Genomic DNA, 57,671 nt, shown 5'->3' on the forward strand with positions numbered 1-57,671 from the left:
CTGCCCATAATTCCTATTCTTAAGCTGTTTCCATTGCTCAGATGGAGCAAACGTGAAGCACTGCCCTGGTTCACAGCTATCTCAAAGAACCCGTGACTTCCGATTAGCGAAATAAGACCCCATTTTGAAACTTCCCCATACGTTTTCAGGAAAGACATTTGTCTGCCGGATATTGAGAGAATCGTGCCCGGCTCTATTTCATCAAGGACCTTGTCACCGGGTATATTGGTGATTATATTCCCGAAATCATCCACATAAATAACAGTTGCTTCGATGAATTGTTTCTCTATAATGTAACCTGAAAAGTCCATATCAACATAGTCATCAGTCTTGCGGGCAATTTCAAGAACTTCCCTGCCATTTGACAAATATGCAGCTGCCGGTGCAAAAACATCCCTTCCATGGAACGTTGATGAGATATTTTCAGAAAGCTTTCCCTCTATAATTTCATAGACCTCAATATCCCCCAGCAGACGTGCCGGAGGTATCAAAAGACCATTATCAGGTCCTACAAACCAATGATCAGCTGCTTTGACAATTATTGCATTGCGGCCGGTGCCTACTCCCGGATCAATAACACCCACATGAATTGTTCCGGCAGGATAATGCTTGACCACAGAATAGATAGCAAAAGCACCTGCTCTTATATCAATTGGAGGAACTGAATGAGTTATATCAACAATTGTAGCACCCGGATTTATGCTGAGTATCACGCCCTTCATGGATGCAGGATAAAGGGAACCAAAATCAGTAGTGAGAGTAATTACTGACATGTATATGAATTCTGTCAGTTTTGCTATAAATACATACTTAAATTATGCTGTAAGCATCCATATCACTGGACATTATTGAACAGATTTGTACTGTCCTTGCGGAAAAATGATTTCAAAGCGAGCACCTTCACCAGAAGCGCCGATTTCTCTTATTCCAATGCCTGTAATTGAAAGGATCTCTTTTGAAAGAAAAAGTCCATATCCAGAAGAGGAACTACCTTTTTTAAACAACCTTTTCTTGTCCTCAATACCGATTCCATCATCCTGGAAAACAACCAGCAACTGATCATCCTGTTCATCAGTAGTAATGTAAAGGTGTTCAGCCCGGCTGTGTTTCACCACATTGTTTCCGAGATTGTAGAAAACTTTCCTAACCATTGGATCGGTGAAAATCATATAGCTCCCCGCTTCTATATGAATATCAACCAGAGAATTATCCAATGATACCATAGCATCCTTCAGAGCAGCCCGAAGATTTACCCATTCAGGTGCATGAATTCCTATTTCCTGATAATCCTTGGTGAACATAATATGCTTATCTATAGACCTGATATTGCCCTTCATTCTCTGTATCAGTTCAAGTTGTTCAGGATCTTTTACTTTCTCTGCCAACAGCAGTAAGTATCCTTCCAGAACCATTACCTGATTAACTATATCATGACGGGTTATCGAACTTAAAAGATTTAGTTTATTGTTTGCCTGCCTGAGGGCTTCTGCCTTTTGTTCTTTCTCGGTGATATCTTCAGCTACACCATCCACAAACTTGATATTACCATCAGAATCATATTGTGCGGAAAGGGTAAGAGAACAGAGAATAGTAGAACCATCCCTTACCTTAAATTTGATTTTATGATCTTTAATTTTTCCAAGTTGCTTCAATTTATCCATCAACTCTGCACGATCTTCCGGATGAAGATATATGCCTTCTACAGGATAATTCAATAGTTCATCTTCATTCTCAAATCCCAGCATCTTGCACAGAGCCGGGTTTGCCTGAATAATTCTTCCACCTTCCCAGGGTTCGGTTCTGATTATACCAATGTTCACATTCTCAACAAGAGTACGGTACTTATTTTCACTTTCCTGCAGGGCATCCATGGCAATGCTAAGTTCATTGATTTGTTCCTTAAGCTGAGGATAATAACTCTTGCGATGGGAGGTCTCAGTTAATCCAATGATTTTCTGCCTGAGATCATTCATTTCAACATCCTCTTCAGAGTGAATCATGGAAAATTCTCGCTATATCTTCTATTTTAGCCGGATTGGGATTCGTAGCCAGACACGGGTCTTTTAATGCATTTTTACTGAGAAGTTCAATATCACTGTCTTTTACGCCCATGCATGCCAATCCGGGTTTTATTTCCAGATGTTCAGTAATGTCCAAAAGCGCATTTACAATCCCTTCGGGGCCTTTGTCACCTACAGACTTAGTTCCCAACATAGCTGCTTCAAGTTCCTTATACTTTTCAGATGCAAAAGAATAATTGAACTCGACAACCGGACCCAGGAGCTGAGCATTACATTCCCCATGCGGAGAATCCTTATATCCACCCAGACTATGAGCCATTGCATGAACAAGACCCAGGCTGGCGTTTGAAAATGCAAGTCCTGCATACATGCTGCCAAGCATTACCTTATCCCTGTAAACAAGATTATCAGGTTCATCATAAACTTTGGGCAAATACTCCGATATTAGTTTTGTTGCTTCCAGTGCATACATGTCAGTCATCACAGAGGAGGCATTTGAAACATATGATTCAAAAGCGTGACAAAGAGCATCCATACCAGTAGCAGCAGTCAGTTGAGAATCCATTGAAAGCGTGGTTTCGGGATCTATAAGAGCCAGATCTGCTATCATGGTTTTACTGATTATGGCAAATTTACGCTTCTCTTTTTCATCGTTGATTATAGCAAATTGGGATACATCAGCAGAAGAACCTGCAGTGGTTGGAATACATATCAAAGGTGGGGCGGGCATAGCAACTTCATCCACACCTTCAAGTTCCAGAACACTACATTGATTTGAAGCTACAGCACCTATTGCTTTGGCACAGTCCATAGGACTACCGCCTCCGACGGCCACAATGAGATCGCATCCTTCATTCTCATAAAGTTCAGCGCCCCGCATCACTTCAGAAGATCTGGGGTTGGAAGAGACTTTGTTATAGACTACAATGTCTATTCCTTCTGAATTGATACTATCTTCAACTTCCCCGGCCCAGCCCGCTTTGATGACACCCGGATCTGTTACCAGCAGGATATTTCTGCCGGAGAGACTGTTGACATACTGGCCAATTAGATTTCTGGAGCCATCACCCAGAATAATTTCCGGCGCGGAGAATTTGCGGGTTGGAAGAATTCCATGAGACATATTAATCGTATTTTTACTACATTTCCCACTCATACTACATACCACCCCTGAAAACAGGTTCGTATTTTGATATACACTAAATATTTCTATGAATCTTATACAATTACGCTATGTAAAGGTCAGATTTTCCCACATAAAATATCAAGTTGTTTTTTTATAAAAGTCTTTGGCTCATTATATATCATAACTAAAAACAGAAAGAATCGGCATAAAAAGCTGAAAATACATACCCTGATTTTCAATGATGTATAAAAAAATGCAAGATTAACTGTTACTGACATACAGGAATAGTGAAAGTAAAAGTGCTTCCTTTACCAGGTTCACTTTCAGCCCATATATCGCCGCCATGGAGATTAACAAGCTCTTTAGATAGTGCAAGTCCAAGGCCGGTACCCTCATATTTGCGGGATTCAGAGGAATCCAGTTGCACAAACGGATTAAATAGTCTTTTCATTCCTTCACTGTCAATACCAATTCCATTATCAATTACAGAGATATGTACAAATTTATCATCGATAGTCGAATCAATTAAAACAGAGCCACCTTTTTCTGTGAATTTGATGGCATTGGTAACAAGATTATAAAATATCTGCTTTAGTTTGACTTTGTCAGCATACACATAGGTTTCTTCAGATTCAAGAGGCATCTGGAAATCAATACTCTTGTTGTCTGCAAGTTGTTTCAGGATTGAATGGATTTCTTCATATACTTCACCAAGGAGAATTTTTTGTTTATTGATTGTCATTTCCCCTGACTCTATTCTGGAAATATCAAGGATCTCATTAATAATACTAAGGAGATGTTTTCCACTGTTGGATATATTAGTAAGGTAACGAAGCTGTTTTTCACTGAGTTCACCGCCTGCACCACCCAGTAACATATCTGAAAATCCGATAACAGAATTTAAAGGTGTACGCAATTCATGACTCATATTTGCCAGAAATTCATTCTTGGTACGGTTAGCATTTTCTGCAATAATTTTTGCCCTTAACATCTCATCTTCAGCTTTTTTCCTTTCAGTTATATCCATGCATATTGCAAGGAACTTGTTACCGGGAATCTGCACCGCATGGAGTTCCAGATAAAAAAGATCCTGGGTCTTGTTAATGAAAGGGAACTCACCTGATAGTTTCCCCTCAGTTTGCAGTTTGTGAAAAGTTACCTCGTAATTATCCACACGAGACGGAAGAATAAAATCAGAAATACGCTTTTTCAGTATATCTTCACTTGAGTAACCTGCAACCCTGCAGGCCTCAGGATTTACATCAAGGAATTTACCATCGAAATCAATTACAAAAATAGGATAAGGCGATATGGTTACATATGTCCTGTACTTTTCCTCACTTTCCTTCAGGGCGCGCATTGCCCGCTTAAGTTCTTTAATCTGCTCCTTTAACTGAGGATAATAATTCTTCCTATGAGAAGTTTCACTCAACCCGATAATCTTGTTTCGAAGATCAGCCTGCCTTCTATCTTCATCAGAAGGATTCACAGATTAAAACCCCATAGATACAACATACTATGTTGTCGGGCACAAAAAACCCATTTAGCCATATTTGCTACGTGTCCCACAATAATATAGAGGATACATAATTATAAAAATATTTGCATTTTTTTGTGATGAAAAACTATTGTTGATAGTGATTTTAAAAATATTAAGGAAAAAAAGAAAATGATTTTGTGTAGATTTCAAAAAGAAAAGAGAAAGTAAATAATGCCCACAGGCATTATTTGCAAAGGTCGTAGTTTGAATTGACAATCTTAAGAGCGCAGAAGTCACCGCACATTGTACATGCGTCTTCATCTGCTGAAGCTCTCTCTGTTCTGATCTTTCTTGCAAGTTCCGGATCGAGTGCGAGCTTGAACTGTTCCTCCCAGTCAAGTCTTGCGCGTGCTCTGCCCATTGCAAGGTCAACTTCACGAGCTGTTTCCGGATATTTGATCATGTCACCAACGTGAGCTGCGATCTTTGATGTCTTGACACCCTCAACTACATCTTCAAGGTTTGGAAGTGCAAGGTGTTCTGCTGGTGTTACGTAACAGAGGAAGTCACAGCCTGCTGCTGCGGAAGCTGATGCACCGATTGCTGTTACGATGTGGTCACGGCCTGCACCAATGTCTGATACCAGTGGACCAAGCATATAGAATGGCTTTCCATTGCTCATTGCTTTCATGAGCTTGACGTTTGTCTCTACCTGGTCAAGTGGTACGTGACCTGGTCCTTCTACGATTACCTGAAGGTCGTATTTGTCATGTGCTTTCTGTGCGCATTCGGAGTTGATGATAAGTTCCTGGACCTGTGCCCTGTCAGTTGCGTCTGCTACTGCACCTGCACGCATTCCGTTACCGGTTGAAAGGGTAACTTCGTGTTCCTTGAGGATCTCACAAAGGTAATCGAAGTCTTCATAAAGTGGGTTTTCCTTCTCGTTGTGCAGCATCCATGTACTCATGAATGCACCGCCACGGGAACAGAGACCACCGTATCTGCCGTGTGCCTTCAATCTGTCAAGGACAATGTTGTTGACACCAGTGTGGATAGCCATGAAGTTTGTACCGAGTTTTGCCTGTTCTTCGGTTGCACTCCAGAGGTCGTCCTCTGTCATGTGAACAATGGAACCATCTCTTCTTGCTGCTGAGATGAATGCCTGGTAGAGTGGTACTGATCCTACTGGAAGGGATATTGCGTCACAAACAGCTTTCCTGATACCAAGGAAGTCTCCACCGGTACCGAGTTCCATAAGTGTGTCAGCACCTGCTGCCTCTGCTGCCTTTGCTTTCTTGACTTCCATGTCAAGGTCAACGATGTCTGATGATGCACCAATAGATGCGTTTACCTTGGTTGTAAGACCTTCGCCCATACCACAGATTTTGATATCCCTGTATGGTGTCATTGGGATTACGATTCTTCCTGCTGCGATACCACGTCTGATGAATTCAGGATCCTTGCCTTCAACCTCGGCAACGATCTTCATCTCTTCTGTGATCTTACCATTTTTTGCATCTGTAACTATTGTCATTGTTTATACCTCAAGATTTAGATGTAACCTACAATAACTAAATCGTATATAATGTTTGTCAAAAAATAAACTTTAGATAAAGTCAAGTTAACTTTATAGATGCCGATTTTTTATTAAGCGGGGAATAAATAAAAGCTAAAAAAGATATTCAAAATCACACCCATAAGCAATTATGATTCGACTTGGAATAGAGCTTTGACAATAATGCAAAACCCACTATTCAACTAAAATTGTTTTGTTTACAGGGAAAATGAAATGTCATTGAAACTTTGAATTCAGGACAAGTTACCATGAAAGATCAGTCATCGTCCTTTTCGGCAATTTCAGTGATTTTACGGAGCATACGCATGTTTTCCCTGTGAAGGGTAACCATGAGATCGCTGAGCATTCCAAAAATGAACATCTGGAAACCTGCTACTACCAGCAACGTAGTAAGTATAGTCATAGGAATGCGTGTAACACCCTGGAACCACTGGACAACAACAAAACTGCCAACAAGAATACCTGCGAGGATAAACGCACCGCCGATTATTCCAAAATAGAACATCGGATTATGAAGTTTTGCCATTTTATAGATGGTAGATCCAATTCTCCAGCCATCTTTTAGCGGATTCAATTTTGTAGCACCTTCTGAATGTCTTGCCAGGTAAGTTGTCGGGACTTCTTCTATGCGCAGATCTTTTTTCACACTTTCTATTGTGATCTCAGATTCTACCTCAAATCCCATTTTTGTAAGCTCAAAGGACTTGATGGCTTTCTTATTAAAAGCCCTGTAACCTGTAAGAATATCCTCAAGCCATACACCATAAGCCATGCCAAACATCTTGTTTATTACCTTGTTCCCGAAAAGGTTGAGCCTGGTAAAAGCACCTTCTTCGTAATCCACAAGCCTGTTTCCCATAACATGATCGGCTTTGCCTTCAAGAACCGGACCAAGAACAGCATGAACATCCTTTGCAAGGTTTGTGCCATCACCATCTGCCATGACGACGTAGTCCTCTTCTATTAACTCAAAGGACTGTTTAATTGCCTGACCTTTTCCTTTACCGGTCTGGACAACTACCCTGGCACCTTCAGTTTCAGCTATTTCACGAGTCTTATCCTTACTGTTACCATCAATTACAAGAATATTGTCAAAGCCTTCAGAGCGAAAATCCCTGATGACCTGACCAATGGTAGCCTCTTCATTCAGAGTGGGCAACAAAATACAAACATTTTCGTTTGACATCTCTATATAAATAGAAATGAAAGGTCTTAAAGCAGACCCATGCTGTCAAGCTGCTGTCTTACGACCTCAACACCCTGCTCACAATTTTCAGGTGATTTGCCGCCGGTGACCACAAGCTTTCCGGAACTGAAAATAAGTACAACGACCTTAGGATCGTCAATGCGGTAAACAAGACCAGGGAACTGCTCTGGCTCGTATTCAATGTTCTCAAGACCAAGACCGATTGCAATTGCATTAAGGTTCAGGACTGCCTGAAGGTCTGCTGACGCAACAATATTCTGAACTGTAATTTCAGGATTCTCGATTGTCTTGATGCCAATGTCATTAAGTTTCTGGGCCATATTGCCTATGACAGTGTGAACATCATCCACATTCTTTGCACCGGTACATACAACTTTACCGGAAGTGAAGACCAAAAATGCGGCTTTTGGGTCAGAAACACGGTAGACAAGACCGGGGAATTTCTGTTTGTTATATTCCGCGCCCTCAAATTCAGCTTCTATTTTTGTAAGATCGAACTCCTCAGCAAGCTTGGTAGATGCGACCACATTTTCAATTTTGATGTTGTAATCTGACATAGTATAATCCTCATATTTAAAGCGGGCTAATATTCAACAATTCAGTATATAAGCTTATACCCTCTTGTTTATATAGGTTTTTAAGGAACTGATAAAATAGTAAAAGTTTTAATACTTTTTGAGTAAAATTTAATACAAATTCCCCATCTCATTCATCTTCAAGCTTTTTGAGACCATCAATAACAGCATCATATTTGCTGCATACCCTTTCTATAAGGTCACCATTCATGCCTTTGTGTGTAGGTATCAAAATATCAGCACCCTCTGAAATGTCAACGCCGTCACTGGATTGTCCGTAGTCAGGAGCGATTACAATCCCGGTTGATGAAACACCAAGACGCAGATCACTGACAATGCGCGCAACCATTTCTGTTGCAGGCTGGACTTTCTTGCTAATCACAAGAGCTTTTGAAACATAGCGTTCCTTGAGCTCACCTATGGATTCTATACTTGATTTTGCGGTGTCGGTATCTGACACGTTTTCAAGCAGATTTATAGAATCTATGAGGTCATCAAATGTCGTGGAGCTAGCCTCAATAATCTCCCCATCATAGTATTTACTTACTTTCTCAGTATAACCTTTGGAGATTACCAGCTTGTAAACATCATCAAGCTCATCAAGTTCCTCTTCGGTAGGGTCATAAGCATTGATAACTTTATATTCCCTTATACCGCAAAGCTGCATAAGTGACTCATACATCGGAGTAACACCAATAAACCGCCTTCCAAGCCATTTATTAAGACCACTCTGTCCGCTCTGTACACGGGAAAGTTCAATGATCTTCTTTTTGACAAGTTCAGGATCATTGGATTCAAGACCAAAATAATCAGCAAACAGAGAAGTAGTTTGGAGAATCTTTGTCCTGCCGTGCGGAAGCGCTTCAACAAATCCCCTTTCCTTTAGTTCTCTGATATGATCATAAGCGGAATTACCCCGCATATCAACAAGATCAGACTGGACAAGCGGCTGATGATAGGCTATCATGGAAAGTGTGCGAAGCATCGGTGCACTCAGTTCTTTTGGAGCCAGAGGTCTTACATCATCGGTATATTTGGGCTTGACCTGCATGACATAACGTTCGCCAAGGTCCAGAACCTCAAGGCCTGATTCCCTTTCAGCATATTCCTTTACAAGCTCCAGGGCAACAGGAATGGCTTTTGTTTTATTTTTGCCTATCAGCCTGCCAAGAGTTGTAGCATCAAGTGCTCCCCCGGCAGCAAAAAGAGCTGCTTCGATTACTTCCTTATCACTCATAACTGTGAATACACCTCACACAGCCTCTGTTGCAGTTACAATATCACATGCTTCATCACATGGATACACATACAATTCACCGAAAAGTTCTTTCTGGGCAAGCCATACTTTCTTTTCGGTAGCAAGGAACAGCAATGAAACGTAAGTCATTATATTCTCCGACCTGTCGTCTGTCATAAGATCTGAAAGGACCACAAAATCACAATCTTCAAACGATTTTTCAAGCATTTCACCCATGTCCTTTACACGTCCCAGAATATCCTCTTCGTGTGCAATTCCAAGGACATCATCTGTGGTTACTGCGGCCTTTTCTTCAAGCCTGCGGTGAACACTGCGGTCTTTCCTGCGTGTTTCTACCTTCTCAGCCTTACGAAGTTCAACAATAAGTTCCTGAAGCGTTACAGGACGGGTAGCCCTGCGCCTGATTGGTAATTTTGGAACCGGATATTCATCAACCTCATAGAAATCCAGCTCATCTGCAAACATGTCAAAGCAGTCTTCTTCCTCTTCTTCCTGGACAATTCCAGTTGATTTCATACGTAAAAGGATTGCTGCATAAAGGAGTGTACGTCCGGAGATGCGCAGATCAAGCATCTGCATAACCTCTACTCGCTCAAGGAACATATCAGTAACATTGACAATATCGATATCCCATGGATTAATTGCACCATCTTTTGCAAGATTCATGAGGATCTCAACAGGTTCACTGAGGACATCTTCCGGGAATTCCAGAAGGGCTTCATCAACACCAAGACCTCTTAAAGTCTCTACGAATTCAGGGTCAATGGTACAAGGTAACGAAACATCAGCTATCTGGGCAATGTCGACTGCCTGAACCATTTCCACATCTTCTGCTATTTCGTTCAACGTAATTTCACTCCCGTTATACTTGTAATGTTATTTTCCTGCATTGCAACACCGATTGTGCGCTCTGCGGCTTCAATCATTGGCTTTCTCAGGGACACAACGATAAACTGAGCATTTTTAACTGCCTTTTTCACGCGCTGTGCAACCCTTCCGGCATTTGCTCCGTCAAGAAACATGTCAATTTCATCGAATGCATAGAAAGGTGCCGGCCTGTACTGCTGAATAGCAAAAACAAATGAAAGCGCAGTCAGACTCTTCTCTCCTCCTGACATCGCTTCAAGACGCTGCAGTGTCTTTTCCTTTGGCTGTGCCTTAAGTGTAAGACCACCGGCAAATGGGTCTTCATAATTATCAAGAACAAGCTCGCCTATTCCATCAGAAAGCTCATGGAATATTTCCTTGAATGGCTCATTAATACCATTGTAGGTTTCCATGAAAGTATCTTTTTTGAGCTGTTCATACTGTTTTATACGCTCAAGAATCTGCTCTCTTTCAGATGAGAGAGTGTCACGCCTGCTAACAAGCTCATCAAGTCTTGATTCAACTTCATCATATTCATCAATTGCACGCATATTCACAGGTTCAAGGCGCTCCATTGCCCTTTCAATAGATGCTATCCTTGTGCGTACGGTCTCATAATTAGGAACTTCTTCTGTTTCCTCGATACCACGCCTCTGAATTTCCTCAGTAAGATCGTTTACCTGCTCATCAAGGGCTTCCTTTGTTGCGTTAAGAGCCATCATCTGTCTGTTGCCTTCATCGAACCTTGCCTTGAATTTATCAAATTCTTTCTTCAATGCAAGATGTTCATCATGCAAGCGGGTACGTTCCTGCTGTAATTCCTTAAGCTCATCTGCAAGTTCCATTTCACGCTGCTGCTTCTCTTTGAGTAACTCTTCAAGTTCGGCTATCTTATTCTTTAGTTCGGAAACACGCTGCTTGTGAGTGCTCTTCTTCTCATCCATGGATTTGATGAGTTCCCTGTTCTCTTCGATCTTATTAGATGCATAATCACGATCAAGGTTAAGAGCATTAAGAGTGGATTCAATATCCCTTACGCGACCGTCCAGACGCCTGATTTCCTCATCAAGCTGCTCAGCCTGCCTGTTAAGTTCAGGAACCTCGGAACCTTCCAGTTTATCTTCCAGAACCTCAATGTCCTTTTCAAGTGAAACGACAAGTTCTTCCTGCTCCTGCTTCTTTGTGAGTGTGGAATCCATTTCTTCCCTGAGCTGTTTGCGGGCATCCTCGATTTCTGCAAGTTCCTGACTCTTTGCCTCAATAAGCTGTTCAAGACGCTCGCCCCTGCCTGAGATCTCTTCAAGCTGCATCTGCTTCTTGGAGATTTCCTTATCATGTTCATGTATCTCACGGTTGATCTGTGCCACATGACCTTCAACCTGATCCAGTTTTTTGATTGCATTACTGCGCTTGGAATCAAGTTCGGTTATCTTTTCAGCTATCTTTACAAGCTTATCTTTTTCAGATGCTGCAAAAGAAAGACCGGATTTCTGCTGCTGGGAACCTCCAACCATCGCACCACTCTTTTCAATAACTTCACCTTCAAGAGTGACCATCCTGAGTCCCCCCATCAGGCGGCGCGCGTTGGTAAGAGTATCAACAATCAGAGTATCCCTGAAAACGTACCAGAATGCTGCCTCGAATTTATTATCAAAATCAATCAGGTCAATTGCATAGCCAATCACACCTTCCCTGTCAGAAAGATCCTTGTAAGGCCTGCGGCCTTCCATCTTGTTCAAAGGAAGGAAAGTTGCCCTGCCGCCACGCCTTTGTTTCAGGAAAGAGATAGCTCTTGATGCGTCCTCATCATTTTCAACCACAACTGCCTGCATACGACCGCCGGCTGCAATTCCCAGAGCATTGGAATACTTCTGGTCAACACTACCAAGTTCTGCAATAGTACCATAGATTCCCGGCAGACCGTGGTGTTTCTTCTCATTCATCACCATGTCTACGGCTTTGGAATACCTGCTGTGGTCCTCTGCAGCTCTGACACGAACCTCGATTCTTGCATAATCATTCTCATGCTTTCGAAGCTCGTCCTCAAATTCCTTAACAATAACCTTTAACTGGGAACGTGTGAACTCAAGATCATCCATGTCCTTTGTCAGGGCATCGATCTTCTCATTGAGTTTATCAATATCATATTCTACGGATTTTGTGTCACTGCCTGAAGATTCCGCTTTAGACTTCGCATCTGCGATTTCACTTTCAATATCCCTTGCCTCAACAGACTTTCTTCTCTGGGAATCAAGCAGGCGATCTTCCTGACGCATGAGCTCGTTTTTCTCATTTTTCACTTCTTCAAGCCGGGATTTGAGTTTGCTTAACTCATCACGGGTCTGCGCAAACTTAGCATCCACATCAGCAATCTTGCTTTGCAGGAGCATGCGCTCTGTTTTGCGCTCGGACATCTCAAGAATACTTTCCTTACGCATTGTCTCTTCTGATATTTTTGAATCCAGTTCTTCAAGCTTACCTTTTATATCATCGATATCCACAAAGGCTTTTCTTCTTCTGGATTCAACATCTTCCATCTCTTTTTCAGAAATCTCAATGGTGTCCATACACCTTGAAACTTCACCGCGGATTCCTTCAATATCCTTCTTGATCTGGATCTGTTCATCCTCACCCATTCTCTGGATGTTCAGGGTCATTTCCTCAAGTTCCTGCTCAAGTTTATCCACAGCAACTCTCTTTGCCTCTAAATCAACTTCCAGTTTGGCAAGAACTTCCTCTTTTGCAAGAATATCATCTGCGACACTTGTGAGTTCTACTTTGGCATCTTTCAGTTTTGCCAGCAGGACAAAACCCTCAAATTTCATTTTCTCTTCTTTGAGAGACTGGTATTTAAGAGCCTGATCACGTTCAGTCTTTAGCTTTTCAAGCTGCTGACCAACCTCTTCAATAATAATATCGACTCTTTCAACTCTTTCACGAACAATCTCAAGTTCGCTGAGTGCCCTGTCCCTCTTACTGTCAAATTCAGCAACTCCGGCAATCTCATCAATTATCTTACGTCTTTCACCGGGAGTCATATTGATGATACGGGTAACGTCTCCCTGCATCACAACATTGTATCCTTCAGGAGTTACACGGGCTTTGGCAAGGTAATTATGAACATCTCCGAGGCTTACTGCCTTGCCGTTAAAATAGAAATAACTGTAATATCCGGAATCAGTTTCCCTGATCTTTCTTGTGATGGAAATCTCATCTGCATCAAATGGCATCTCACGGTCAGTATTGTCAAACCGAATGGTAACCTGGGCAAAATCTGGTTTTTTGGAACCTTCGCCGTTGTATATAAGGTCAGTTAGTTTTTCAGCTCTCAGGGTTCTGGAACTTGAAAGACCCAGCACAAAGAGAATACCGTCTATTATGTTAGATTTCCCACTACCATTTGGACCGGATATGGTAGTGAAACCATCAAAAAAAGGTATTTTTACCTTTTTTCCGAAGGATTTGAAGTTTATAAACTCAAGTTCCTTGATGTGCACGTAAATCCTCTGTTTTTATGAAAAGATTATTTTTTTCGCGTGGTAGTCATTATTACCGCATCTTCATCCTCACGTGCCTCTATGGACTCGTAATCAGAATCTTTATTGTTCTTATCATTGCATGAATCCGGTTTATCCTCTTCAGCAACGATATAATTGCAGGAATCTCTTTCCTGCCGTGACGTCCTGTTGAGTCTCATCTGGCGCTCATCATCCGTTTCTGCAATAATATATTCTGACCTTGGTTCAGGTTCAGGAATCTCAGGGCGCTTCACAGAAGGAACTTCCCTCACATTAAAACTCATATTTGATGATTGTGAAGCAGGAGCTTGTCTGGAAACCTGTTCAGGCTCTGCAGATCTGATGGAAACTTTTGGATTTGACTTGCTTGCATAAGATGCGGGGTCTTTAGGAACTGAGGGATTTGATGGAGGAACCATCGATGAAGGTGATACACTTTTAGGCTGCGAAGCATTGTTTGAAGCTGAAACAGGTTTTGGTTCCGGTCTGTAAACCCTGGGACTTGAGTATTCAACAGGCGCAGCTTCTGAAACTGGCTTTTCAACTTTAGGTGCTGGTGCTGGTTCAGGTGTTAGATTTAGTGTGGCTTTTGGCTCAGCTTTCCTTTCTTTTGAAACAGGGAGCTCTTTCAATGCTCTAATCATTGATTTCTGGTCAAGAAGTTCATCCATTATCCCGTTAAGATTACTGTTTATGGACTGGACCTTACGTTCAAGCTGAGCAATGCGATTGTTAAAATCAAGGTCGTTCTTAAGATCACTTCTGATCTCACGGAGTATAGACTCCCGGAGATTGGTTTTAATATCGTCTAATTCTGCTTCTTTTTCCTTGAGCTGCCGCTCAAGGCGTTCAATGACAAAGTCCCTGTTTTCAGTGTTCATGAAAAGCCTCGCAAATCCATTCAGTCCCTCATCGCTGTTACGCGAAAATACCACGTTAATATATGAATAAAAGTATAATATACCTTATGGTTGTCTCTTGTATTTTATTCAAGCAATAAATAATTATTTAATTTGATCTGCATTTCTCCCATTCAACGGGCACTTTAACCACCGCTTACCGGGCAAATATAGCAGAATTATTTGTAATGGGGTCTTTTTCAACTGCAAATACATGGTCTGCAGAATCAATCAGCGATTCATCATGGGAGACAATGAGTATCTGGGCAACTCCAATATCCCTCATCATATCAACAAGCTTAATCAACTGATGCACATGCCCACGGTCAAGGAAAACCGTCGGTTCATCCATTATCAGTGGAGGAAGTCCCTCTCCTGCCTGCGTTGAATTTCCAAGAGACAGTAAACGATAGATAGCACAACGAAGCACCAGATTAAAGAGTGCTCTCTCGCCACCACTGAGAAGTTTAGGTTCAAGCGCGGTTCCGTCCTTCTCAAAAACAGTCAGGTTGTAATCAGCATCCAGCGTAACGTGAGAATACGCATTATTGGAATACATGAACGTGAAAATCTCATTAATAAGAGTATCAAGGGTCTGTATATTACTTGAACGCAGCTGAGCCCGGATACGCATATACATACTCTCAAGGTTTTCCGCATCTGAGTACACAGCCCGCAGGAAATCACCCTTATTCTTAAACACAGTGAGACTCTTTTTCATATCAGAAAGTCTCTTACGTTCATTTTCAGCCATACCGGCTTTCTTCATAACCTCATCTTTTTCAAGCTTCAGCTTGCCTATCATGGAATTGATATTCTCAAATGCAGTATTGTATTTCTTACTCAGGATTTCCAGTTCATTCTTATTGAATTCACCAATACCCTTATCGATCTCCTCAAGTGATTCTTTCTTTTCGCCAATCTGGGCTTCAAATAAAGAGATCATTTCCTGAATGCCTTTTATCCTGTCATTCATCTGCACAATCTCAGAGTTTATCTTCTCTGATTCAGCAAGTGCTTTCTGCATTTCCCTGAGTAAAGCAAGTTTTTCAAGCACAGAAGAATGCTCTTTCTGCACAGAATCCTCATCCTGTTTTATCTGCTGAATTAAGGCCTGGGTTCCTTCAAGGGCTTTCTCAAGAGACTGCTGACCTGACATCAGTTCCTTAATCCTGGTCTCATCTTCCTTTATACGAAGAACGTATTCCTCAACTCGTTTCCCGTCACGCTCAATTGCTTCCTTCTCAGCATTAATATCCCGCAGAACAGCATCAATATCAGACTTACAGCTTCTTGCAGACTTTATTTTCTCAACCCGTGCTTCTGTTTCAGTCTGCCTGACCTGCAACTCCGAAAGTTCAGATTCCAGCTTTGCCAGCACCTCATCATCCTCAACTGTGGACTGCTCCACACAGGAACCTTTCAGCTCCTGGCCACAAGTTGGACATTTTCCGGCTTCCAGAAGCTTTTTTGATTTTTCGAGACGGGATTTCAATTCTGAAATCTTTACCTTCAGTTCAGATTCCTGACCATGGAACCTTTTCTGCTGGTCATTTACAAGATCAAGAACATCATCAATATTTTCAAGTTTCTCAAGGCTGAATCCCAGGGAAGAAACTGTAGACACTATTTCCTTACGCGTGTTCTCAAGTTCAGCGATATTAAGTTTATGATTTTTAGTTTCAGAGTGAACAGATTCTATTCTGGACTGTACGTCCTTCATCCCATCTTCAAGAGCCTTTAACTGTTTATCAGCATCTTTTATCGATTGACCCATGTTGAGAATATCTTTTTCGGCAACCGCTTTCTTACTCTTAACTTCAGCCAGCCTGTCACGAACAGAACGCTCTTCCTCATCCATTTTAGCTACAAGGGAATCCGTCTCCTTAGAATCAACAGAAAGTTTTGATTCTATTTCAGAAATCCGTGCTTTTTTAATCTCCAGAGCATCTTTTTGGGAACGAATATCCTTTGATAGATCATCAATAGAAACAAAAGAAAGGGATTTACGATCTGTAAGTTCCTTTATCTGCTGCTTAACAGATTCTTTTTTGGATGAAAGCTCACTCAATTCGGACAACTTTTTTGCAACTTCGTCAATAAGACTGCGTGCCTGGTCTCTTTTCTCATTCAGGGATGTGATTTCCTCATCAATCTGCAAAGACCTGGTTCTAAGGGTTGCCAGCCTTCCGCTTGGATCTGAATCTTCAATAAGCTGGATCTCCGCATTCAGTTCCTTAATACGCCTTTCATTGTCCCTCTGGTGCCTTCCTACACCAACCCTTGCACTTGAAGCTCTCTCCCTGTACTCTTCCAGCTTTCCAAGTTGCAGCAGGTCATCAATCATTTTCTGGCGGTCTTTCGGTTTGGAGTTGATCAGCACATCAATCTCACCCTGCCGAATGTAAACACAGTTCCTGTACGCCTCTTCGTCCATATTCAGAAGTGAGGTAACAGCTTCATAGGTCCGGGTTGCCTGATCAAATATTATTTCTCCGTCTCTTTTAAAGACAGATTTTGTATTGGAAGCACGCCCCTTTTCAGGATCGTTTCTGAAAGACTGCTCAATAGAATAGTTATGACCATTCTGTTCGAATTCAAGCAGTATTGATGCCTTTGAAGCACCTTTTGTGATGATATCGGAGAGAACGAATTCCTTATCCAGTGTTTTGCTCCCGAAAAGTCCCGTGAAACATGCCTCAAGAAGACTGGATTTTCCGCTTCCATTAACACCCGAAACTACAGTTACCCCATCCTTGAAAGAAAGGTCAAGCTCCTTGTAGCTCCTGATGTTTTCAACTTTCAGGCGTTTTAGCATCACAGGTAATCACCCAGATTATACTGTCGTGGTTTTGGAGTGTCATCATCTTTCTTTTTCTCAGAAGAAGACTGCTTTTCAGGCTCTGATAATTCTGTTTTATCTTTTGACAAAATGGAATCCTCTTTTTCCGGCTGCAACATATTTCCATAATTATTTACAGGTTCATTTCCAGTCCGTTCCACATTCTCTTCCGGTAATGAATCAGAATTTGAACCTGAAACTTCAGATTCTGGTTTCCTTTCCGCATGCTGAGAAATATTATTGGAAACTTTTTCTTTTGCGGAATCGGAAACTAAAGATTCATCAATGGATTGTGGTTCCTGTTCACCTGTGTTTTCAGAAACCATCTCATCAACTGGAACTGAAACCGGAACAGGATTTGTAAAATCGATTTTTTCCAGAAGCTCTCCAAGTTTTTGTTCCGCCTCATCTCCCATTCGGGTCTTGGCTATCTGGGAATCCCTTATCATATCATCAAGAAGCAGACCCCCTGAAGTGAGATTCATTTTCCTGATTTCTTCCTTGATAACATCATCGGGGTCTGAGAACACAACTTTTAATGTTGGGTCGTTCAGAGTGTCAACTCCTGCCCTCAGATCCTTTATACCTGGAACAAGAGCACCTCTTGACAAGAGGAACTTCTCTATTTCGCTGAAATCAAGCCGGGCCTTCACATCACCTGAAAGTTCAACGAACACGACCTTGTCATGAATATCGTGTTCCATAATAGCATTAAAAACATCTTCAATGGCATTTGGCCCTTCATTCACATTTACAGGAATGAACAGGAACTCACGGGTCGGAATAATCCTTTTACTTATCTCAATGCCACTGTCCTTTATTGTGACGATATTATATGATCTGGGTTCGCGTTCGGATGTGCTGTTCCTTTCAGTGCTTCCCGGATATGTAACCCAGGTGTCATCGACCTTAGTTATCTCATACTTGTGATTGTCACCAAGAAGTACCGCATGAATATCAAAAGGAATCTTATCAATTACTTCATTTATGTCCCACTCACCAAATGAGAATGGCTTTACAAGCTGGTGCATAACAAGCAGATTATAACGTGCATCAGTATCCTTACCATCAAATATAGAATAATCAAATAGAGGTATTTTTGTCTTGGCTACACTGTCGATACCGTATATGGCCACATTTCTCAGCCTGTATGCCTCATTGCTGAGTCTTGTCACAAGTCCCAGACTACTGTAAAGGTCCAGCCATTGGGTATTCTGTTTACTCTCGTGGTTTCCGACTATCGCAAGCAATGGAATTCCGGCATCTTTAAGCCTCGAAAAAAGTCCCATTGCATCAAGAATATCATCCAGTGTGGGATTGCGTGAGTCAAAAAGGTCACCTGCATGTATTACAGCATCCACACCCATATCTACGGCATCATCCACCACAGCAGAAAAAGCATTAAGAAAATCCTTCCGGCGTACATCACTGTGATATTGCCGGTATCCAAGATGTGTATCCCCTGTGTGGATTATTCTTATTTCATCCATCAGGGATTATGATATGTCGAATAGAATATTAATTGTTTGGGATGAGTAATCGGCAATACCAATACATTAATATTATATTATTCATATAATGTGTAACATCTGCTCAAGTGCAGTATGGGGCTTTTATGGATAGTAAAGGACAGATAACCATCGATTACCTGATAGGAATTACCATATTCCTTTTCGCTGTCCTCTTTATATTCAATTACACTTCCGGAATATTTACTCCATTTCACTCAAATTCTGACGAAATTACATTGATAGCTGACAGGACATCCACTGCCCTTGTTGAAAAGATTCTCAGCGAAGGCGATGAAACAGTCCCGAACCTTGTTAACAAAGCAAAGGTTGACACCTTTTTTGGAGAACTTGATACCAATTACGAATCTACTGTCGATTATCTGGGTCTGACAGGTTCATACCTGAGATATGATTTAAACGTCACGATGGAAAACCAGACATCAGTAATGAATACAGCAGGTAAAGTAATTCCTTCTGGTGTCAATGTAGGCCAAACCAGAAGGATAGTCCTCATAAAAAATGATGCCACCGGTGGAACCGAGCTGGCTATAATATCTTTCAGAGTGTGGTAAAACGATCAGAATAAAACATATTCTCATACCTGATGCAAAAGCCCAGATGCATACACTGGAAGCAGTTATGGCAGCACTCATTATGGTAGGAGTAATCGTATTTGCCGTGGAGGCAACTTCACTCACACCACTTACATCATCAACAGCAAACGCACATATTGAAGCCCAGATGCAGACAATGGGACAGGATATGCTGAATGCCCTTTCCTATGCTCCTTACGGACATGACTCGGCTTTGAAAAGTGATGTCATGAACTGGGACGGAACAGAATTTGTATGGAACGGAACAGCATACGAGTCCCGGGCATCGACTAACATAACCCTGACAAACAGTAATCTTGCTGATATGTTTGCTTTCATAACAATTCCACGTGGAATTGCACACAATATCCACTTCACATGGATAAATGAAGAAGGAGTATCTATTGCAAGACCTTACATATACAATGGCGACCCGTCGGACAATGCTGTAATTGTCTCAAAAAAGGTTGTACTTTCAGATTACGAAGTCGGAAATGTATCTTCATTTGCAGCTAACACAGGTATCCCTGACATTGATAACAGCACTGCATTTTACAATATAGTCAATGTGAAAATGACACTATGGAGAATGTGATAGCATTGAGATGCAATAGAAAAATAACATCGGATGACAATGCACAACTGCTCCTGGTTGCAGGATTCGCTGTAGGTGTAGGCATAGTCGTGCTGACTATCATGCTGAACAATGTTATATATGCCAGCAACATTGCGTCAGAAGCAAGTATTGATACATCACGATATGATATTGCAAATGCAGCCCAGATGACAACCGAAACTTACGAAGACGCATACAAGTATGCGACTATAAACGGAAGTTTCAATAATGCCGATTTTGAAAATTATCTTGAATCCTACGCTGCTCTGGCTTCAAAGAACTTCGCCATGTCAGGATTCACATTCAAATTTGAAAATAATTCATTAAATGATGCTTACTTTACCCAGAACGGACTGCCTGACGGAAGAGATGACTGGACCATTATAAAGAACATCAACACAACTGATAACCTAGTAGTGGAAATTCCTGATTTATCACTTCTGGGAAACAGTTCTGATATCCTTGTAATATCAGTAACTAACAGTTCAGGACTTTTGTGGTCACTTGAGATGTACAATTCAAGCGGGACCATAAATATTACAGTGTCAGACCATTCTTCAGTAATTGGCACTTACACAGCCTCAAGTCATATTAATGTCACCGGGGACAAAATAGACTTTGTAACACCTGCAAGTTTTAATTTCAACAGCCTGACAGATGGAGGAGATTATTCCATCAATATCCGCAATGGAAGCAGTGCAGTCGGCTATTGTCGCTTTGCAGGAAACCAGACATCAGGTGATCCTTATGTGTTTGCAAGGTACTGGATTGCCAACCCTACAATCGAAATGACTTCCAGTGAAATGAGAATAATCCGCAGAATGCCAGTATCGCTGCCAGGGAGGAATATCTCATGATACGGGACTTCATTGAAGATGAGAATGCGGTATCCATTTCAGTTGGATTCATACTGACATTTACAATCACTGTCCTGATGATAGTAATGGTGCTTAGTTCATTCTATTCCCTGATGAATGACGCTGAACAGACGGTCATGCATGACGAATTTGAAATACACGGGAATGATATCGCAGTCCGGATAGCAACCATTGACACCATGGTGGGATCCATGACCGATTCAGGAGCATCCGTTGAAGAAATACAATACGAATTTAACATGCCTTCAAGAATTGCAGGCAAACCGTATTCTGTAGAACTGGACAATTCTTCCGGAGACATTGTATTCATTTCTGATAAAAGAGAGCGAACACAGGTGAAAGTACCGTATTTCGCTGAAAATACTGTAGTATCCGCATCCACAGTGGAAAGCATAAAAGGCAATTTTGTGATTGCCTACGACCCTGAAACAAATATCATAATTATCTACTGAAAACATTACAGTCTACTTAAAAATGGGAATTGCAGATGAGAGATAAGAAAAGCCTGAACCGGAATGAAGATGCTGTTTCTGAAGTTGTTGATTTCAGCATCACACTCGGAGTTATGCTCCTTGCAATTGCAGTGATAGCACTTGCAGGATACCCCATGGTCCAGCACATGAAAGAAAACGGACATATGGAGAATATAAAGCAGAGCTTTTCAGTACTCACACCCAACGTAAACAAAATAGTATTCGGAAAAGCGCCATCACAGTCAGTTGAACTGAAATTATATGGTGGTACGATTTACGTAACCGGCAGCAGTTACATGAATATCAGCATGGAACAGTGGAATGAATCTACCTCATCTCTTGAAAAAGTATCATACGAAAGACAATTGCGTATGATAGAAAACCAGTATATAGATACTTCAGTTGCTTACGAAAATACCGGTGCATGGGTAAAATACCCCCAGGGACGAGCACTAATGATATCAAAACCTGTTTTTGCATATGACAATAATTCCCTTATCATACCAATGGTAACCATCACAGGTTCAAAAGGAACCTCCGGTTCAGGACTTATCCGCGTGATATCTGATGGTGGTCAGCTTGCAGTTGAAACTTACAATAATGTGTCTAAAGTAGAGATAACGATGTCCAGTGAATACTACGAAGGCTGGAACACATATTTCCAGGAATCTCTGGAAATGGCAAATACATCCGTGAATACCACAGCCCGAACAATTTACGCAGAAAAAAGCTACAACCCGAACATAGATGTGTTCATAATGGTGTCACCAATGAGTGTGACAGTAGAATAATAAAAACGATACAGGGAGATAAAAATGAAAGATTTCATCAGATCGGATATCGCGGTATCATCAGTAGTTGGAATGATAATGATACTGGCACTTACCATCACATCCGTGAGTGTGATCTTCCTGTATGGAGTTCCTACTATCGATGAAATGGAGGATATGGCAAACGCCCAGAAAGCCGAGCAGGCATTCACAGTACTTGACTCCAGAACAAGTAAGGTAGCCCTTGGTGAGTCCCCAAGCCAGACTACATCCCTTTCCATGATGAGTGGAAAACTCGAAGTAAACGGGAACAACGAATCTTACAATGAAAGCCAGATAGTTGTAATCTCGGTGGATATTGATGCTGCATGGTATAACAGTTTCAAACAAAACAGATACAGATGGCAGGGGTGGAAAGACTACACTGCAAATCCCGGAATGAACGAATTCAATGCTTCCATGGGAAACATCGTTTACAGAGATAATGACAGAATTATCGGTTATGAAGGAGGAGGAGTTTGGTCAATGTATCCTTCCGGAAAATCCGTTATGATCTCACCTCCGGAATTCCACTATAACGGTGAGACACTCACACTTCCGATTATGAAAGTTGAAGGAAACGCATTGCACACCGGAAATCAGGATGTTGATATAACTGTCAGTTCCAATAACATGCCTGTTGTACTTTATCCGGACCCGGGGTCGGACTCCAGAAGAACAAATCCACTTACATCTGATAAAGTTATAATCTACATCAAGAGTGATTTCTATCATGCATGGGCAGAATATGCGAACACCCTTGCATATGCCACTGCTGAAACGGATGAGGCTAACAAGACTGCTATTATCGAACTGGAAGTCATCCCTGCAATGGGAAAAGATACATTGAAGACTGCGTTTAAAGTTGGTTCTGTTAATCCTACTAACCCAGAACCAATCTACAATTTCTCCTTTGACCTTGAAGCCAGGGCATCCCAGGGACTGAATCCGAGTAATTACCAGATAACCGCTACATCCGGCACAAAGACTCTCACATACATTGTTGCAAAAAAGGGTGGTGCTAATCAGCTGCTTGTCGATGTTGAATATGAGGACACCGCAGTGGGCATGGTTGAAACGTGGGAGAACAATGGTATTTTCGTAGTGAGCGGTTCAAATGAAGATCAATCATCAATTGTTGACTTGCTTTCAAAAACCTACACATTGGAATATGATGAAAACAGCGATTTCTCGTGGGACAATGATTCGACTACCAGCCTTGGACCAAACGTAGATTATTCTAAAGGTGATATTATGCCACTCTATAATCTGACGCAGCATTATATGAAACTGATAACAATGGATGGTTCTGTTGTTTTCAATCTTCAACAGCCAGGGCATTCTGACCCGGTGGATTATGACGCATCAACTCTTACATTATACTATGACGGAATGCCCGGAAGCATAACATACCTCCACGTGAGCAGGAATGATCTTTCAGTAAACCTGGATTAAAAATATCACAAATACTCAAAAGAGTGCATTGTTGAACATACTAAACAGCATATGATTTATTTTTAACAAATTGCTTTTATATTATAGAGTCCATACATTGGAAGGATGATGGATAACAAGGGTCAAATTGCGGTTGACTTCCTTCTTGGAATATCGTTATTCCTTATTGCCCTGACCTTTACAGTGCAATTCATACCGGGTATGTTCATGTCAGGCTCAGCAGGAGAAAGCAGTCTGGATTATACCGCATACCGCACGGCCACCGTCCTTGTGGAAGATACGGGATGGTGGGCAAACAGTACAAATAGTGGAACTGACTGGGAAGAGCATCCTGCTAATATTATGAGAATAGGACTTGCTGTTGACGATGATCCCAGTTCAAAGCTCACAAACAGCCCAAACATCATTTCAAGGAATAAAACATTACAAATGATGAATGTTGATGACACCACTTTCATTGAAATGATGGGACTCTACAACAACGTCGATGACACTCCTTTTCACTATGGTTATAATATTTCATTTATACAGGATGGAAATATCCTGATACTAAACAATACCAGTATACTCAGAGGACAGATAATCCCGGAATATCAGGAAAGCACAAAGATAACACGTATAGTCCTTATGGAAAAAGGCAGCATTGCAAGCTTTCATGGTGACGATCTGACAAGTGAGACGGCAAACACAGCTACCATCAATATAACAGGTCCTTTTACAGAGAATATCACAATTCAGATAAGTGACCTGAATCTGACAGGTTCATCTGCATTCCTTAATGCAAGCCTGGATGGCACAATATTAAAACAGCCATCAAATTATACCGTGTGTAAAATGAATGGATGGGAAAAAGCATCCTTCAACGGAACATTATCTTCTGACGATGTCCTGTCTTTTAATTTTGATAAAAAACTTTTCAGTTCGTCCTCAGAATACAGACTTGACCTTGAGTTCAGGAATGTAACACTTCCTACACCCGGGCCTCCTTTTACAAATTACAACGATGAAAATAGCACACATTACGAGCCTGCCTACCTTGTTGTGGAGGTGTGGGAATGAACAATAAAGCACAACTACATACACTTGAGGGTTTGGGTGCAGCCGTCCTGATGACACTTACGATACTTACTATCACACAAAGTACAATGATTGTCACACCGCAGAACGAGCTTGCAATTGATGTGCATCTTGAACAGATAAGTTCTGATGCTCTTACTGTAATGGATATCAACCCTGTGGGATCTGACCAGTGGAACCTGACAGAATGCATTGCAAGCTGGGATATGAATGAAGCAAGTTACCCCAATGATATGGTCGGGAATCTGGATGAACTGGACGGTGGACTTCAGTATCTTTTACCGGATACATTGTACAATGTGGATCTGGCATACATCGAAGGAGATGAATTGAAGGTTAGAAATGCTATCATTAAAGGTCCTGCCGGCAAAAATGCAGTGGTTGCCAGACATTTTGTAACGCTCACAAATGAGACTGTGTCCGAGATGGGAGGAAACTGGAATCTTGGAGATACTGAACTGAGAGTCGTAGAAGTGAGGTTGACAACATGGAAAGTCTGAGAAAAGATACAAAAGGACAGTGGATAGCACTTTCAGGTCTTGTCATATCGCTTATACTCATAGGGCTTGCTGTTCTGGCAAACCAGGCAATCCTTGCAGGTTATCACTCATCTAATGCGGCTCTGGAATTTCCCAAAGAGAATATAAGGGAACTAAACCTGCACACCCATGACAATGCCCAGACAATCAGGGATATGGCATTTTACATGAACAGTACGACCAATGAAACAATTCCTGTTGCCTTTGAGCAATTGTTTGACAATTACAGCATTCAAATGAAAAAGCTATATGCAGTTCACGGAGAAGTCGTAGATGTCACTTTTGTGTCAGTTAATTCCACAAGCGGGAATTATACTATGAATGACATTGACCTGGTACATGTAAACATCAATTATTATGATGGAACCACTCATTATGTGGCTGAACCGGAGATTATAGAGGTGAAGAAATGAAGCGGTTCTTTGCTGATGAGAAAGGAGTATCACTTCTGTTTGAATATATTCTTTTTTCCCTTATATGTATTGGATTTTTTATGATAGTGAGCGTCAATTCAGATGAGATATTCATGCAGACACCAAACGAGGTTGTGATGCAGAACGAGATGAGCGACATCGGAAACATGATGAGCACAATGATTACGGATATGTACATCATTCTTCCGGCAAACGGGAGAATTGAAACGCAATATAACATCCCGCCAAAAGTTGGCACTGAAACATACATCATTGAAGCAGACGTAAATTCTGCAAGCGGCCAGATAATTGAACTGGTATCATCAGATTCCGGAAAGAGAGTAAGAGTTACAATTGCTGGAATTGCCAAGGAAATGGCAATCGAAGGAACTGTAACAAGTAGTTCAACAAATCATATGATCAGCTATGACTCGAGAAGATAGAACAAACGCAGCAGTTTCCGAAACACTTGGATATATCCTGTTATTTGCAATAGTGACCCTGTCCATGGGAGTTATCTATGCCATAGGATACCCGGCACTGCAAAGCAATATGGACGCAAACGTATTTGAAAGCGCAGAACAGAATTTCATTGTACTGCAAAGTAATATGGAGAGAGTTGCCTTTGACCAGACACCTGTTAAAGTGCTTAAATTGAAACTCCAGGCTTCTTCTATAGCTGTCACCAACGAGTCTTCCATATCTGTGGCCTATGACGGGAATTCCATGGTGCCATATCCCACTGGCGAAATTGTGTTTTCAAAAGATGAAAAGACAATAGCCTATGAAATAGGAAGTGTCTTCAAAAAGTATCCCCGTGAAGCCTCAGTGATGGTTTCAGAACCGCCCATATATGTCACTTCACTTGATAATACCAGTGTGACAAAAATAGGTATTGTGTCATTGAATGGAAACTCACAGATGGGCGGAAAAGGAATTGCTACAATTAACCTCAGACACAATTCAAGCAGCATGAGTATGAGCAACTCAACCACCAATGTCAGTGTGCTTATCAACAGCACCCACGCGTTCAAATGGGAGGAATACCTCGGCGAAATGGGATTTACTGTTGACAATGTAACTGAATCAAGTGTTAATGCACATATCAACAATACCATGCTTATCATGAGCAATCACGTTGTAGATGTGGACATATCCTGAATTACATCTTAAAACCAGGAATACAGGAAATCCGGTCTGCAATGCAAACCGGATGCTTTACTTTTTTTTAATTTGGTGTTTAGGGTTTAAAATGGAATTACTATTGTCTTCTTTTTATGGTTGGCTGAACACAGCAAATTCCAGAAGAAAATCAAAGCTCTTGTTGAGATTAAACAGAATTGCAGGATAAATAAAGTGACAACAAACAACACCATCTTAACATACTGCATATAAAAATAAAGAAGCCCTGGCAATCACCAGTAGCTTCAGTATGGATTACAAATATCTGATTCTACAATCAATCAACTTATTCTAATCGTTCCCTTTGGCTTTACATAAATGATATCATTTGCCACAAAGACATCACTTGCATTATTTGAATTATAGACGTACGCTGTAATGTAAACCTTCCCTGCAATTGCACTTGTGAAATTGACTGTGGTGAAGTCCTGTACATCATAGATAGGATTCTCATCAAAGTAGCCAATATTATTAAAAAGATATACAGATACAAGGGAAGCATTACCATTTGAATCTTTAAATGTTAATTTCACCGGAGTAGAAGTATCTATATCAATGGAGTCATTACATTCAATATTTACAGAACCTAATGGCAAAGATGACATTCCTCCTCCAGTACCTCCTACACTACTTCCTCCAACATTACCAATCTTGATTTCAACAATCTCTCCACTAATGTCAGTATATGTTACAGTGGAAGTTGGCAAGATGATAGGCACATAACCTGCACCATTTATTTTCATTTGATACCATATGCCCCATTTATCGCCAGGACCCATATTTGGCAACTGCCATTCCAAAGTTGAAATTGAACCAGATGTAGTTATGGTGGGTTCTGCATTTCCTGTTGCAGGTGCTGTGGGTATATCAAAGTATGTCAGGTTTCCTGTAGTGGAGTTACTGCTACCTGACTGATAGGTTGCTCTTGAGATCGAAAGTGGACTCACATAGTTATATGGCACATGTATATCAAGCACAGGACCGCCTGCAGAGAAATTGGTAATCTGCATGGCAATTCCCTGGAAGATCTCCTTCAGGATACTGGAATTTGGTGCGAAATAATATTCTCCGCCGGTTATAGTTGCAATTTCCTCCAGAATCGGATCTACTTCAGATTCACTGTTTCCAAATCCTACGGTGTAGATAACTGTGTCATTGTCCCTTGCCCTGTAAGCTTCTTCCAGCAATGAATGATAACCTGCATTATCAAGTCCGTCTGTCATGATAACTATAGTAGAATTACCGTTTGCAGATGAAAGTTCATTATTAGCCAGATAAAGACCTTCATCAATTGCCGTAAGTCCATCGGCTGTAATGGTGTCAATTGCATTTTCCAGGTGTGCCAGGGAATCATTCTCAAAAGTTGAAGTTACACTACCTGTCCACTGGTTCCATGAAACCGGAGTCGAAACCGGTGTCTGGTCAGTATCACTGAAAACAATATCAAAGCACTCATAATACCTGGTAGATGATGTTTCAACCTCTGTAACTATATCCCATGATGAACCGTCCCATCTCTGGATATTAAGATCATTACTACCATCCGAAGTCATAAGGAAGATGGCATCAGATGAAGGATCAGGAGTCAACTGAACCCAGCGTGTATAACCACTACTTCCTATGGCATATGTTGATGATTCTGAACTCCAGGTGCTGCCATCCCATGTTCTGTATTTAGGAACCGGGCTATCTTCACCCCATACAATGATACCTGTACCACTGTTCTCTTCAAATGCAACATCCACAGACCTTCTACTGTATTCATAAACATCCCTCTCTACTCTGAAAGGCGATTCCCAGGAAGAACCATCCCAGTCTGTTACATAAACATCGTATGACCTGTCTTCTGTAGCAAGAAGAATCCGGTCTGAGTTTGGATCTGCTGCCATCTTTACCCAGTAAACATAGTCTGAATAAGAGTACATTGTTGTTTCTGAATTCCATGAGCTGCCACTCCATATGCGATATTTCATGTGGCCATCATAGTCAGCCCAGGCAACTATTGCTCTTCCTGAGTTCTGTTCATACATGACATCGAAGCACTGGTAGCTTTCAATTACGACATCATCGGTCAATTCTATCTGATTACCCCAGGAAGAACCATCCCATATCTGGGCACAGAGATCATACTTGTCATCCATTGTCACAAGTATCATTTCATCTGAATTCGGATTTGCTTCAAGCCGAACCCATCTTACATTACCTTTGCCTTCGTTGTTACTGTATACAAGAGACTCTGAACTCCATGAAGAACCGTCCCATACACGATAAAGTGGGACACCATCGTCTTCTCCCATATCCATATAAGTTATTATTGCATCCCCAGATACCTGTTCGTATTTCAGGTCAAAACCTCTCTGACCATAAGACTCAAGATTACTTGAGAACTGATCGACTGCACCCCAGGAAGAACCATCCCATATCTGGACATTGACATCATAACTGTCATCAGATGTTGCCATAATTATTTCTGATTCTGTTGGACTTGATTCCAGAGCCACATAAACCGGACTGGCACCTACATAATTAGCAGATGTCTCTGAAGACCAGTCGCTACCGTCCCATGTTCTTACCTTTGGAGTACCGCCACCTCCTCCACTGTCATAATAAGCTGTCATTACAGTGTCAATATCAGTGGTGGAGACATCTACAGTAAACTTCGTATCTGCCTGAGCTCCGGCACCTTTGGAGACATCAATATTGTATGTTTCACCTGCGGTAAGCAATGCTGAAACTTCGCAGTAACTTGTACCTGTTGCTGATGAAAGAGCATCGATTCCATCATAGAGAGTTACGTTCACTGTAGTGGAATCATCCCATGATACGTTGAATATGTAATATCCATCTGTATCAGGAGTGAAGTAACCAACCCACGTACTGTTAGCCAGCACATAACTTGTCTGGCTGTCACTTGAAACTACATCCTCGTAACTATAAAGAGCAAGTCCCGCACTGTCGCCTCTTGTTTCGTCAAAGCTTGACATAAAGGCATGTGAAGACAACTGTGTTGCACTCTTTTTGTCGATGTAAGTTGTAATTGTGAAATCTGCCTGACCAGAACCTGAACCTGTGACATTGACCGTCCAGTTACCTGTTTCTACAGTATCTGTGTCATCATCAGGATAAATGTAAGACAAAGGATGAATCCATATGTATTCTCCTGTTGTGCTGTTTGGATAATATCCCGTTGTGTTATCATTGGCACCATATACAATTCCTGATGGGCTTATAAGCTGGAGATCGAAATCCGCAGAACTGTCATCCCAATCAAGCTGTACTTTAAGATCGTTAATCGTTTCATTGATGAATATAGTATCATCAAAAGAATCTTTTTCCACTACGTTTACAGAACAATCATAGCCACCTGCATTCAGGTCGATAGTGTTTGGATAATATTCAATGCGAGTACCGTTCCAGAATAATTCCACGTTACGGACTTCACTTGTCCAGCTTCCCTGGCCATCGTACTCATGATAATCATAGAAGCTAATTGTATTAGAACCGGCTTCCAAAATGTTGCTAAGATCATATTCATAACTGGCCCACTGACCATTTAAACTGGAAGTATCACGGGATGGAAGTGATGTAAAATACTGGCCATTGATTTGTATGAGACATTCTCCTTCTGTGGAAGTACCGGAACTTAGCTCAAAAACGGTGTCAAGGTCATACCCATCAAATTTGAGTGTGTATTCCTGAAGCTCCAGCGAGTCCTCAAAAGTATAATCATACGGAGTAAAACCCTCAACACCATACTCTATCTCAGATACATCGTAATCGCTTAGTTCCTGAGAAATCGTAGCATAAATTTCACTGAGATCGGAACTATCGGGAGCGTTATAGTAAGTGCCTCCGGTTTCTGATGCGATGTGACGAAGCAGGGCTTCATCAAGACTGCTTCCAAGACCTATTGTATAGATAGTCACACCATTTGCATTTGCGTATGCTATGGCATTTTCACCATTCTGGTCAGAACCTGCGTTTGTTTCTCCGTCAGTAAGGACGATCATTACTTTTCTGGCACTTGAACGGCCATGGTTTATTAGAAGATCATTTGCATCCGCCATACCTTCGCCCATGGCAGTTGAACCACCATCTGTAATCGAATCGATGGCACTTTTCACAGATACTTTATTGTTATAATCATTGAGCAGTGTCATGTCCTTGTTCACACCGCTTGAACTTGCAAATGAAACAATACCAACCTCTGAGTTTGAGACAAGGTTATCAGTGAACTCTTTTGCCGCATCCCTTGCATCCTGAATAGGAGTTCCCGACATACTGCCTGAACGGTCAATGACGAGAACAACATCCAGAGGACTTCCTGCATAGTAGTCCGGATCCATACTGCCTGAACGGTCAAGCACAAGCATTGCACTTGCTGCCGGTCTTACAATTGGCAGTTCACCTTCTATTGAAATCTCAGTTGTGATATTCACAATAGAACCTGAGTTTACTGATGTCGGACTTACAGCCAGTTTAACACTAAGGAAAGGTTCAGCTTTGACACTGATATTGGTCAGCATTGTCACATTCCCGCTAATTGCCTGAATACTTGTGTTACCGGACACGTTTCCGGAAAACAGTCCGGATATGCGGCCTTCTGAATCGGTTGTGGCGTTTATTAAATTAGTATCATTGTAACCATTTATTGTTAGTGTTCCTACTGTTGTATTTGTATTGTTGAACAGAACATGGATATTCGGAAGAGTATGACCCCATTCATCCAGGGCCACCAATGTTATGTTAGCATCATGATTTCCATTCAAGTCCTGGGAAAGAACTGCACCTGGATTTGCATAGAAGTCCATTGAATCAAGAGATCCTGCTGTAAAATAAAGAGAAGTACTGTTTGTGAAATTAGTATAACCTGATTCATTCCTATAGGTTGCAGTTACTGAAAGTGATTCGATATAAGGTGTTGGGCCGACAACAGTGTTTGCACTTCCCTGGCTATTCAATGGCACCAGCACAATACTCCCGCCATCAGTTCTGAACTGAACCTGCTCTTTGATAGGAGTTGAAAGTGGCAATATTGGATTCATAAATTGATCCACTGGCCTGGCCGAAAGGGTGTAACGATCCTCATTGTTTGAAAGAGCGTACTCAGGAGTGTAGCTCAAAAAGAAGTAATCGATTAGATCTGCTGTTCCTGTTATAGTGACATTATGCTCAAGTGATGTGTTCAGGACATTGATGGTGACAATATTTCCGCCTGCCCTTTTGTCGGTTGTAAATGTGTTTGGAACTATACCGCTTGAGTCTGTAGTACCATCATAAAATGACAGGTGAGCTGAATTATAGACGTTGGGACTGTTATAAACAGTATCTTCTGGTGATGTTACTGAAAAACTAATATTGACATTTTCTATCGGATTGGAAAAAGAATCATAAACAATAGCAGAAATGTTGGAACTGGTGTTTACCGTGTATTCTTTGTCATATATGACTTTCATAAGTCCTGGTGAACCAGGGATAATATCAAGGTATGTGGTGTTTGTAACTGAACCAACTGTTGAGTAGATAGTGATGTTACCGGCAACCGTGCAGTTAAAGGAGAGAAGGAAATCGTCGGATGGTGATGCAACGTAAGTAACGTTTCTTTCGGTAGAACTTGCATTCAGGTGGGATACTGTTGAAGCATCAACATACATCTCCAGGTCGTGTAAAGGAACGCCAAAGATATCTTTCACTATTATATTCAGATTTACCGGTGTGCTGTAGTTGATATTACCCAGCGTGTCGGTTGGTGAAAATGTAATGTTTGTAATATTACCTGCCGTGTTCTGAGATTGATCAGCATGGACTGTTATAGATAATACGGATAATGGAGAAAAGGTTACAGTTGTATGGTTAGAGACATTACCGGCACTTGCATTAACATGGGCTGTGCCTGATACTGTCGAATTTATACTTACTTCAGCCATACCGGATGAATTTGAATAAACTGAAGAGAGACTAAGTACACCAAGATCCGTTGTGAAGTTTACCAGTGCATTATTCACAGGAGTTCCATTGTCTGAGATTAATACACTTATGTTGACCGCTTCTGCGGCATTACCCTGTACATCAGTTGTGAGAAATTCGACATCCAGCGCTAAAGCAGAGATTGAAAAGATGATAAATATCAAGAGAAAGTATGTTACTTTTTTTAAGAATACCATTAAGCCACCACATCATTGTTTTATTGTCACCACAAAAAATAGATTTTAGTTTTTCAAATAAATCCATTATATCGTCTTTTTATGGCATTAATAATATAAGACTTTTTGTATATTGGATATTTGTGTTATTTTGCACATATTCCCATATATAATAAGAATCTCAAGATCTTGGTCTTCTTCAGATGAAATTTGTGAAGATATTATTATATAATACAAATACAATTATAAAAATGGGGATTTTTTGGATAATCGTGGACAGATGCAAATAGACTACATAATAGGAATATCAATATTCCTGACTAGTATTATTTTCCTATTTTCATATACTTCAGGTTTATTCCTGCCCTTTCAGTCAAACTCCGACGAAATTACCCTGATTGCAGACAGAATATCTACCAACATCGTAGAACAGGAACTCAGTGCCCGGGAACCTGGACATATAACCCTTCTTGACGGAAAAAAGGTCTCTACCTTTTTCTCAGAAATAAATAGTAATTACGGTGGAATTCTCAATTTTTACGGATTAAACGGTACGTACCTGCGCTATGACATGAATGTCACAATAGAGAATGAGACCAGCATATTATATTCCGGTGGCGGTATTATTACGTATCTGCACATTACGAGTAATGAGCTGCATGCCACTGTCAGTTAGATATAGAGAATATGGTTTATTCACATTTAGTTCACAGAAAACCTTAAATTAGCCATTAGCCTTTAGAAATCCCATAAGGTGAATTTAATGAAGAAAGCAATCATCGAGACCGGTAAAGGAAATATTGTCCTTGAATTGTTCGAGAAGGACGCACCAAAGACTGTTGAGAACTTTGAGAAGCTCATTAAGGAAGGATTCTATGACGGACTTACTTTCCACAGAGTTATTCCAAACTTCGTAATCCAGGGCGGATGCCCAAGAGGAGACGGAACCGGTGGACCAGGATATACCATCAAATGTGAAACAAAGAACAACCCACGCAAACACGGCACAGGTTCACTTTCAATGGCACACGCAGGAAAGAACACCGGTGGAAGCCAGTTCTTTATCACACACTCACCACAGCCACATCTTGATGGCGTACACACCGTCTTCGGCCAGGTAATCGAAGGTCAGGATGTCGTCAACAAGATTAAGGCAAGAGACAAGATGAACAAAGTCACTGTTGTAGAAGAATAATTATTTTGTTTTGGCAGCTTTTGTGCTGCTACTCTCTATTTTTTGGTGTGATGATTTTGGATAGTGGAATTGCTATTTGGATTAAATAGTATAATCTCTTAGTTGAATTATTGGAAGAGAAGGGTGTATTGGAGTACGAAGAGTGGGAGAATAAGTTACGTGCTAGATTGGATAATGTTAAAGGGTTAACTAAGTTTGAAGATTTGAAAGATTGATGATGCTAAAGATACGGGAGAATATACTAAAGTTTAGATAAAACACAGTCATCAAACCATTTAGGAACTGGGCCATCAGTAGTTAATTTAATAGTGCCATCTTTGCATTTTTCAGCAAATAACCACATATCATCACCCGAATTATCAAAGATATAAGCTCTTTTACAAAACTCCAACGCATTTAGTAGATTCTCATGAGATTCCCAATATCGCTTATGTGTTTTTTCTGGTGGAACATCGTGTCCACCATCCAATACACGTGACTCTATACGTTCACAATTTGATTGTGGACCACTAGTGCTTACAAAATATAGATAGACCATCCAGCCACACTGGGTTGCCTTTTTAATGTAATCTATTTTTGATGGATGAGACAAAACAGTTTCAAATGAAAATAATCGCTCATTTGATTTTAAAAAACATTCTCTCAAATAGTCAGATAGCATCGCACCCATATAGGAGCTATTTTTGATAATGTTGAAACAATTATTTTCAATTATTATGTTATTTTCATCGACTTCTAGCTTATCATAAAAATGATAATTTAAAACAAAGTCTTTGAAATCAGCTTCATCAACATTTAATCCAAAATCATCAAAATTGAGAACTTTCACCGAGTTCAGAGCATCGGGATTTATGTGCCGATTGGGATTTATTAATTGAGGTTTTTCATCTTTAATCCACTGATTAACCAATGTTGTTTTTCCAGACCCATTTGGGCCTGCAAAAATCCGAATCCTCTGATTCATATTTTATATATTCGTTTTTCTGGATTTACCAGATGTTTTTCGATTTTTCTAATTACTTCAGTAGTTCCATTTGGATATATCTTTACAATATTGTCGCCACGTTGTACTGTTACTGGAATTCCACGGCTCAATGCACTTTGTCTGGCATTGGTGGATGCTTTTACAGCAAGTCTGGCTAGGCTCATCGTAGTGGATTCTTTTGTTCTTCTTGTATTTGTTTTTCTCATCTTAGATGAAAAGCATACAGAACGGCGGAAACGGGGTGAATTTCTGTTTTTTGCAAAATCCATGTTTCGATACCTCCAAAATAGCTGATATTAATGTATAATTCTGCTATATGTAACTTGTACATAAATACATTTGTGAAAACTGACCAAATAAATAATACAAGAATTATACCATCAATACAAACTTAACTCCCTATCTGAACATCTAGCTCCTAAGATATATGTCATATATTTACCCTTCAGATTTTCACATAATTTCAAAAATCTATTGAGATTGTTATATTATTTTGTATTTGTTTTGATTTGACTTAAAATTGTCATTTCCTAACCAAATCCTTATATTCATTTGAAATACTCCTTAACTTAACAGTATCACTATCAGGAAAATTACTTATATCAGAAAGAGGAACTTAGCGTTATGCTGTCAAGAACATAACGCTTAATTAATGGATATTTTGCGTTTAGTTCGGCTGGCTGCATTCAGGAAGGTAGTAATTATGACATTTAACAAAAAACTAATTCTGGCTATTGCAGCCATACTTGCACTTGTAGTATTTGTAAGTGGCTGTGCCGACACCAATGCGGGTGAAGATGTAGAGACTGACGTAAACACAGATAGTGGTTCAGGTGAAGTCACCACCATTACAGTATCTGCAGCAGCAAGTCTTACAGAAGCATTCACAGAACTTGAAACCGCTTTTGAAGAAGAGAATCCTGACATTGATGTGAACTACAACTTTGCAGGTTCAGGAACACTCAGGATGCAGATAGAAGGTGGAGCACCAATTGACGTGTTCGCATCAGCATCACAGAGCCATATGAATATATTAAGCAACCAGTCCTTAATAGTAGAAGATTCAAGAAAGGACTTTGCAGCAAACACAGTTGTACTGATAACCCCTGTTGACAGTGAACTGGATATAACAGGAGCAGAAGACCTTCTTTCAGATGATGTTGAAACAATCAGCATTGGAAATCCTGAAACCGCACCAGTTGGAAAATACACTGTAGAAGCACTGGAACAGGCAGGTCTCTGGGATGAACTTCAGTCCAAAACACTCCTTGCAGATGATGTAAAGCAGGTGCTCGTATACGTTGAAAGAGGAGAAGTTGGTGCAGGATTTGTCTACAGTACAGATGCAGCAACAGCAGATTCAGGAACCATCGAAGTAAAAGCGACCATTCCAACTGTAACACCAATCAGCTATCCGATTGCAGTAGTTGCAGGATCAGAACACGAAACGCAAGCCCAGACATTTGTTGACTTTGTCACATCTGAAGAAGGAATGACAATCCTGCAGTCTTACGGATTCACAGCATAAAAGGAAAAAATAAATGTTCGACCAGATTGGATTTCCCCTGTTAATCACACTCAAAATCGCCGGCCTGTCCACATTAATTGTGGCAATGACAGGAATGGTGATATCATACATACTTGCAAGACGTGATTTCAGGGGCAAATGGCTGGCCGACATTCTCGTAACCTTACCCCTTGTACTCCCGCCTACAGTTACAGGATACCTTCTGGTAGTGTTGCTTGGGAAAAAAGGAGTACTTGGGAGTATTCTCTACAACCTGACAGGATGGAGCATAGTATTCACCTGGCAGGCAGCAGTAATTGCAGCTTTTGTCGTATCCCTGCCTCTAATGGTTAAAACCACTACAGCCGCTATAGAAGCAGTTGACAGGGAATACGAATATGCCGCATTCACCCTTGGAAGAAAAGAACTTGACACCGCACTTTTTATCACGCTTCCGCTTGCAAAGAAAGGAATACTTGCAGGAATAGTCCTCAGTTTTGCAAGGGCTGTCGGTGAATTCGGTGCAACACTTATGTTTGCCGGAAACATTCCGGGAAGAACTAACACAATGTCGATTTCAATTTACAGCGCATTTCAGGCAGGAAACAACAGTCTTGCCAACATGCTGGTCATCATACTGATAGTAATGTCCCTGCTTTCAATGGCCATAACTGCAAAGATTATCAACAACTGGAAGATATGAGGTAAAGTCATGGGCATTAAAGCGGATTTCAGAAGAAGATATTACCGGAAAAAAAGTGACAAGAAAAAAGGTATTGAAGCCCTTTTCACACTCGATGCCCAGTTTGAGGTAGGCGATGAGCTTGCAGTATTTTTCGGTCGTTCCGGTTCAGGAAAAACAACAGCTCTTCAGTGTATCTCAGGGCTGCTGGAACCAAATGGCGGCAAAATAGTTGTAAACGGCAATGTGTACTTTGATTGTCACAAGAGAATTAACCTGCCAGTACAGCAGCGCAGCCTTGGTTACGTTTTTCAGAGCTATGCACTTTTTCCTCACATGGATGTGAAAAAGAACATTGCCTACGGACTGAAAGGATGGGATGAGAAAGACAGGGAAGAAAGAGTTAATGAAATGCTCCAAATGCTTGAGATCAAGGGACTGGAAGATAATTATCCTTCCCAGCTTTCAGGCGGCCAGAAACAAAGAGTTGCACTGGCTAGGGCACTGGCACCAAAACCCGACATACTACTACTGGACGAACCTTTTTCCGCTCTTGACAGGGTCGTGCGCATGAAGCTTAGGGAGAAAATTAAGGAAATCCAGAGGGAACTGAAGATTCCTGTTCTTTTCATTACTCACAACCATGTTGAAGCTTTTACCATCGCAGACAAGATTGTGATATTCCATGATGGAAGAGTTCAGCAGATTGGAACTCCCGAAGAGGTGTTCTACCATCCAAAGAACAGCCATGTTGCCGAGCTTGTTGGTATCACAAACATATTCACGGATTCTTCGGTTATCAAAGATGATGAAATGGCAGGAACACTTACTATCGGCTGTGAAAACCTGAAAGTAACTGCAAAAAGACCTGAATGTCAGGTCAAAGAAAGAATATCCTGGGGAATCAGACCTGAGAACCTGCGCATACTGCCTGAAACTGATGAAGCTATCAGCAATGAAAATACCTTCCATGCATGTGTAAAAAGCATGGTGAACAAAGGTTCGACTAAAACTCTTGCCCTTGAGATAAAAGAACATAATAACCTGATGATAGCTGAGATATCCGACCAGTTCTTTGAAAGTCTTAACCTGAAAGAAAATGACAGGTGTCTTGTACGTATTGAAAGGGACAGGATAGTTCTGTTCTGATGTTTATTTTTTGCAATTAATTAATGTCCAATAAACTTTTAAAGTTGCATTACCTTTTCTGTATGAAGAGATGAAATTCATTGAAAGGCTTTTTGGAAAAAAGCAGGAAAAAGAAGAATCTCATTCAGCTGTTTTTGAGTTCAGGGAACTTGCCGCAATTGTGACAGAGGAATCTGAAAAACAGATAGAGGAACTCAAACCTGTTGTAGGAGAAAGGTACAGGTCAATCAGAGCTTCACTAAGTGAACTTGAAAAATTAAAGGAAGATTTACTGTCTGCTGAACCTATTGAAAATGTCAGCAAACGTGGAGAAAAACTGGGAGATTCTAACAGGGATAATGTTGTCAACAACCTGAATCTCATTCACGACAAACTGAAGGTTCCTGAAGATACATCCCCTATTACAGCCTCGGAATTTTTCAAAGAATCAAAATCACTACTTAAAACTGTCCTTGATAATACAAGTCGCAGCCTGATGTATATCAAAGCTCTTTACCCCCGGGAACACCAGAAAATTAATCAGGGTCTTGCTGAACTTGAGGATTCTCTTGATGAACTCTACTCCTCAATTACGCAGGGAATTAAAAGAGTTGAAAGCCTGGAACAAATTGCATCAGAGATTGAAAATATAAAAAAAATAGAAGAGGAAATGGACAACAGCGCCAAAAAGATTCAGGAAATGCATTCCAGATATGATGCTTCAAAAGAAAAAGTTGTAAAAGCAGATTCAAGGCTTGCAGAACTGGTGAACAGTGAAGAATTTGAAAAAGCAAAACAACTGAAAAGTGAGATAAAAACAGTTGAATTAGAAATCACTGATATTGAAGCAGAAGCAAAGAGATTATTTACACCTCTTTCCAAAGCACTTTCAAGAATGGAGAAACAGGACAATAATGAAAAATGTGTGCTTTCACCTGACAACAGGGCAATGCTAAAGTCAATAAAAGAAGAGCCTGCTAATGCAATTGAAAAGAATATCGATCCTTTCCTTTCCGAACTTACAAACAGAATAGAGAGTGGCGAACTCGGACTGAAAGAACAGATGTGTGAGAAAGCCCTCAAACAGATAGAAGTTCTAAGTGACAGGTCAGTAATATCATCACTTGTTGAACACAGGAAAGAGCATCTTGAAGAGAAAGATGAACTTCTTGAGGAGCTGAACAGTCTTAGCATCTACCAGGAAAAAGAAGATATCGAGAAGGTGATGGAGAAATACAACCAGACTATAAAAGATGTGAATGATGATATCGATTCTGAGAGCAAGCACGTATTTAACCTTAAAGAAGAAATTGAAATTAAAAAATCAGATCTTCTGTCAAATATAAGAGAGATATTTGGGGAAGAAACTGAGATTAAGTACAATGAATGAATGAATTCAATCCTGTTTATTTCTATTTTTATTTACCATTCATTCGACATACGTACTGTTGATTCAGGATAAAAAGAAATCAAGATGTCATTTTGATTTCTTCAACCTGTGAACTGATGCCAGAATTGTGACAATTACCAAACCGGACAAAGCCATCAATGAACTGAGCGGACTCTCACCGGAAGATTCCATGTCTTGGGGCTTATTCGTTATGGTAGTCCCTGGATCCGCACTGTCTGAGGCAACATTTCCCATCGAAGAACCCGCATTCACAGGACTTTCTCCTGAAACTTCGGCACATATCATAAATGGTGAAAATCCTGTTGTCTTTGCTTCAAAGTAGAAATTATTTTCATTTTCCCCTGTTATAACGGTTGGAAGTTTGTTCCAGACATCATCTGAGAAATGTTCCATATGGATATCCCATTCATCAAATCCATTAGATTCAAGCCACTCTTTTGATACTGAGAAGGATATCTTTGCATCAGCTATACCAGATGAAAACTCCTCATTGCCAAGAATTATTTCCATTCCCTGATAAACTGTTACCGATGCCGGTGCAGGAGAACTTTCCGGTAACCCATCAAGAAGACTGACACTTGCCATTACATAACCTTCATTAATCTCAGACTCAAAACTTATTTCATTTACCGGAGTGGAGCCTTCTGTGAACACATACTTTATCTCGGAATCTCTTCCAACAAAACGTACGCTTGAATCTGTTGCAACGATATTTGACAAAGATGAACTGCTTGTAGCTATTTTTAAGTGAATTCCATCATTACTGTTTTGAACGGATTCGTCATCTGAAACCGTTGGTTGAACACTATTCAAGGTCAATGGAAGATAATCAGTATTGTTTCCATCATCTGTAATCTCATACGCAGTGCAGAAACCATTTCCTACGGAATATTCTGTCTGGCTCCAACCAGTTCCAGCGGGGGTTGCCCAGAAGTTTCCACCAAGGTAGCTTCCGTTGATGATATTAGTTCCTGATGTTCTTGTGATGTTCCAATCGTTGGAACTTCCTCCTAAAACATAGGCATTGTTGCTGTTATTGAAATAGTTGTTATAGATCAAGTTATTACTGCATCCCAATAAGAAAATACCACCATTGGAATTAGTGGTTATATTGCAGTTATTAATTGTATTGTTGTCAGAAGAAGACAAATAGAATCCATATCGATTATCAGTGCTTGTACAATCTTCAACAACTACATTGCTGCTGTCGTATAAGTATAATCCATGATAAGTGGTCCTTGTTGTGTTGCAACTGGATATTGTGTTGTTATCTGAACAAGAATGATAAATACCATATTGGTTATCAGTGGTTGTGGATTTTTCAATAATCACATTGCTGCTATCGTACAAGTATAATCCATAGATAGTAGCCCCTGTTGAATTGAAACTATATATTGTGTTGTCATCTGAAGAAGCAAGATAAACACCACATTGATTGTCAACGGCCGTACAATTATCGAGACTCACATTGTTGTTATCATAAAGATAAAATCCACAATATGCATTCCCTGTTTCAATATTTTCTATGGTTATGTTAGAACAATTAAGCAGGTGAACAAGACCGGCATTGGAACTGGCATCTATCACCTGATCAGAGCTGTTCACAAGATAATATATTGCTTTTCCATCAACCAGATTGTTCGTTTCTACAACATTAACATGTGAATCAAAAAATGAATTGTAGGTGTTGTTATTCATAGAATTATTGTTAAGAACATTGTTCACTGACTCAGATAAACGTAATCCGTATGTGTTCTCATTAGATGTACAATTTGAAATATTATTTACATGAGACTTTGAGATATATATTCCATATATATTTTCGGATGTATAGCAATTATCTATATTGCATCCGCTTGATAAATCAGTGCCAATTCCAATGTAAGAATTCATAACGGTTACATCGGAAATTGTGATTCCATCTGCTCTGATATAAATTGCAATATCAGTTGAATCTGGTGAAACGATTGTGACATCTTCAGGATTACCTGTAGATGAAATCAGGCTGATATTATCATTTTTGAAAAAAAGGTTTTCAGAGTATGCCCCTGGTTCTAAAACAATAGTATCACCATCAGATGCAGCAACTAGTGCAGCATTAATTGTTGTAAAATCGGCGCTTCCACTGCTATTGACAACAATTGTTGAGTTGAGAACATGGATGAAAGAAGTTCTTGTGGAAATGTTATTTCCAAAAGAGTTAGATGCATTTAGCGAGACATTATAAACACCCGCATCAGAATAAGAATGCAGTGGGTTCTGGAATGACGATGTAGAATTATCCCCAAAGTCCCATTCCCAGCTGTCCGGTGAGAAAATACTTGCATCATGGAAATCTACAGTCTCGTTAACGTGAACGTATCTTGTGCCGGCAACAAATAAAGCCTCAGGAACTTTTTTTTCTGTAGTGAATGCTTTGATACATACATTTGCATTCTGTTCGGATATGTCAGTCCACTGACTGCCATTGGAACTTACAAAGCTCTGTCCGGATTCTGCATGAGCATTGTCACTATAACCGGATAATACTTGTTCAATAGCTATTGGATAATCATAATTTGGCGTCGTGAATTCTACAACAACTGAGAAATTCTGCCCTGTATTAAGTGAAACATTCGTATCGAGATTGATAGTATGATATCCTGCAATTGCAATTGTTCCATTCTGCACTGAAACCGGACCAGAACTATTAACAGGACCAGACTCCGGATCCAGGTATATGGATATATTGTAGAAAGAATTAGAATCTACAGTGTAGAAACTCACAGCTTCAAGAGTTTCATTTGAACTTGCTGTGAAAACATTAGCACCTAAGGCAGTGCTATCATAGTAACCTACACAACTAACCCATCCAAGCTCGTCATACTGGTAAATACTGTCGTAATTACTCACATTCTCCGCAGTGTAAAGGAAATTCCCAACATAGGGTTTGGTACCGGTCCCCCATATTCCTTCATTATTTCCCATTACTGAATCATAATATGATACATAGTAGTATCCATCCTCTCCCCAATTTGTGCCCCAGGAATTCTTGATGATGAACGCTCCGTTTCCAGGAGCTGTGGGAGTGAAATTCTGAGCGGAATAATTGTCATCCCAGCCAACCAGAGTCACGGCGTGGTTTGCGTATTCTATTGAACCATTATAATAGTAGCTGTTATTATTGGAATCAAAATAAGTACTGCTTTGCATTATGCCTACTGATATAGCTCCATAGTGTGTAAGCATCCATTTGTAAAGAGGGTCAGTGCCTTCAAAGCCAGGAAGGATCATAATCTCCTGAACATGTTTTGCCACTGAAAGATTGTCAGGAGACGAGCCTGAGAGATCATTGTAAGGATCATCTGATTCCACCACAGGACCACTCCATCTAGAATAATAAGCAGCATCGTAAAGATCAAAACCACCATCATCATGTGTACGGTCATATCCATCAATATTGCTGTACACTAAAGTGTTCTTTATGTTATTCTCTGAAAAATCCCAGGTTTCTGATCTGTTGTGAAGAAGGAAGGATTCAAGGGATGCTGTTGCGGAATGCGTCCAGCAGCTTCCGGCCTGGGCCTGGTCCCTTACAGCTGTAACACCATTTTCATCACGGAGATCATATCTGGATGGATATACTTCTGAGCCCATGATTTCCATTTCTGAAATTGATATTGAATCATCCATGAGCAGGTCTTCAATGCTCACAGGGGACAAATGAGAAAGATCGACAGGAGAGGGTATAAGTCCGGTTGGACGAAGCATTTCTTCCTTAAATCCGGTGTTATTGAAAGATAACAGGGAACTGAGATTCTCAGCAGATAGTGAACCTGATAATTCACTGGAAAAATCCAGAATAGAGAGGGTTCCATTTGTATTATTATCAGAATCTATGCTCTTCTGCTCCAATTCCTCCTGATACTCAATGAAAGCAGGATTGACAGGCGCCATTCCAAGTTCAGATCCTTCTGATGTGATATTGAGTTCATCCTCACCTGACTCTGCACCTGCAGAACTTAGAAAAGAAACTGTAAGTAAAATAATAAGACTGATCTTGAATAAAAATTTATAATATCTCATGTTTTTTCTCATTTTATACCCTCTTTATTTCTGAAAAGTAATGTGAAACATATAATATAAAAATAAATATTATAAATAGAGTATGGTTCGAAACTAGTTGATTAATATCAAAAAGTGAAAGGAAAAGGGTTTTTGCATGTAAACATGTATACATACATAACAATATACTAAATTCAAGTGCTAAAAAAAGGAAAGTAAACATGGGAAAAGATGAAACAAATATGCACAGACTCAAGGAAGTCAATGAGTTTGTAAAGACCAGCAAAAAAGAGAAAAAAGACGAGAAAAAGAAGGATAAAAGAAACATCCTCGGTCTTAATGACTGAATCTCTTTTTTATTTATTGTGTTACTTCTTTTTCGGAGACATATTTACCAGCCCATGTGCCTATATAGATTCTTTTGCCTAGAACTAAATACGAGACTGAACTAGTATGCTCCGAGTAACATGTTACTCAAGTAGTGCCTTCCTAAAACATTTCTGAAAAACGTATTGGTGTACGAACGGGGCGTCTAATTGGTTCACCGGCGCCCATACTTTTCTTTAATGTCTTTTTTCCAAAAGACAGTCATCTGAAAAAGAAGAAAAGCTGATTTTGCTTAGTCAAGAATTCCTTCAATCTTGCCGCCATCATAATTGCAGCGGGTATTAATTACTCCTTGCAGAATAGGCCTGTAATCTTCATCGTCATCCATAATACGGGAAGGTTCACTTTTCCTGTAGTCGTTTGTTTCCATCAAAATGCTCATTGTCTCACCAAGAATTACATGATAATAACAAATGACAATAATAGTACGACTATTATATAATAGTTGCACAATAATAATTGCAGAGCTATGATTAATATATATTTCTAAATAGTTCATCTGGGAGGAACCAGAAACTAATCAACATAAAGTTAAAGATATGAAAAAGAAGAAAAGCGATCCCGAAGGGATTTGAACCCCTGACCCTCGGGTTAGAAGCCCGATGCTATATCCTGGCTAAGCCACGGGACCGCTAAGCATTGACTGGGATTGCAAATAGGTTTTTTAGTATAAAACACTTTTGTCAGACCATGGCCACTTTGAGAATTAGTAACGCAGGTTCAGGTGAATAAAAATAAATAATAGTTTAACCTGAACACTAGCAACTATTATTATACTGAGGCTTTACAATGAGTGAATTATTGATTTATTACAACGGTGACTTTGTCCCTAAATCACAGGCCACAACCTCCGTCTATGACCATGGATTTTTGTATGGAGATGGTGTATTTGAGGGAATCAGAGCATACAATGGACGTGTTTTCAAATTACGCGAACATGTTGACAGACTCTACGATTCCGCAAAGGCAATTGCCCTTGAAATACCACTTTCCAGGGAAGAGATGGAAGAGGCTATTCTGGAGACACTCAGGAAAAACAACCTGACAGACGCATATATCAGACCTATTGTTTCAAGAGGTGTTGGTGACCTTGGACTTGACCCAAAGAAATGTCCAAAACCAAACATCTACATCATCTCACAGGAATGGGGAGCAATGTATGGCGACCTCTATGAAGTTGGTCTTACCGGTGTTACCGTATCAGTCAGAAGGAATTCCTGTGATGCACTGTCACCAAACATCAAGTCACTCAACTACCTGAACAACATCCTTGCGAAGATAGAGGCAAACGAGAAAGGCGGAGATGAAGCAATCTTTTTCGATCAGAATGGTTACCTCTCAGAAGGTTCAGGAGACAACATATTCATCATCAAGAACGGCAAGGTTTACACACCACCGACAATCAACAACCTGAAAGGAATCACCAGGGCAACAGCCATTGAGCTTCTTGCCGACATGGGAATTGATACCCACGTTGAGAACCTTGGAATGTTTGACCTCTACACCGCAGACGAGATTTTCGTTACAGGAACCGCAGCGGAAGCCGCGCCTCTTGTGAAGGTAGATGGTCGTCCTATAGGTGATGGAAAGCCAGGCCCAATCACAAAGAAGATGGTTGCAGCCTTTGAAAAGGTAACAACGACCACCGGCACACCGATTAATCCCTGAATATCAGGCACAAATAGACTCTAAAATGAAGACATAGTTCTTCATTCTCTTTTTTCCTTTAGCACTTTTATTTTCTGCCAGCTTATGCTCTGTAAATCCAGAATAAAAGTAAATGTCTCAAAAACATTAATTAGGCATAAGTCCTGTAATATATAATTACAATAATAATTGAGCTCTTATTGAGAATTTAACAAAGATTGAGGGATTTTAGTCCAGCAGAGAGGTCATTAAATGGTAGAAGAGGGAAAAAGAGATAAAATTGTTCTGGAAAACCTGAAATATCTGAACGATTCAGTGTTGGCCATATTACTTTTGATGCCTGTTACCCTTGTCATCACTTTTGAAGCGCTTGATGATACAGGAAGTCTCAAATGGATTTCCATTGCAACATGGATAGTGTACCTGATGGGACTATGGTATGTAGCTTCAAGAGTATTCAGGCTTAACAAAAAGCTTATTGAGTATATAGACGAAGAGTAGACCGACCAGAATGGAAAGGAAAGAATTCAGAGAACTGACATCCGTAGAGGATGCAAGAGATTTGGTTGAAAGCATTAAAGTTCAACCACAAATTACTGTTTTACCTATTGAGGAAGCTGCGGGACGCATAATTGCAGAAGATATGCTTTCAGGACTTGATGTGCCTGCATTCAACCGCTCTGTAAAAGACGGCTATGCTGTCAGGGCAAAAGACACATATCAGGCAAGTGAACCAGAGCCTATTGAACTTAAAGTTACAGGCTCAATACCTGCGGGATGTGAAGACAGCTTTTTTGTTGATGACGGTGAGGCAGTCGAAATATCCACAGGTGCTCCAATCCCCGATGGTGCTGATGCTGTTGTAATGGTTGAAAGCACAAAACAAACCGGAGACTCACTTCTTATCTACCAGCCGGTGCACATTAACGAGAATATAATGCGTGCAGGAACTGACATAATGAAAGGCGAGAGGATCCTGAGGAAAAATACACGCATTGGTTCCCGTGAAATTGGTGTTCTGGCATCAATCGGCATGGATAAAGTTCCGGTTAAAGAACTGGTTGTTGGAATAATTTCAACCGGTAGCGAACTTATAAGACCAGGGGAAGAGTTGGGAACCAGTAAAATATACGATGCTAATTCATACGCAATTTCTGCCGGAATCGAGGAATGCGGCGCAACTCCACGAATATATGGAATCGTACGTGATGATGAGAAACTCATGGAAGAAGCCCTTGACAGAGCAATAGCAGAATGTGATATTGTACTTACATCAGGAAGTACTTCCGCCGGTGCAGGCGACATCATGTACATGATCATTGAGGAAAAGGGAGAGACTCTTACACACGGAATTGCTATCAAACCGGGAAAACCTGTGGTTATCGGCATGATAAATAATGTCCCTACAATCGGACTTCCGGGAAATCCTACATCTGCCCTAAGTATATTTAATGAATTTGTTGCACCGATAATTTACAATTCACTTGGTGTTAAGCCATCTTTTAAAACAAAAGTAACTGCTATTATGGGAACTGGAATACGTTCCGGCGGCAGGGAGGAACTTTTCCCTGTGGGTGTTGTCCGTGGCAAAGTTTATCCTGCGGATAAAACATCAGGAGCAATTACTACACTGTCAGATGCAGACGGGATAATAGAGATTAGAGCACACACCGAATATATTGAACCCGGTTCAGAAGTTGAAGTTACAATGTTCGGTAACGTCACAAGTCCGGACTTGATGCTTGTTGGCGGCCAGTGTCCTGGAGTTGACCTGCTTGAAGAGATGACAGGACTTAATTTCAGAACACTGAATATGGGGTCAAGTGCAGGTTTTACAGCAATGTCAGGCGGTGTTGCAGATATCGCATGTGTCAACATGGTTGATGCAGATGGCAATTACAACTCATCTGTCCTGAAGAGAATGAATCTTGAGGACGTGGTGCTTGTAAAAGGATACAGGCGCGAGCAGGGGCTTATATTCTCACCGGATACTCACGTCTATGGTCTTGAAGATATAATCAATCTCCATATTATTAACAGGAACAGAGGCTCCGGCACAAGAGCGCTTCTTGACAGGGAAATTAGTCTGCTGGCCGAAGGAAAGGGAATCTCAAAAACTGAGGTGATAAAGAGCCTGAAAGGATATAATTCAGGATCCAAAAGCCACAGATCAGTATGTGATGCCGTAAAAAACGGCAGAGTCGATATTGGATTTGGCATAAAGGCTGCTGCAGAAGAAGCTGGTCTTGAGTTTATTCCACTGGCTGAGGAAGAGTTTGATTTTGTGATAAGAAAAGACCTTCTGGAAATAGAGGAAATACAGAAGTTCCTTGCAGTATTGCGTTCAGAGGAGTTTTCAAAGAGGCTGCCTCCGGGAATCAGTACTTATGAAATGACCGGTAGTATAATATCCTCCTTCTGACGTTAAGTCATATTCAAAATTCAAAAATCAGGAAAATCTTTTTTATTTTGACGTTATGGTAGGTTGCAAATGGGATTACACGAGGATATACAGGAAGTTGAAGAGGAGATCAGGAAAACTCCCTACAACAAAGCGACATCACATCACATTGGGAGATTGAAGTCTAAACTTGCACGTCTGCGTGATGAAGTTGTCAAAAAAGCTTCAAGTAAGGGTGGCAGTGAAGGATATTCCGTCAGGAAATCTGGAGACGCCACAGTGACACTTGTAGGTTTTCCTTCTGTGGGAAAATCCACTTTGCTCAACCAGCTTACCGGAGCTGAATCTGAAGTCGGTGCTTATGAGTTTACTACCCTTGATGTTATTCCCGGTGTGCTTGAATACAATAATGCAACTATCCAGATTCTTGATGTACCAGGACTTGTTAAGGGTGCAGCAAGTGGAAGAGGTCGTGGAAGAGAAGTTATCTCAGTTGTGAGAAACTGTGACCTTGTTGTCTTTATTCTTGATGTTTTCCAGAACTATCACCACGATGTCCTTACACAGGAATTGTATGATGCAGGCATTCGTCTTAACCAGAAGTCACCTGATGTTGTTATTAAAAGACAGGACCGTGGTGGAATTACTGTTAGCAGTACCATGGATCTTGATATTTCAGAAGATTTGATTAAGGCTGTACTGAATGATTATAAGATTCACAACGCTCATGTGCTTATAAGGGACAATATTAATGTTGACCAGCTTATTGATGCGGTCATGGGTAACAGGGTGTACATCCCTGCGGTTACCGTTGTGAATAAAGTAGATATGGCTGATGAGTATGTGCTAAAGAAATGCAAGGAAGATTATCCTGATGCTACATACATTTCTGCTAATGAAGGCCAGAACCTTGAAGCTGTGAAAGAACTGATTTATGGTGCTCTTGATTTCATACGCATCTACCTGAAACCTCAGGGCGGACCTGCTGACATGGAAGAACCGCTTATTGTCAGGAAAGGAGTTACCGTAGGAGATATATGTGACCACCTGCACCGTGATTTCAGAAGAAAGTTCAGATATTCACAGGTATGGGGAACTTCCGCGAAGCACCCAGGACAGCGAGCCGGTCTTGACCATGTGCTTGAGGACAAGGATTTGCTTACACTTATCATTGCCAAATAATAAACTTAAATCCCTTGCCTGCATAACAAATAAGTATTATTATGCATTTATTGTGCTGAACATTGTAGTCCCGTAGGGTAGCGGTCAATCCTTTCGGCCTTTGGAGCCGAAGACTCCGATTCGAATTCGGGCGGGACTATCTTTTACTTATAATATCCCAATTTTTCGAGTATTGTTTCAATTGACGAGACATTCCTTTGCCCAGTCATGTTTCACCCCAAGAACCCTTTTCAGAATGACAAATGACAAGCTTAAAATGCAATAAGTTGGAACAGTAAGAGTAATGAACGTTGCAAACAATGTTGGTGGATATCCTGTTGAACAAAGTTAATTCTTACAAACCGTATCAGTGAGAATGAGGAACTAGATCATAGAGAAAACGAAACAAAAGAGTGATGATAAACTCCCCCTTCAAACATGAAAGACATGGATATCTATACTTTCGGAAAAATCCTGTCGGAAATCAAAATAGATGATATTGAGGAATCTGATCATTTTATTGACAGAGACAGAGTTCGTCTCCGCATGGGTATTGAGAACCTATATGTGTTCATAAATAGAAATACTCCTGTTGCAATTTTAAAGCAGTCTACAGGAAAGTTTAAAGTAATGTATGAGTATAGTAAAGAGTACGATCTTAGTATAGTCTTTAGTGTGAAACAAAGAAATCCATTAAAACTCATATTGGTTACATGCTTCAAAGAATATTCCAAAGAGAGGATAAGATAACATGGTTCAGAAGGTCATAAGCAGAAAGGGTGATACTTCCGACTATGATATGGAAAATGATAGTTTTTTTGCATATTCCAGCAAAATGAAGTACAAGTCATCCATAGATATAAATGGAATCATCTTAGACGTTGCTGAAGACAATTCCATTATGGGTGTGGAAATTCTCGATGTTTCCAACAGGCTTGGCGTCTCCAAGTTCGACATGAAGAACTACAAGTCACTGGAAATGACCGTTGATATTTCAGAAAATGTCATTGAAGTAGAGATTACATTTGGTATTTTGAAAAGAAATAGGCCAATACCACATGTGGTGGCAGCAACTGCTCTCAATTCCATGCACTTGCCAGAAGGTTCAGGGTCATTGGCTGTTGTTGCATGAAACAGCACCAACTACTTTTTTAGTTATTCTTTACGAATTATATTTAACCTCGTTCTTACTTTCTCACTCTCATTACTACCTGTAATATCCCTGTCAATTCAGATTGATTTTTCCATATATCTTCCTTTTGTAGTTATGGGAATCATAACCATACTCCTTTTTTGTCTATCAAACATCGATTCTACATACAAAATTGTAATTAGTAGCATAAAAACAAAAGTTCAAACATAAACTTAAAATCTCTACGCCAATATATAACTAAATACCAAACAATGGGAGTGAAAGGGAATGGTAACTAAATTTGAGATTTACACAGAAGATGGAAAGCATATTACAACCCTTACTGCAAAGGACATTAAAATAACAGCAGATGCCACACTACTTGGGGAGTTTCAGGCTGACGGGGCATTTGAAGCAAAGGCAGTTATTCCCAGAAACTGGGCAATATTGGAGGCGCAGTGATTCACACTGCACTTTTTACACTGTATTTTACATTTAAAGACTTATACTTGTAAAGCGAGTAAGTGTTTCAAATTACTGTCACATATAACTATTTTTTGAAATTATCTTATCATCTGTGAAAAATCAATCCGCTATGATCCAGCAGGCTATACAACCTCACTTTTATAACATCTGTAATCACAAAAGCCACCAGTGCATACAACCATACAATGCCTGCAAGTTTCCATCCTATCGGTGATATGTAGAAACCATAAACAACAACAAGGGTTGCAAGGAATTTGGTGCCGATTGTTGACCAGAAGAGTATTCCGCTTGGCCTGATAGACCAGAAAGGACCTCTTGTACGTGCAAGGAATATTGTAAGATGCCCTGCAACCGCAAGCTTCAGGAAAATAAACGACTGCAATACATCCTGATTAAGATTAAGCACACTCATTCCTATGTAGAAAATAGCAAATGATGAGATGACACCTATAATTCCAAGGAATGTTGCCATGCTAAGTACTTCCCTGATATTCCACTTTTCCGGGAAATTGGAATACTTTACATTATCATAAGCAATAGCCATAATAGGTGCATCATTGAACAGTGCAAGCAACACAATCATGATAGCTGTCACAGGGTAGAAATTAAAAGCAATAATAGAAATCGCAATGAAGAACAAAACACGTACAGTCTCAGCTATCCTGTATATGGAATAACTCTTCATACGCTGGAATATCTTACGGCTCTCTTTTATCGCATCGATAATAGTTGAAAGACCAGGAGCCGTAAACACAATATCAGCAGCAGACCTTGCTGCATCCGTGGCTCCGGCAACGGCAATACCTGCATCTGCTTTTTTAAGAGCAGGAGCATCATTCACACCATCACCGGTCATACCTACTATATGTCCATCATCCTGAAGGAGCTCAACTATCCTGTACTTATGCTCCGGGAACACCTGCGCAAAACCATCCGCCCTGTCAACAACCTCCTGTGCCTGAAGGTCAGTCTTATCTTCCAGTTCCGAAGCCGTAGTGATATTAGTACCCATACCAATCTGCTGTGCAATTTCCTTTGCAATGGCAGCATGGTCACCTGTGATCATTTTAACGTCTACGCCCATGGATACAGCAGTATCAATGGTCTGCGCAGAATCCTCATGGGGTGGATCGTATAACCCAATAAGTCCTGCAAAGTGACATTTATCCTCTTCACAAATACCAACAGCAAGAGGACGATAACCTTTGGATGCGAGGGAATTTACCTTCCCTTCCACATCATCCCTGATACTGTCACTGTTGACCGCCATATCAAAAATTACCTGTGGTGCTCCTTTGGCAACCTTGAACTTTCTGCCATCAGGACTCTCAATACTGGCTTCCGTATGTTTGATAACAGGATCAAACGGCTTAAAATCCAGTACATTATAATCATTTGTAGCTTTGCGCAGACCATCCATAGTTTCTATCTTTTTCAGGACAGCATTGTCGATTGGGTCATTGTCTTCCTCTCTGGAAGCAAGGGCACTGTAAATTAAAAGTTCATCTGTTGTATAATCACCGAATGGAGTCAGTTCAGATAACGTCAGTTCATTCTTTGTTATTGTACCGGTCTTATCGGAACAGAGAACATCCATTCCTGCCATTTCTTCGATAGACACCAGCTTACTTACGATAGCACCCTTCCCCGCAAGGTTGGTGGCACCAACGGCCATAGATACTGAAAGTACCGCAGGCAAAGCTGCAGGAATGGCAGCAACAACAAGTACCAGAGCAAACTGAAGCGTTTCTACAAGACTCTCATGTCGGAAAACGGCAACGATAAAAACGACAGCAACCAGAATAGCAGCAAGGAATATGAGATAATCACCGATCTTAATGATAGCTTTCTGGAAATGACTCTGTGTTTTGACATCTGTCAGTAATTTTGTAGTTTTTCCAAAATAGGTATTCATCCCGGTGGCAAATACAACTCCATTCATTTCCCCTTTCTGAATAACAGAACCTGAAAAACCAATATCATTGGTGCCTTTGTCTGCAGGCAGGGATTCTCCCGTCAGTGCAGATTCATCTATCTGCAGATATTCACCATCAAAGAGTTTGACATCTGCCGGTACAATATCACCTGAGCGAAGACGAATAACATCCCCCGGTACAAGTTCCCGTGCAGGAAGGAGCTTCCATTTCCCATCTCTCAGAACTCTTGCCTGAAGAGCCATTTTGCTTTTAAGTAACTCAATAGCATTGTCTGCTTTATTCTCCTGCCAGAAACCCACCACACCATTCAGGATCAGCAAAATCGAGATTATGGCAAAATCCTCCCAGCGTTGAATGAATGCCGAAAGCAAAGCTGCTATCTCTATCATCCAGGGAATCGGACCCCAGAAATAACCAATAAACTTTGTGAAAAGACTTATCTTCTTTTCTAGCAGTTCGTTATAGCCATATTGCTGAAGCCTTTTTTGTGCTTCATCATCTTTTATGCCTTTTACACTCGAACTCAACCTTGAGAATAATTCATCCACACTCAGATCTTTTGCGTTGGTTATACCTTTGGTTGCCGTTTCCTTCATACTATCTCACCACTCACATTGAAATGCTTCCAAACTCTGCCCAATGTGCCATGAAATAGGCAACTGTCCATATGAACAGTATAAAATAAACCACATAAAGGAAAATAGTAATCGGCCCATGTGATTCGGCAATTACACCTCCAAATTCCTCTGCATGGGAATTTGCATCTTCCAGACTGTAGTGGTCTTTGTTCTTTGCGCTCAGCCAGATTAATATCAGGCTGGAAAGCACTATGAGAACAGTTAGCCATACCAGAGAATTCAGATAGGCTCCGTACTCCATGGTAAAACTCATGTATTCTCCCCCCTTGCTTCATTCAGTTCATCAGTAACTGTTCTGCCCGGCCTGTCAATCTCAAGCATCCTGTATTTTGCCTCTTCTATATCCCTGAACTGACCGGTCTTAATTCCCCATATTAAAAAACCAAGGAAAATGAGGAATAATGAAAATGCTACCACAAGCATTGCCAGATTATATTCATCCATACAACATCAGCTCCTCATATTTCTTGCATATTCGCCTTCATACAAAGGTCCCCATTTTGCATTGTAGTCGTCTGTTGTGGCGAAATCCTGAATATAGAATATTGTCATGTATATTTCATCGTCGCTGAGAGCATACTTCCATGGAGGCATGTTTGTGGTCTCCACACCCTCTTTTACCTTCCAGACATACTGGCCATAATACTGGAAATCACCACCAGATTCTGTGAAATTTGCAGGTTCCGGGTTGATATATCCACCTGAACTCAAAATAGAGGCTACACCGTCTCCCTGTCCTCCAACACCGTGACACTGGGAACAGTACAGATTAAAGAGCTTCTGTCCTGTGGCAAACTCTTCCTGTGTTCCCTCAATAGGTGGTTTAATGTGAGTCTCATTCGAGAAAGTAATTGCTTCAGCATCGGATACATCACCGCTAACTGTCCTGATGGAACCTGTTGCAAAACTCATCTCATAGAAATTCGTCTTCCAGATTTCAGTCTCGTTCATGCTCAGTTTCCAGCTTGGCATTGCTGTACCCGGAACACCTTCACTTACACGCCAGAAGTGATAAGGATCCCCAGGTTCGGGCATATAGCTAAGTATTCTTTCATGGAGATTTGCGGGCTGCGTCACAACATGTCTTGCATATGGACCCTGGGCATTTCCGGAACATCCGTGACATGCCAGACAACGTTCTGTATATGTTTTCTTTCCTTCTTCAAATACAGTGGCAAATTCCTCACCTGTTGCCTTATCTCCTGTATATGTCTGGTTACTTGAATTGTAATTCATCATGGCAGCAGACATGTAATTTGCATAAGGTTGATCTTTATCCTGATACTCATATGGAACATCAGGATGGAAACTCATCTCATCAAGGTTGTACGTTCCAAGGTTCTGGATGTATGCCACCAGTTGATCAAGTCCGGTGTCTGTGAGGAATTCGAATGGTGGCATAATAGAACTCGGACTTGTAGTCCTTGCATCCCTGTCATGCAGGTAGTGCCATCCGGTAGGTCTCATTCCTCCTATCTGGGAAAGATCCGGCCCTGTACGTTCAGTACCCAGCAGATGAGGTGAATCGTAGTAGTAATCACCCTGTTCGGATATTCTTCCGATTGCCCAGTCCTGTGGTCTTACAAATTGTGAATGACAATAGAAACAACCCATTTCTTTATAGAGTTCTCTTCCCTGTGCTTCTTCTACAGTATAAGGATGTGCCATATCCGTGGCATTTACGGTATCAAGATTAAGTGCTGGCATTGCAACCACCATCCAGGTCATCAGAAGGAAAAGACCCAGGCCTCCGAATACTATAATTGGCATACTTATGGAATGCTGGGATTTTCTTTGTAATTCAGAATGTGGTCTGGAGCTTTGTTCGGAAGATATACTGAAGATATGCTCCTCAACATGAGGCTCCTTAGAATGCGTAAATGTCAGCAGGGTGTTATATGCAAAAACATATCCTGCCACTACAACCATTCCACCGCCCATAGCTCTGGTAACATACCAGAACTGCAGGAGTTTTAGTACAGGAGCTACTGTGATGTTCTGGAACCATGCTGAATTGGCTACCAGTCCTGCTATTGTCATGGACAGGAAAAAAGCGGTAAATCCTATGAGTGCAAGCCACCAGCTTATACTCATGAGCCTGTCACTGTATATCTTAGTCCTTGTTATCTTAGGAATTAGCCAGTACATCATTCCTACTGCAAGGAAGCCAAAACCTCCAAGTATTGCCAGATGAGCATGCCCCACTGTCCACTGTGAGAAATGCAGGAAGGAATTTGTGCTTCTCAGACCCTGGTAACTTCCCTGGATGGAAGTGAGAACATAGAAGAAGAAACCTGTTACAATAAACCTGAAAGGAATATCCTTTGTGAATGTATCCCAGGAACCCCGGAGAGTCATGCCCAGGTTCACTGCGAACGTGATGACAGGCACAAGCATCAGAATGCTCATGACAACAGCGATTGTCTTCACCCATTCAGGTATTGCTGTCTGAAGCAGATGATGGCCTCCAACACCTGTATAAAAGAAAGCGATAGTGAAGAAACTTATAACCGAAAGAAGGTGGCTGTAAAGTGGTCTGTTTATGATACGTGGAACTGCATAATACCAGGTGGCTATTCCAAGGGTGGTGAACCAGAGTCCCAGAACATTGTGGCCATAGTACCAGTTGAATATCGAATCTGTAATCCCCTGAAGTGCACCGGATGGTGGATTCCACATGACATTTCCTACAAAATAAACAATTGGAAACCAGATGAATGTACCTGTGTAGTACCACGTGGAAACATAGAGTTTTTTCTCGGTTCGGCGTCCGAAAGTGGATAGAATATTATAAAGAATCAGCAGCAATGTAAACATAATGAGAACATCGATGGACCATGGAAGTTCTGCATATTCTCTTCCCTGAGTATCACCAAGGAAAAGAATCATCATTATTCCTACCAGAAGAGCGAAGTTCCAGAGTACAGCAGATATTTTAGCGAGTCTGGAACTATATAGTTTAGTATTCACAAGTCGCGGGATAGCCCAGAACATACTGCCTATCAGACCCGAGGATACGAATCCGAAAAGTACACCGTTAACATGCGCAGGCCTTATCCTGCCAAATGTAAGGAAAGCTGCATCACCTAGGAAATAAGGCTGGAAGAATTTTATTGCAAGTATAAATCCTAATGTGGCAAATATAGGAAACCATAATAATGACCCTATGAACCAGTATTTTACCGCATCGTCGCCTTCCAGAAATTTATCTCCGGCAAGTTCATCTTTTATATTATTTGTCTTATGCTCATTTTGAGATGACGGATCGTCATCCTCCTGCAGACTGCTGTCAGACCCCATTAACTATATACCTCCCCTGAAGAAAAAAAGAATTTTCCAAATAGAACAACCCCTTTTAATCTCCTTGTTAAATTGGGAGACCGATAGTATATAAAATAAATCCTAAAGACATGTACAAAATATAAAACGATTAATATGAAATAAATAATAAATGTGCATATTTGCACAACTGCGATTATATGTAATGTGAAAAGATTCACATTTTTCGGCTTAATTCAAAATTAACAACCTTTATATACTAATTTATATACCATTTATATAGTACACATGAATGACAATGGCAAGTCAAGCACCATGGGAATTATGCTTGTAATTCTCCTATATATCGCAATGATATTTGTCATGGGGTTAGCTGCAGGTTATATTAATCTGAGATAACAGCAGCGTTTGGAACTGGAATTAATCATAGGCAATTTGATTATCGGGAGAGTACATACTTTCTGCTTTACCACACAATTTTTGTATGCCTGACTTAATACAGCTGATTGATAGTAACGATCAGAATCTATCAATTCCCATCAAATTGATAGATACCATTATTTAATATCAAAACCTATCAATATGTATTAAAT

Annotated in this window: 47 protein-coding genes and 2 tRNA genes (1 of these 49 cut by a window edge); 26 read left to right on the plus strand and 23 right to left on the minus strand. The window is 40.6% G+C overall.

All coding sequences use genetic code 11. The annotated features are described in order from the left end of the window. From V7O61_RS13705 to V7O61_RS13765, 13 genes are all read right to left on the minus strand, one after another. On the minus strand, positions 1–773 hold the 5' portion of the coding sequence (locus tag V7O61_RS13705) for an S-adenosyl-l-methionine hydroxide adenosyltransferase family protein (protein WP_023845433.1). Its footprint begins 7 nt before the window's first position; only the first 773 of its 780 coding nucleotides appear in the window; it begins with the start codon at positions 771–773; its stop codon lies beyond the left edge, outside the window. A gap of 72 nt (positions 774–845) precedes the next feature. Beyond that, the gene (locus V7O61_RS13710; RefSeq protein WP_407283299.1) at positions 846–2,000 is read right to left on the minus strand and encodes a PAS domain S-box protein; all 1,155 of its coding nucleotides are present in this window, start codon (positions 1,998–2,000) and stop codon (positions 846–848) included. After that, a complete protein-coding gene (gene ercA / locus V7O61_RS13715; protein WP_288069981.1) occupies positions 1,987–3,177 on the minus strand; it encodes an alcohol dehydrogenase-like regulatory protein ErcA in 1,191 nt (396 codons plus the stop codon). The genes V7O61_RS13710 and ercA overlap by 14 nt, the downstream gene beginning before the upstream one ends. 238 nt (positions 3,178–3,415) lie before the next feature. Further along, the gene (locus V7O61_RS13720) at positions 3,416–4,636 is read right to left on the minus strand and encodes a PAS domain-containing sensor histidine kinase (protein ID WP_407283298.1); all 1,221 of its coding nucleotides are present in this window, start codon (positions 4,634–4,636) and stop codon (positions 3,416–3,418) included. A gap of 235 nt (positions 4,637–4,871) precedes the next feature. After that, a complete protein-coding gene (gene thiC / locus V7O61_RS13725; RefSeq protein WP_023845429.1) occupies positions 4,872–6,161 on the minus strand; it encodes a phosphomethylpyrimidine synthase ThiC in 1,290 nt (429 codons plus the stop codon). A gap of 298 nt (positions 6,162–6,459) precedes the next feature. Next, complete coding sequence (aglJ, locus tag V7O61_RS13730; RefSeq protein ID WP_407283297.1) at positions 6,460–7,389, minus strand: S-layer glycoprotein N-glycosyltransferase AglJ; 930 nt, start codon at positions 7,387–7,389, stop codon at positions 6,460–6,462. A 26-nt stretch (positions 7,390–7,415) separates the two neighbouring features. Next, on the minus strand, positions 7,416–7,967 hold the full coding sequence (locus V7O61_RS13735) for a TATA-box-binding protein (protein WP_023845427.1): 552 nt from the start codon (positions 7,965–7,967) through the stop codon (positions 7,416–7,418). A 148-nt stretch (positions 7,968–8,115) separates the two neighbouring features. Then, positions 8,116–9,222 (minus strand): SMC-Scp complex subunit ScpB, encoded by a 1,107-nt coding sequence (scpB, locus tag V7O61_RS13740; protein ID WP_023845426.1) that lies wholly within the window; start codon positions 9,220–9,222, stop codon positions 8,116–8,118. 15 nt (positions 9,223–9,237) lie between these two features. Further along, positions 9,238–10,089, minus strand: coding sequence for a segregation/condensation protein A (locus V7O61_RS13745; RefSeq protein ID WP_407283296.1), 852 nt, complete (start codon positions 10,087–10,089; stop codon positions 9,238–9,240). After that, a complete protein-coding gene (gene smc, locus V7O61_RS13750; protein WP_407347419.1) occupies positions 10,086–13,607 on the minus strand; it encodes a chromosome segregation protein SMC in 3,522 nt (1,173 codons plus the stop codon). Before smc ends, V7O61_RS13745 begins: the two co-directional genes overlap by 4 nt. 26 nt (positions 13,608–13,633) lie before the next feature. Next, complete coding sequence (locus tag V7O61_RS13755; protein ID WP_407283294.1) at positions 13,634–14,563, minus strand: hypothetical protein; 930 nt, start codon at positions 14,561–14,563, stop codon at positions 13,634–13,636. Between the two features lie 121 nt (positions 14,564–14,684). Next, entirely contained in the window at positions 14,685–17,345 is a 2,661-nt protein-coding gene (locus V7O61_RS13760) for an AAA family ATPase (protein ID WP_407283391.1), read from the minus strand. Further along, positions 17,345–18,859, minus strand: a complete 1,515-nt coding sequence (locus V7O61_RS13765; protein WP_407283293.1) for a metallophosphoesterase — start codon at positions 18,857–18,859, stop codon at positions 17,345–17,347. The genes V7O61_RS13760 and V7O61_RS13765 overlap by 1 nt, the downstream gene beginning before the upstream one ends. 125 nt (positions 18,860–18,984) lie before the next feature. Here V7O61_RS13765 and V7O61_RS13770 point away from each other — a divergent pair, with 125 nt between their 5' ends. The 11 genes from V7O61_RS13770 to V7O61_RS13820 all read left to right on the plus strand — a co-directional run bounded on the left by V7O61_RS13770 (position 18,985) and on the right by V7O61_RS13820 (position 26,894). Then, positions 18,985–19,452, plus strand: a complete 468-nt coding sequence (locus tag V7O61_RS13770; protein ID WP_407283292.1) for a hypothetical protein — start codon at positions 18,985–18,987, stop codon at positions 19,450–19,452. A gap of 46 nt (positions 19,453–19,498) precedes the next feature. Next, the gene (locus V7O61_RS13775) at positions 19,499–20,068 is read left to right on the plus strand and encodes a hypothetical protein (RefSeq protein WP_023845419.1); all 570 of its coding nucleotides are present in this window, start codon (positions 19,499–19,501) and stop codon (positions 20,066–20,068) included. A gap of 5 nt (positions 20,069–20,073) precedes the next feature. After that, positions 20,074–20,946: a hypothetical protein gene (locus V7O61_RS13780; RefSeq protein WP_407283291.1), complete on the plus strand. Its 873-nt coding sequence runs from the start codon at positions 20,074–20,076 to the stop codon at positions 20,944–20,946. Further along, entirely contained in the window at positions 20,943–21,419 is a 477-nt protein-coding gene (locus V7O61_RS13785) for a hypothetical protein (protein ID WP_407283290.1), read from the plus strand. The genes V7O61_RS13780 and V7O61_RS13785 overlap by 4 nt, the downstream gene beginning before the upstream one ends. Positions 21,420–21,454: 35 nt before the next feature. Beyond that, positions 21,455–22,231 (plus strand): hypothetical protein, encoded by a 777-nt coding sequence (locus V7O61_RS13790; RefSeq protein WP_407283289.1) that lies wholly within the window; start codon positions 21,455–21,457, stop codon positions 22,229–22,231. A 24-nt stretch (positions 22,232–22,255) separates the two neighbouring features. Beyond that, positions 22,256–23,704: a hypothetical protein gene (locus tag V7O61_RS13795; protein ID WP_407283288.1), complete on the plus strand. Its 1,449-nt coding sequence runs from the start codon at positions 22,256–22,258 to the stop codon at positions 23,702–23,704. Between the two features lie 105 nt (positions 23,705–23,809). Then, positions 23,810–24,763: a hypothetical protein gene (locus V7O61_RS13800; protein WP_407283287.1), complete on the plus strand. Its 954-nt coding sequence runs from the start codon at positions 23,810–23,812 to the stop codon at positions 24,761–24,763. Beyond that, a complete protein-coding gene (locus V7O61_RS13805) occupies positions 24,760–25,281 on the plus strand; it encodes a hypothetical protein (protein ID WP_407283286.1) in 522 nt (173 codons plus the stop codon). The genes V7O61_RS13800 and V7O61_RS13805 overlap by 4 nt, the downstream gene beginning before the upstream one ends. After that, positions 25,269–25,733, plus strand: a complete 465-nt coding sequence (locus tag V7O61_RS13810) for a hypothetical protein (RefSeq protein WP_023845412.1) — start codon at positions 25,269–25,271, stop codon at positions 25,731–25,733. Before V7O61_RS13805 ends, V7O61_RS13810 begins: the two co-directional genes overlap by 13 nt. Beyond that, positions 25,730–26,176 (plus strand): hypothetical protein, encoded by a 447-nt coding sequence (locus tag V7O61_RS13815; protein ID WP_023845411.1) that lies wholly within the window; start codon positions 25,730–25,732, stop codon positions 26,174–26,176. The genes V7O61_RS13810 and V7O61_RS13815 overlap by 4 nt, the downstream gene beginning before the upstream one ends. After that, a complete protein-coding gene (locus tag V7O61_RS13820) occupies positions 26,160–26,894 on the plus strand; it encodes a hypothetical protein (RefSeq protein WP_407283285.1) in 735 nt (244 codons plus the stop codon). The genes V7O61_RS13815 and V7O61_RS13820 overlap by 17 nt, the downstream gene beginning before the upstream one ends. A 302-nt stretch (positions 26,895–27,196) precedes the next feature. Here the strand turns inward: V7O61_RS13820 and V7O61_RS13825 are convergent, their stop codons facing one another. Further along, positions 27,197–33,079 (minus strand): VWA domain-containing protein, encoded by a 5,883-nt coding sequence (locus tag V7O61_RS13825; protein ID WP_407283284.1) that lies wholly within the window; start codon positions 33,077–33,079, stop codon positions 27,197–27,199. A gap of 241 nt (positions 33,080–33,320) precedes the next feature. Here V7O61_RS13825 and V7O61_RS13830 point away from each other — a divergent pair, with 241 nt between their 5' ends. Together V7O61_RS13830 and V7O61_RS13835 are read left to right on the plus strand one after the other, a co-directional pair. After that, a complete protein-coding gene (locus V7O61_RS13830; protein ID WP_288068944.1) occupies positions 33,321–33,734 on the plus strand; it encodes a hypothetical protein in 414 nt (137 codons plus the stop codon). Between the two features lie 87 nt (positions 33,735–33,821). Further along, a complete protein-coding gene (locus tag V7O61_RS13835) occupies positions 33,822–34,253 on the plus strand; it encodes a peptidylprolyl isomerase (protein WP_023845402.1) in 432 nt (143 codons plus the stop codon). Between the two features lie 241 nt (positions 34,254–34,494). Here the strand turns inward: V7O61_RS13835 and V7O61_RS13840 are convergent, their stop codons facing one another. Together V7O61_RS13840 and V7O61_RS13845 are read right to left on the minus strand one after the other, a co-directional pair. Further along, entirely contained in the window at positions 34,495–35,217 is a 723-nt protein-coding gene (locus V7O61_RS13840; RefSeq protein ID WP_288068945.1) for a hypothetical protein, read from the minus strand. Next, positions 35,214–35,507 (minus strand): hypothetical protein, encoded by a 294-nt coding sequence (locus V7O61_RS13845; RefSeq protein WP_288068947.1) that lies wholly within the window; start codon positions 35,505–35,507, stop codon positions 35,214–35,216. Before V7O61_RS13845 ends, V7O61_RS13840 begins: the two co-directional genes overlap by 4 nt. Before the next feature lie 434 nt (positions 35,508–35,941). On the opposite strand from V7O61_RS13845, the gene modA reads away from it, so the two are divergent. From modA to V7O61_RS13865, 4 genes are all read left to right on the plus strand, one after another. Beyond that, on the plus strand, positions 35,942–36,766 hold the full coding sequence (gene modA / locus V7O61_RS13850; protein WP_288068948.1) for a molybdate ABC transporter substrate-binding protein: 825 nt from the start codon (positions 35,942–35,944) through the stop codon (positions 36,764–36,766). Between the two features lie 13 nt (positions 36,767–36,779). Next, positions 36,780–37,448 carry a molybdate ABC transporter permease subunit gene (modB, locus tag V7O61_RS13855; RefSeq protein WP_023845399.1) on the plus strand — a complete coding sequence of 223 codons (669 nt, stop codon included), beginning with the start codon at positions 36,780–36,782 and terminating at the stop codon, positions 37,446–37,448. A gap of 9 nt (positions 37,449–37,457) precedes the next feature. After that, positions 37,458–38,576, plus strand: a complete 1,119-nt coding sequence (locus V7O61_RS13860) for an ABC transporter ATP-binding protein (protein ID WP_288068951.1) — start codon at positions 37,458–37,460, stop codon at positions 38,574–38,576. A 70-nt stretch (positions 38,577–38,646) separates the two neighbouring features. Continuing rightward, a complete protein-coding gene (locus tag V7O61_RS13865; protein ID WP_407283283.1) occupies positions 38,647–39,945 on the plus strand; it encodes a hypothetical protein in 1,299 nt (432 codons plus the stop codon). Between the two features lie 87 nt (positions 39,946–40,032). Here V7O61_RS13865 and V7O61_RS13870 read toward each other — a convergent pair whose 3' ends face one another. After that, positions 40,033–44,031 (minus strand): lectin like domain-containing protein, encoded by a 3,999-nt coding sequence (locus V7O61_RS13870; protein WP_407283282.1) that lies wholly within the window; start codon positions 44,029–44,031, stop codon positions 40,033–40,035. 200 nt (positions 44,032–44,231) lie between these two features. On the opposite strand from V7O61_RS13870, the gene V7O61_RS13875 reads away from it, so the two are divergent. Then, positions 44,232–44,357, plus strand: a complete 126-nt coding sequence (locus tag V7O61_RS13875) for a hypothetical protein (RefSeq protein WP_288068958.1) — start codon at positions 44,232–44,234, stop codon at positions 44,355–44,357. 272 nt (positions 44,358–44,629) lie between these two features. On the opposite strand, the gene V7O61_RS13880 is transcribed toward V7O61_RS13875, so the two are convergent. Together V7O61_RS13880 and V7O61_RS13885 are read right to left on the minus strand one after the other, a co-directional pair. After that, positions 44,630–44,779 (minus strand): hypothetical protein, encoded by a 150-nt coding sequence (locus tag V7O61_RS13880; RefSeq protein ID WP_169729105.1) that lies wholly within the window; start codon positions 44,777–44,779, stop codon positions 44,630–44,632. A 174-nt stretch (positions 44,780–44,953) separates the two neighbouring features. Further along, a tRNA-Arg gene (locus V7O61_RS13885) sits at positions 44,954–45,028 on the minus strand. A 158-nt stretch (positions 45,029–45,186) separates the two neighbouring features. Here V7O61_RS13885 and ilvE point away from each other — a divergent pair. The 8 genes from ilvE to V7O61_RS13925 all read left to right on the plus strand — a co-directional run bounded on the left by ilvE (position 45,187) and on the right by V7O61_RS13925 (position 51,200). Beyond that, the gene (gene ilvE / locus V7O61_RS13890; protein WP_407283281.1) at positions 45,187–46,065 is read left to right on the plus strand and encodes a branched-chain-amino-acid transaminase; all 879 of its coding nucleotides are present in this window, start codon (positions 45,187–45,189) and stop codon (positions 46,063–46,065) included. A 231-nt stretch (positions 46,066–46,296) separates the two neighbouring features. Next, positions 46,297–46,545 carry a hypothetical protein gene (locus V7O61_RS13895; RefSeq protein WP_023845389.1) on the plus strand — a complete coding sequence of 83 codons (249 nt, stop codon included), beginning with the start codon at positions 46,297–46,299 and terminating at the stop codon, positions 46,543–46,545. A gap of 10 nt (positions 46,546–46,555) precedes the next feature. Next, on the plus strand, positions 46,556–48,466 hold the full coding sequence (locus V7O61_RS13900; protein ID WP_407283280.1) for a molybdopterin biosynthesis protein: 1,911 nt from the start codon (positions 46,556–46,558) through the stop codon (positions 48,464–48,466). 69 nt (positions 48,467–48,535) lie between these two features. Then, positions 48,536–49,627, plus strand: a complete 1,092-nt coding sequence (locus tag V7O61_RS13905; RefSeq protein WP_023845387.1) for a GTP-binding protein — start codon at positions 48,536–48,538, stop codon at positions 49,625–49,627. Positions 49,628–49,693: 66 nt separating this feature from the next. Then, a tRNA-Gln gene (locus tag V7O61_RS13910) sits at positions 49,694–49,766 on the plus strand. 278 nt (positions 49,767–50,044) lie between these two features. Continuing rightward, the gene (locus V7O61_RS13915) at positions 50,045–50,356 is read left to right on the plus strand and encodes a hypothetical protein (protein WP_023845386.1); all 312 of its coding nucleotides are present in this window, start codon (positions 50,045–50,047) and stop codon (positions 50,354–50,356) included. 1 nt (position 50,357) lies between these two features. Then, on the plus strand, positions 50,358–50,738 hold the full coding sequence (locus tag V7O61_RS13920; RefSeq protein ID WP_023845385.1) for a DUF2283 domain-containing protein: 381 nt from the start codon (positions 50,358–50,360) through the stop codon (positions 50,736–50,738). 288 nt (positions 50,739–51,026) lie between these two features. Next, positions 51,027–51,200 carry a hypothetical protein gene (locus tag V7O61_RS13925; protein ID WP_407283279.1) on the plus strand — a complete coding sequence of 58 codons (174 nt, stop codon included), beginning with the start codon at positions 51,027–51,029 and terminating at the stop codon, positions 51,198–51,200. Between the two features lie 109 nt (positions 51,201–51,309). Here the strand turns inward: V7O61_RS13925 and V7O61_RS13930 are convergent, their stop codons facing one another. From V7O61_RS13930 to V7O61_RS13945, 4 genes are read right to left on the minus strand one after another with little or no spacing between them, the layout of a single operon-like run. Beyond that, positions 51,310–53,757, minus strand: coding sequence for a plasma-membrane proton-efflux P-type ATPase (locus tag V7O61_RS13930; protein WP_288068639.1), 2,448 nt, complete (start codon positions 53,755–53,757; stop codon positions 51,310–51,312). 13 nt (positions 53,758–53,770) lie between these two features. Continuing rightward, positions 53,771–54,052, minus strand: a complete 282-nt coding sequence (locus tag V7O61_RS13935; RefSeq protein WP_023845382.1) for a hypothetical protein — start codon at positions 54,050–54,052, stop codon at positions 53,771–53,773. Continuing rightward, positions 54,049–54,243 carry a cbb3-type cytochrome oxidase assembly protein gene (locus V7O61_RS13940; RefSeq protein ID WP_407283278.1) on the minus strand — a complete coding sequence of 65 codons (195 nt, stop codon included), beginning with the start codon at positions 54,241–54,243 and terminating at the stop codon, positions 54,049–54,051. The genes V7O61_RS13935 and V7O61_RS13940 overlap by 4 nt, the downstream gene beginning before the upstream one ends. A 6-nt stretch (positions 54,244–54,249) precedes the next feature. Then, positions 54,250–57,099: a cbb3-type cytochrome c oxidase subunit I gene (locus tag V7O61_RS13945; protein WP_407283277.1), complete on the minus strand. Its 2,850-nt coding sequence runs from the start codon at positions 57,097–57,099 to the stop codon at positions 54,250–54,252. Positions 57,100–57,671 lie beyond the last annotated feature (572 nt).

The sequence above is a fragment of the Methanolobus sp. WCC1 genome (assembly GCF_045690315.1).
GTDB lineage: Archaea > Halobacteriota > Methanosarcinia > Methanosarcinales > Methanosarcinaceae > Methanolobus > Methanolobus tindarius.

Bases quoted from the DNA above. Each gene is read 5' to 3' on its own strand.
- V7O61_RS13935 (WP_023845382.1), bottom strand. From the start codon at position 54,052: ATGAGTTTTACCATGGAGTACGGAGCCTATCTGAATTCTCTGGTATGG.
- V7O61_RS13765 (WP_407283293.1), bottom strand. From the start codon at position 18,859: ATGGATGAAATAAGAATAATCCACACAGGGGATACACATCTTGGATAC.
- V7O61_RS13925 (WP_407283279.1), top strand. From the start codon at position 51,027: ATGGTAACTAAATTTGAGATTTACACAGAAGATGGAAAGCATATTACA.
- ilvE (WP_407283281.1), top strand. From the start codon at position 45,187: ATGAGTGAATTATTGATTTATTACAACGGTGACTTTGTCCCTAAATCA.
- V7O61_RS13810 (WP_023845412.1), top strand. From the start codon at position 25,269: ATGGAAAGTCTGAGAAAAGATACAAAAGGACAGTGGATAGCACTTTCA.
- V7O61_RS13860 (WP_288068951.1), top strand. From the start codon at position 37,458: ATGGGCATTAAAGCGGATTTCAGAAGAAGATATTACCGGAAAAAAAGT.
- V7O61_RS13775 (WP_023845419.1), top strand. From the start codon at position 19,499: ATGCATACACTGGAAGCAGTTATGGCAGCACTCATTATGGTAGGAGTA.
- V7O61_RS13785 (WP_407283290.1), top strand. From the start codon at position 20,943: ATGATACGGGACTTCATTGAAGATGAGAATGCGGTATCCATTTCAGTT.
- V7O61_RS13870 (WP_407283282.1), bottom strand. From the start codon at position 44,031: ATGAGATATTATAAATTTTTATTCAAGATCAGTCTTATTATTTTACTT.
- V7O61_RS13940 (WP_407283278.1), bottom strand. From the start codon at position 54,243: ATGGATGAATATAATCTGGCAATGCTTGTGGTAGCATTTTCATTATTC.
- V7O61_RS13900 (WP_407283280.1), top strand. From the start codon at position 46,556: ATGGAAAGGAAAGAATTCAGAGAACTGACATCCGTAGAGGATGCAAGA.
- V7O61_RS13805 (WP_407283286.1), top strand. From the start codon at position 24,760: ATGAACAATAAAGCACAACTACATACACTTGAGGGTTTGGGTGCAGCC.
- V7O61_RS13795 (WP_407283288.1), top strand. From the start codon at position 22,256: ATGAAAGATTTCATCAGATCGGATATCGCGGTATCATCAGTAGTTGGA.
- V7O61_RS13840 (WP_288068945.1), bottom strand. From the start codon at position 35,217: ATGAATCAGAGGATTCGGATTTTTGCAGGCCCAAATGGGTCTGGAAAA.
- V7O61_RS13865 (WP_407283283.1), top strand. From the start codon at position 38,647: ATGAAATTCATTGAAAGGCTTTTTGGAAAAAAGCAGGAAAAAGAAGAA.
- V7O61_RS13825 (WP_407283284.1), bottom strand. From the start codon at position 33,079: ATGGTATTCTTAAAAAAAGTAACATACTTTCTCTTGATATTTATCATC.
- V7O61_RS13880 (WP_169729105.1), bottom strand. From the start codon at position 44,779: ATGAGCATTTTGATGGAAACAAACGACTACAGGAAAAGTGAACCTTCC.
- V7O61_RS13790 (WP_407283289.1), top strand. From the start codon at position 21,455: ATGAGAGATAAGAAAAGCCTGAACCGGAATGAAGATGCTGTTTCTGAA.
- ercA (WP_288069981.1), bottom strand. From the start codon at position 3,177: ATGAGTGGGAAATGTAGTAAAAATACGATTAATATGTCTCATGGAATT.
- V7O61_RS13875 (WP_288068958.1), top strand. From the start codon at position 44,232: ATGGGAAAAGATGAAACAAATATGCACAGACTCAAGGAAGTCAATGAG.
- V7O61_RS13820 (WP_407283285.1), top strand. From the start codon at position 26,160: ATGACTCGAGAAGATAGAACAAACGCAGCAGTTTCCGAAACACTTGGA.
- aglJ (WP_407283297.1), bottom strand. From the start codon at position 7,389: ATGTCAAACGAAAATGTTTGTATTTTGTTGCCCACTCTGAATGAAGAG.
- V7O61_RS13915 (WP_023845386.1), top strand. From the start codon at position 50,045: ATGAAAGACATGGATATCTATACTTTCGGAAAAATCCTGTCGGAAATC.
- V7O61_RS13800 (WP_407283287.1), top strand. From the start codon at position 23,810: ATGATGGATAACAAGGGTCAAATTGCGGTTGACTTCCTTCTTGGAATA.
- V7O61_RS13760 (WP_407283391.1), bottom strand. From the start codon at position 17,345: ATGCTAAAACGCCTGAAAGTTGAAAACATCAGGAGCTACAAGGAGCTT.
- scpB (WP_023845426.1), bottom strand. From the start codon at position 9,222: ATGAGTGATAAGGAAGTAATCGAAGCAGCTCTTTTTGCTGCCGGGGGA.
- V7O61_RS13945 (WP_407283277.1), bottom strand. From the start codon at position 57,099: ATGGGGTCTGACAGCAGTCTGCAGGAGGATGACGATCCGTCATCTCAA.
- thiC (WP_023845429.1), bottom strand. From the start codon at position 6,161: ATGACAATAGTTACAGATGCAAAAAATGGTAAGATCACAGAAGAGATG.
- modB (WP_023845399.1), top strand. From the start codon at position 36,780: ATGTTCGACCAGATTGGATTTCCCCTGTTAATCACACTCAAAATCGCC.
- V7O61_RS13930 (WP_288068639.1), bottom strand. From the start codon at position 53,757: ATGAAGGAAACGGCAACCAAAGGTATAACCAACGCAAAAGATCTGAGT.
- V7O61_RS13710 (WP_407283299.1), bottom strand. From the start codon at position 2,000: ATGATTCACTCTGAAGAGGATGTTGAAATGAATGATCTCAGGCAGAAA.
- V7O61_RS13770 (WP_407283292.1), top strand. From the start codon at position 18,985: ATGGATAGTAAAGGACAGATAACCATCGATTACCTGATAGGAATTACC.
- V7O61_RS13920 (WP_023845385.1), top strand. From the start codon at position 50,358: ATGGTTCAGAAGGTCATAAGCAGAAAGGGTGATACTTCCGACTATGAT.
- V7O61_RS13835 (WP_023845402.1), top strand. From the start codon at position 33,822: ATGAAGAAAGCAATCATCGAGACCGGTAAAGGAAATATTGTCCTTGAA.
- V7O61_RS13735 (WP_023845427.1), bottom strand. From the start codon at position 7,967: ATGTCAGATTACAACATCAAAATTGAAAATGTGGTCGCATCTACCAAG.
- V7O61_RS13845 (WP_288068947.1), bottom strand. From the start codon at position 35,507: ATGGATTTTGCAAAAAACAGAAATTCACCCCGTTTCCGCCGTTCTGTA.
- V7O61_RS13895 (WP_023845389.1), top strand. From the start codon at position 46,297: ATGGTAGAAGAGGGAAAAAGAGATAAAATTGTTCTGGAAAACCTGAAA.
- V7O61_RS13815 (WP_023845411.1), top strand. From the start codon at position 25,730: ATGAAGCGGTTCTTTGCTGATGAGAAAGGAGTATCACTTCTGTTTGAA.
- V7O61_RS13905 (WP_023845387.1), top strand. From the start codon at position 48,536: ATGGGATTACACGAGGATATACAGGAAGTTGAAGAGGAGATCAGGAAA.
- modA (WP_288068948.1), top strand. From the start codon at position 35,942: ATGACATTTAACAAAAAACTAATTCTGGCTATTGCAGCCATACTTGCA.